The 55,792-nt window shown below is 59.7% G+C and carries 53 protein-coding genes, 1 tRNA gene, 1 pseudogene, 2 riboswitches and 1 other annotated feature (1 of these 58 cut by a window edge); of the genes and pseudogenes, 42 read left to right on the forward strand and 13 right to left on the reverse strand.

What is annotated here, in order from left to right; genetic code table 11:
- Nucleotides 1-635, reverse strand: a 635-nt coding sequence (locus ACTO5E_RS00005) for a hypothetical protein (protein ID WP_482300464.1), incomplete at its 3' end; no start/stop codon positions are given.
- A gap of 39 nt (nucleotides 636-674) precedes the next feature.
- A riboswitch (cyclic di-GMP riboswitch) is annotated at nucleotides 675-759 on the reverse strand.
- A gap of 7 nt (nucleotides 760-766) precedes the next feature.
- Nucleotides 767-859, reverse strand: a riboswitch (cyclic di-GMP riboswitch).
- Nucleotides 860-1,185: 326 nt separating this feature from the next.
- Here ACTO5E_RS00005 and ACTO5E_RS00010 point away from each other — a divergent pair.
- From ACTO5E_RS00010 to ACTO5E_RS00080, 15 genes and pseudogenes are all read left to right on the forward strand, one after another.
- Nucleotides 1,186-2,541: an MATE family efflux transporter gene (locus ACTO5E_RS00010; RefSeq protein WP_482300466.1), complete on the forward strand. Its 1,356-nt coding sequence runs from the start codon at nucleotides 1,186-1,188 to the stop codon at nucleotides 2,539-2,541.
- A 178-nt stretch (nucleotides 2,542-2,719) separates the two neighbouring features.
- Nucleotides 2,720-6,298: a chromosome segregation protein SMC gene (gene smc, locus ACTO5E_RS00015; RefSeq protein WP_482300467.1), complete on the forward strand. Its 3,579-nt coding sequence runs from the start codon at nucleotides 2,720-2,722 to the stop codon at nucleotides 6,296-6,298.
- A 63-nt stretch (nucleotides 6,299-6,361) separates the two neighbouring features.
- Entirely contained in the window at nucleotides 6,362-6,544 is a 183-nt protein-coding gene (locus ACTO5E_RS00020; RefSeq protein WP_482300469.1) for a DUF6440 family protein, read from the forward strand.
- Nucleotides 6,545-6,629: 85 nt separating this feature from the next.
- Nucleotides 6,630-6,812 (forward strand): DUF6440 family protein, encoded by a 183-nt coding sequence (locus tag ACTO5E_RS00025; protein WP_482300469.1) that lies wholly within the window; start codon nucleotides 6,630-6,632, stop codon nucleotides 6,810-6,812.
- An 89-nt stretch (nucleotides 6,813-6,901) separates the two neighbouring features.
- A pseudogene (gene ftsY / locus ACTO5E_RS00030) lies at nucleotides 6,902-7,810 on the forward strand (signal recognition particle-docking protein FtsY); the annotation flags it as partial.
- Between the two features lie 345 nt (nucleotides 7,811-8,155).
- Entirely contained in the window at nucleotides 8,156-9,166 is a 1,011-nt protein-coding gene (rdgB, locus tag ACTO5E_RS00035; protein WP_482300470.1) for an RdgB/HAM1 family non-canonical purine NTP pyrophosphatase, read from the forward strand.
- Between the two features lie 334 nt (nucleotides 9,167-9,500).
- A complete protein-coding gene (yhbY, locus tag ACTO5E_RS00040) occupies nucleotides 9,501-9,800 on the forward strand; it encodes a ribosome assembly RNA-binding protein YhbY (protein WP_482300583.1) in 300 nt (99 codons plus the stop codon).
- Nucleotides 9,797-10,411 carry a nicotinate (nicotinamide) nucleotide adenylyltransferase gene (nadD, locus tag ACTO5E_RS00045; RefSeq protein ID WP_482300472.1) on the forward strand — a complete coding sequence of 205 codons (615 nt, stop codon included), beginning with the start codon at nucleotides 9,797-9,799 and terminating at the stop codon, nucleotides 10,409-10,411. The genes yhbY and nadD overlap by 4 nt, the downstream gene beginning before the upstream one ends.
- Nucleotides 10,408-10,995: a bis(5'-nucleosyl)-tetraphosphatase (symmetrical) YqeK gene (gene yqeK, locus ACTO5E_RS00050; RefSeq protein WP_482300474.1), complete on the forward strand. Its 588-nt coding sequence runs from the start codon at nucleotides 10,408-10,410 to the stop codon at nucleotides 10,993-10,995. Before nadD ends, yqeK begins: the two co-directional genes overlap by 4 nt.
- A complete protein-coding gene (rsfS, locus tag ACTO5E_RS00055; protein WP_482300475.1) occupies nucleotides 10,992-11,339 on the forward strand; it encodes a ribosome silencing factor in 348 nt (115 codons plus the stop codon). Before yqeK ends, rsfS begins: the two co-directional genes overlap by 4 nt.
- Before the next feature lie 4 nt (nucleotides 11,340-11,343).
- Nucleotides 11,344-11,856: a hypothetical protein gene (locus ACTO5E_RS00060; protein WP_482300477.1), complete on the forward strand. Its 513-nt coding sequence runs from the start codon at nucleotides 11,344-11,346 to the stop codon at nucleotides 11,854-11,856.
- A 16-nt stretch (nucleotides 11,857-11,872) separates the two neighbouring features.
- On the forward strand, nucleotides 11,873-12,895 hold the full coding sequence (locus tag ACTO5E_RS00065; RefSeq protein WP_482300478.1) for a GNAT family N-acetyltransferase: 1,023 nt from the start codon (nucleotides 11,873-11,875) through the stop codon (nucleotides 12,893-12,895).
- 183 nt (nucleotides 12,896-13,078) lie between these two features.
- Nucleotides 13,079-13,291, forward strand: coding sequence for a hypothetical protein (locus ACTO5E_RS00070; protein ID WP_482300480.1), 213 nt, complete (start codon nucleotides 13,079-13,081; stop codon nucleotides 13,289-13,291).
- A 103-nt stretch (nucleotides 13,292-13,394) separates the two neighbouring features.
- Nucleotides 13,395-13,655, forward strand: a binding site (T-box leader).
- Nucleotides 13,656-13,737: 82 nt separating this feature from the next.
- On the forward strand, nucleotides 13,738-16,266 hold the full coding sequence (gene leuS, locus ACTO5E_RS00075) for a leucine--tRNA ligase (RefSeq protein WP_482300482.1): 2,529 nt from the start codon (nucleotides 13,738-13,740) through the stop codon (nucleotides 16,264-16,266).
- 80 nt (nucleotides 16,267-16,346) lie between these two features.
- Nucleotides 16,347-16,829 (forward strand): hypothetical protein, encoded by a 483-nt coding sequence (locus ACTO5E_RS00080; RefSeq protein WP_482300483.1) that lies wholly within the window; start codon nucleotides 16,347-16,349, stop codon nucleotides 16,827-16,829.
- A gap of 106 nt (nucleotides 16,830-16,935) precedes the next feature.
- Here the strand turns inward: ACTO5E_RS00080 and ACTO5E_RS00085 are convergent, their stop codons facing one another.
- Nucleotides 16,936-17,289, reverse strand: a complete 354-nt coding sequence (locus ACTO5E_RS00085; RefSeq protein WP_482300485.1) for a helix-turn-helix domain-containing protein — start codon at nucleotides 17,287-17,289, stop codon at nucleotides 16,936-16,938.
- Between the two features lie 100 nt (nucleotides 17,290-17,389).
- Between ACTO5E_RS00085 and ACTO5E_RS00090 the strand changes: the two genes are divergently transcribed.
- The 18 genes from ACTO5E_RS00090 (at nucleotide 17,390) to ACTO5E_RS00175 (ending at nucleotide 36,561) form a co-directional block, all read left to right on the forward strand.
- Complete coding sequence (locus ACTO5E_RS00090) at nucleotides 17,390-17,602, forward strand: ribbon-helix-helix protein, CopG family (protein ID WP_482300486.1); 213 nt, start codon at nucleotides 17,390-17,392, stop codon at nucleotides 17,600-17,602.
- A 654-nt stretch (nucleotides 17,603-18,256) separates the two neighbouring features.
- Nucleotides 18,257-19,069, forward strand: coding sequence for a F0F1 ATP synthase subunit A (locus ACTO5E_RS00095; RefSeq protein WP_482300487.1), 813 nt, complete (start codon nucleotides 18,257-18,259; stop codon nucleotides 19,067-19,069).
- A gap of 86 nt (nucleotides 19,070-19,155) precedes the next feature.
- Nucleotides 19,156-19,512: an ATP synthase F0 subunit C gene (gene atpE / locus ACTO5E_RS00100; protein WP_482300488.1), complete on the forward strand. Its 357-nt coding sequence runs from the start codon at nucleotides 19,156-19,158 to the stop codon at nucleotides 19,510-19,512.
- 16 nt (nucleotides 19,513-19,528) lie between these two features.
- Nucleotides 19,529-20,026 (forward strand): F0F1 ATP synthase subunit B, encoded by a 498-nt coding sequence (locus tag ACTO5E_RS00105; protein ID WP_482300490.1) that lies wholly within the window; start codon nucleotides 19,529-19,531, stop codon nucleotides 20,024-20,026.
- Nucleotides 20,013-21,785, forward strand: coding sequence for a F0F1 ATP synthase subunit alpha (gene atpA, locus ACTO5E_RS00110; protein WP_482300492.1), 1,773 nt, complete (start codon nucleotides 20,013-20,015; stop codon nucleotides 21,783-21,785). Before ACTO5E_RS00105 ends, atpA begins: the two co-directional genes overlap by 14 nt.
- A 1-nt stretch (nucleotide 21,786) precedes the next feature.
- Nucleotides 21,787-22,683, forward strand: a complete 897-nt coding sequence (gene atpG / locus ACTO5E_RS00115; RefSeq protein WP_482300494.1) for an ATP synthase F1 subunit gamma — start codon at nucleotides 21,787-21,789, stop codon at nucleotides 22,681-22,683.
- Between the two features lie 5 nt (nucleotides 22,684-22,688).
- On the forward strand, nucleotides 22,689-24,092 hold the full coding sequence (gene atpD / locus ACTO5E_RS00120) for a F0F1 ATP synthase subunit beta (RefSeq protein ID WP_482300496.1): 1,404 nt from the start codon (nucleotides 22,689-22,691) through the stop codon (nucleotides 24,090-24,092).
- Nucleotides 24,092-24,511 carry an ATP synthase F1 subunit epsilon gene (gene atpC / locus ACTO5E_RS00125; RefSeq protein WP_482300498.1) on the forward strand — a complete coding sequence of 140 codons (420 nt, stop codon included), beginning with the start codon at nucleotides 24,092-24,094 and terminating at the stop codon, nucleotides 24,509-24,511. The genes atpD and atpC overlap by 1 nt, the downstream gene beginning before the upstream one ends.
- A gap of 77 nt (nucleotides 24,512-24,588) precedes the next feature.
- The gene (locus ACTO5E_RS00130) at nucleotides 24,589-25,284 is read left to right on the forward strand and encodes a class I SAM-dependent methyltransferase (protein ID WP_482300499.1); all 696 of its coding nucleotides are present in this window, start codon (nucleotides 24,589-24,591) and stop codon (nucleotides 25,282-25,284) included.
- Nucleotides 25,285-25,569: 285 nt separating this feature from the next.
- Nucleotides 25,570-25,656 (forward strand) — tRNA-Leu (locus ACTO5E_RS00135).
- 206 nt (nucleotides 25,657-25,862) lie between these two features.
- Nucleotides 25,863-26,426, forward strand: coding sequence for an HD domain-containing protein (locus ACTO5E_RS00140; RefSeq protein WP_482300500.1), 564 nt, complete (start codon nucleotides 25,863-25,865; stop codon nucleotides 26,424-26,426).
- A gap of 479 nt (nucleotides 26,427-26,905) precedes the next feature.
- Complete coding sequence (locus ACTO5E_RS00145; RefSeq protein WP_482300501.1) at nucleotides 26,906-28,438, forward strand: class I SAM-dependent DNA methyltransferase; 1,533 nt, start codon at nucleotides 26,906-26,908, stop codon at nucleotides 28,436-28,438.
- Complete coding sequence (locus ACTO5E_RS00150) at nucleotides 28,438-29,520, forward strand: restriction endonuclease subunit S (protein ID WP_482300502.1); 1,083 nt, start codon at nucleotides 28,438-28,440, stop codon at nucleotides 29,518-29,520. The genes ACTO5E_RS00145 and ACTO5E_RS00150 overlap by 1 nt, the downstream gene beginning before the upstream one ends.
- Nucleotides 29,521-29,537: 17 nt before the next feature.
- On the forward strand, nucleotides 29,538-32,906 hold the full coding sequence (locus tag ACTO5E_RS00155; RefSeq protein WP_482300504.1) for a DEAD/DEAH box helicase family protein: 3,369 nt from the start codon (nucleotides 29,538-29,540) through the stop codon (nucleotides 32,904-32,906).
- A gap of 159 nt (nucleotides 32,907-33,065) precedes the next feature.
- Nucleotides 33,066-34,580 (forward strand): arabinosylfuranosidase ArfA, encoded by a 1,515-nt coding sequence (gene arfA / locus ACTO5E_RS00160; RefSeq protein WP_482300585.1) that lies wholly within the window; start codon nucleotides 33,066-33,068, stop codon nucleotides 34,578-34,580.
- Between the two features lie 274 nt (nucleotides 34,581-34,854).
- Nucleotides 34,855-35,505 carry a hypothetical protein gene (locus ACTO5E_RS00165; RefSeq protein ID WP_482300505.1) on the forward strand — a complete coding sequence of 217 codons (651 nt, stop codon included), beginning with the start codon at nucleotides 34,855-34,857 and terminating at the stop codon, nucleotides 35,503-35,505.
- 21 nt (nucleotides 35,506-35,526) lie between these two features.
- The gene (locus ACTO5E_RS00170) at nucleotides 35,527-36,156 is read left to right on the forward strand and encodes a CpXC domain-containing protein (RefSeq protein ID WP_482300506.1); all 630 of its coding nucleotides are present in this window, start codon (nucleotides 35,527-35,529) and stop codon (nucleotides 36,154-36,156) included.
- A 9-nt stretch (nucleotides 36,157-36,165) separates the two neighbouring features.
- A complete protein-coding gene (locus ACTO5E_RS00175) occupies nucleotides 36,166-36,561 on the forward strand; it encodes a tetratricopeptide repeat protein (protein WP_482300508.1) in 396 nt (131 codons plus the stop codon).
- Nucleotides 36,562-36,614: 53 nt separating this feature from the next.
- Here ACTO5E_RS00175 and ACTO5E_RS00180 read toward each other — a convergent pair whose 3' ends face one another.
- The 8 genes from ACTO5E_RS00180 to ACTO5E_RS00215 form a co-directional block, all read right to left on the reverse strand.
- Nucleotides 36,615-37,178 carry a dipicolinate synthase subunit B gene (locus tag ACTO5E_RS00180; RefSeq protein ID WP_482300510.1) on the reverse strand — a complete coding sequence of 188 codons (564 nt, stop codon included), beginning with the start codon at nucleotides 37,176-37,178 and terminating at the stop codon, nucleotides 36,615-36,617.
- A gap of 27 nt (nucleotides 37,179-37,205) precedes the next feature.
- Complete coding sequence (locus ACTO5E_RS00185; RefSeq protein WP_482300511.1) at nucleotides 37,206-38,090, reverse strand: dipicolinate synthase subunit DpsA; 885 nt, start codon at nucleotides 38,088-38,090, stop codon at nucleotides 37,206-37,208.
- 129 nt (nucleotides 38,091-38,219) lie between these two features.
- The gene (locus ACTO5E_RS00190; RefSeq protein ID WP_482300512.1) at nucleotides 38,220-38,636 is read right to left on the reverse strand and encodes a hypothetical protein; all 417 of its coding nucleotides are present in this window, start codon (nucleotides 38,634-38,636) and stop codon (nucleotides 38,220-38,222) included.
- A 196-nt stretch (nucleotides 38,637-38,832) separates the two neighbouring features.
- Entirely contained in the window at nucleotides 38,833-40,575 is a 1,743-nt protein-coding gene (locus ACTO5E_RS00195; RefSeq protein ID WP_482300514.1) for an ABC transporter ATP-binding protein, read from the reverse strand.
- Complete coding sequence (locus ACTO5E_RS00200; RefSeq protein ID WP_482300516.1) at nucleotides 40,572-42,302, reverse strand: ABC transporter ATP-binding protein; 1,731 nt, start codon at nucleotides 42,300-42,302, stop codon at nucleotides 40,572-40,574. Before ACTO5E_RS00200 ends, ACTO5E_RS00195 begins: the two co-directional genes overlap by 4 nt.
- Nucleotide 42,303: 1 nt before the next feature.
- Entirely contained in the window at nucleotides 42,304-42,762 is a 459-nt protein-coding gene (locus tag ACTO5E_RS00205) for a GNAT family N-acetyltransferase (RefSeq protein ID WP_482300518.1), read from the reverse strand.
- A gap of 9 nt (nucleotides 42,763-42,771) precedes the next feature.
- Nucleotides 42,772-43,455: a carbon-nitrogen hydrolase family protein gene (locus tag ACTO5E_RS00210; RefSeq protein ID WP_482300520.1), complete on the reverse strand. Its 684-nt coding sequence runs from the start codon at nucleotides 43,453-43,455 to the stop codon at nucleotides 42,772-42,774.
- Between the two features lie 340 nt (nucleotides 43,456-43,795).
- Nucleotides 43,796-46,168, reverse strand: coding sequence for an ATP-dependent helicase (locus ACTO5E_RS00215; protein WP_482300522.1), 2,373 nt, complete (start codon nucleotides 46,166-46,168; stop codon nucleotides 43,796-43,798).
- A 137-nt stretch (nucleotides 46,169-46,305) separates the two neighbouring features.
- Between ACTO5E_RS00215 and ACTO5E_RS00220 the strand changes: the two genes are divergently transcribed.
- The 6 genes from ACTO5E_RS00220 (at nucleotide 46,306) to rpsR (ending at nucleotide 50,557) form a co-directional block, all read left to right on the forward strand.
- Nucleotides 46,306-47,112 (forward strand): HAD family hydrolase, encoded by an 807-nt coding sequence (locus ACTO5E_RS00220; RefSeq protein WP_482300524.1) that lies wholly within the window; start codon nucleotides 46,306-46,308, stop codon nucleotides 47,110-47,112.
- Nucleotides 47,100-47,612, forward strand: coding sequence for a DUF1836 domain-containing protein (locus ACTO5E_RS00225; protein WP_482300525.1), 513 nt, complete (start codon nucleotides 47,100-47,102; stop codon nucleotides 47,610-47,612). The genes ACTO5E_RS00220 and ACTO5E_RS00225 overlap by 13 nt, the downstream gene beginning before the upstream one ends.
- A gap of 356 nt (nucleotides 47,613-47,968) precedes the next feature.
- A complete protein-coding gene (locus tag ACTO5E_RS00230) occupies nucleotides 47,969-48,937 on the forward strand; it encodes a Gfo/Idh/MocA family protein (RefSeq protein WP_482300527.1) in 969 nt (322 codons plus the stop codon).
- Nucleotides 48,938-49,256: 319 nt separating this feature from the next.
- Nucleotides 49,257-49,670, forward strand: a complete 414-nt coding sequence (rpsF, locus tag ACTO5E_RS00235; protein WP_482300529.1) for a 30S ribosomal protein S6 — start codon at nucleotides 49,257-49,259, stop codon at nucleotides 49,668-49,670.
- Nucleotides 49,671-49,727: 57 nt separating this feature from the next.
- Nucleotides 49,728-50,273 (forward strand): single-stranded DNA-binding protein, encoded by a 546-nt coding sequence (locus ACTO5E_RS00240; protein WP_482300530.1) that lies wholly within the window; start codon nucleotides 49,728-49,730, stop codon nucleotides 50,271-50,273.
- A gap of 35 nt (nucleotides 50,274-50,308) precedes the next feature.
- Nucleotides 50,309-50,557 (forward strand): 30S ribosomal protein S18, encoded by a 249-nt coding sequence (gene rpsR / locus ACTO5E_RS00245; protein ID WP_482300532.1) that lies wholly within the window; start codon nucleotides 50,309-50,311, stop codon nucleotides 50,555-50,557.
- Nucleotides 50,558-50,633: 76 nt separating this feature from the next.
- Here the strand turns inward: rpsR and ACTO5E_RS00250 are convergent, their stop codons facing one another.
- The 3 genes from ACTO5E_RS00250 to ACTO5E_RS00260 all read right to left on the reverse strand — a co-directional run bounded on the left by ACTO5E_RS00250 (nucleotide 50,634) and on the right by ACTO5E_RS00260 (nucleotide 52,380).
- On the reverse strand, nucleotides 50,634-51,026 hold the full coding sequence (locus ACTO5E_RS00250) for a hypothetical protein (RefSeq protein ID WP_482300534.1): 393 nt from the start codon (nucleotides 51,024-51,026) through the stop codon (nucleotides 50,634-50,636).
- A gap of 61 nt (nucleotides 51,027-51,087) precedes the next feature.
- Entirely contained in the window at nucleotides 51,088-51,585 is a 498-nt protein-coding gene (locus ACTO5E_RS00255; RefSeq protein WP_482300536.1) for a SprT-like domain-containing protein, read from the reverse strand.
- 129 nt (nucleotides 51,586-51,714) lie between these two features.
- Nucleotides 51,715-52,380 (reverse strand): DUF421 domain-containing protein, encoded by a 666-nt coding sequence (locus ACTO5E_RS00260; RefSeq protein ID WP_482300538.1) that lies wholly within the window; start codon nucleotides 52,378-52,380, stop codon nucleotides 51,715-51,717.
- A gap of 172 nt (nucleotides 52,381-52,552) precedes the next feature.
- Between ACTO5E_RS00260 and ACTO5E_RS00265 the strand changes: the two genes are divergently transcribed.
- The 3 genes in view from ACTO5E_RS00265 to ACTO5E_RS00275 are tightly spaced (at most 14 nt apart) and all read left to right on the forward strand, a layout consistent with a single transcriptional unit that may run on beyond the window.
- Nucleotides 52,553-54,025, forward strand: coding sequence for a spore germination protein (locus ACTO5E_RS00265; protein ID WP_482300540.1), 1,473 nt, complete (start codon nucleotides 52,553-52,555; stop codon nucleotides 54,023-54,025).
- A gap of 14 nt (nucleotides 54,026-54,039) precedes the next feature.
- The gene (locus ACTO5E_RS00270; protein WP_482300542.1) at nucleotides 54,040-55,119 is read left to right on the forward strand and encodes a GerAB/ArcD/ProY family transporter; all 1,080 of its coding nucleotides are present in this window, start codon (nucleotides 54,040-54,042) and stop codon (nucleotides 55,117-55,119) included.
- Nucleotides 55,116-55,792 carry the 5' portion of a Ger(x)C family spore germination protein gene (locus ACTO5E_RS00275; protein ID WP_482300544.1) on the forward strand. It continues 397 nt past the right edge of the window, so the window shows 677 of its 1,074 coding nt (coding positions 1-677); the start codon lies at nucleotides 55,116-55,118; its stop codon lies beyond the right edge, outside the window. The genes ACTO5E_RS00270 and ACTO5E_RS00275 overlap by 4 nt, the downstream gene beginning before the upstream one ends.

A 55,792-nucleotide genomic window follows, 5' to 3' on the forward strand; every position in this document is an offset into this window, starting at 1 on the left:
CTCAAGTACTTGAAGTAGCCCTCGCTGTCTTTGTCGACTGAGGCTTTATCCTCAACTGTGTAGTAGCTCTCAGGATAAGCAATTTGATCCACAGAGACCCAATTGTAGCATTTCTCTGTGGTGTGCTCATGCCCTTCGGTTTCATCAAGTCCACAATCATACCCCATAATGACTTTATAGCAGTTGTCGTCATGGGCGTGACCTTCGGATTCTCCTTGCTCGCAGGTAAGGTTGGAGACTGTCTCTGAGGTATAGCAGTTAGCATCGTGGGTGTGCTCCTCAGATTCGTCCAACCCGCAGGCGAGGTTGGAGATTGTCTCTTCGGTATAGCAGCTGTCTCCGTGGGTATGGCCCTCGGTCTCCTTGCTTATACAGAGAAGTTCCCTATCAACCTCGATCTCACCACAAGTCTCAGCGTCATGGTGATGGGCATCTGTTTTGAGCTGCTCACAGGTGAGCGCAAAGTACTGGTAGCAGGCATTGTCGTGCGTGTGCTCATCAAGGTCACACACTATTTTGTTGGTGTTCACCATGGTGGTCTCTGCCGCCGCGCTCATAACCATACTGAAGCACATGGTCAGGGCCAGCAGCAGGGCCAGGGCGCGCCTGCCAAATTTGTTTGTAGAATTTTTCATTTCATTACCTCTCTTTGCTCGTTTGTCGGATGCAAAGTATCCGGCGGCTGGGCTGCCATAGCGCGCGGTGCTTTCCGCGGCCTTAGGCCCCTTGCTTTGCGTACCGCCCTTTCAGGCGGGCTGCGTCGTCTTCCAGCAGCCGGGCTAACCTAGCCTTGCCGGACAAGGCCTTAGTTCCCTTGGCTTTGCGTCCTACCGTTTCCGATAGTTTGCCAACCGCCTGGCCGTGTCTCCCCGCTGCCGCCGGCGGTTGCGCCAACGGGCTGCTGCCACGGCGGGGGCTCATTTCTTATAGCAATCCCTCCTATCATCCGGGCTTTGTGAACCTGTCTCCCCTCAACCCAAACCGGGCGGTGGAAGACAAATCCTATCTTTCCTATATTATACAGCACGAGGCTATAAATTGCAAGCCTGTAATAGAAATAAAATATAGCGGGTGCCAGGGCCCAAAAGGGCGCGCCCGGCAGGCAGATTGGCCCCAAGCGGCTCTTGCGCGTCTCTCAGGAAGCTGGTATAATATCCCTATCACACAGAACAGGAGAGAGGCCCCATGAGCAAAGCCCCTATCGCAAAAACCAAAACCCGGGACATGACCACCGGCAGCATTACCGCTGGCCTGTGGCTGTTCGCGGTTCCCCTTATGCTGGGCAATGTGCTGCAGCAGCTGTATAATCTGGTGGACACCTGGGTAGTGGGCCGCTATATTGGAGACAACGCCCTGGCGGCGGTGGGCTCATCTTACACGCTGCTCACCTTTCTCACCTCGGTGGTCATCGGGCTGTCTCTGGGCACCGGGGCTTATCTCTCCATTGCTTTTGGCCGGGGGGACAAGCCGGCCATCCGCAAGGGAATTTACCTTTCCGGGGTGTTTATCGGCGGGCTGACCCTGGCGGTGATGGCCCTGTTTTACCTTCTGCTGAACCCTATCATTGCCCTGCTTCAGACCCCGAAGGAGCTGGCCGGGGACATGCGGACCTATCTGTTCTGGGTGTTCCCGGGCTTTTTTGCCACCTTTCTCTACAATTACTTTGCCAATGTGCTGCGGGGCATGGGCAACTCCTCGGCCCCGCTGGGTTTTCTGGCGGCAGCTGTGGCGCTGAACGTGGGCCTGGACCTGTTTTTTGTCATCACCCTGGATATGGGGATTCAAGGGGCGGCGGTAGCCACGGTGATTGCCCAGTATGTCTCTTGCGGGGGCATCTGTCTTTATTATCTGCTGGCCTGCCCCGAATACCGGGTCGCCCGCCGGGACATGGGCTGGGACCCGGCGGCTTTCCGGCAGATTCTCAGCCTTTCAGGGCTCACCTGCCTGCAGCAGTCCATGATGAATTTCGGCATTCTGCTGGTGCAGGGCATTGTCAACAGCTTTGGCGCCACTGTAATGGCGGCTTTTGCCGTGGCGGTGAAAATTGACACCATTGCCTACATGCCTGTGCAGGACTTTGGCAACGCTTTCTCTGTGTTTGTGGCCCAGAACTACGGGGCGGGCAAAGGGGAGCGCATCCGGGCGGGCATCCGTCAGGGGGCGTTGAGCGTGGCGGTGTTCTGCGCCCTGGTGAGCGGGCTGGTGTGCCTGCTGGCCCCGGCGCTTATGGGCGTTTTTGTGGACAGGGCCAGCGGGGAGGTTATCCGGGTAGGGGTGGAGTACCTGCGGATTGAGGGGGCCTGCTACATTGGCATTGGCCTGCTGTTCATGCTGTACGGCTATTACCGGGCAGTAGAGAAGCCCATGCTGTCTGTGGTGCTGACAGTGATCTCTCTGGGGACCCGGGTGGCCCTGGCAGCGGTGTTGTCCGGCTGGGTGGGACCGGTGGGCATCTGGGCAGCCATCCCCATTGGCTGGGCCCTGGCGGACGCCTATGGGATCTGGTATCATTACCGGAGGGAGGCCCGGGCGGCTGGCTGACCGGAAAGGGGCAGGCGGGTAGGGCTTGCGTCCCCCCGCCCGCCGTGGTATAATGTGCTCTGACAAGTCCTGAAGGCGCGGACTTTTCCCAACAGACTTTTACGCTGTCATGTCCATAGGCGGACATGAGGAGCTTTACGCTATAACAGAAAGAATCGAAATCACAGGAGTTGACCCGATGATCCTCAAATCCCTGGAGCTGCAAGGCTTTAAGACCTTTCCCGACAAGACCACCCTCACCTTTCAGCGGGGTGTCACCGCCGTGGTGGGGCCCAATGGCAGCGGCAAAAGCAATATCAGCGACGCCATGCGCTGGGTGCTGGGCGAGCAGTCTCTGCGCACCCTGCGCTGCGCCAAAATGGAGGACGTGATTTTTGGCGGCACGCCTCAGCGCAAGGCCCTGGGCTTTGCAGAGGTCAGCTTGACCATTGACAATACGGACCGGGCCCTGCCCTTTGACAACGACCAGGTGGCGGTCACCCGGCGGTACTATCGTTCGGGCGAGAGCGAATACCTTATCAACAAAAGCACGGTCCGCCTGCGGGACATCAACGAGCTTTTGATGGACACCGGCCTGGGCCGGGACGGGTATTCCATCATCGGCCAGGGCAAGATTGACAGCATTGTGGCCGCCCGCAGCGAGGACCGCCGGGAAATTTTTGAGGAGGCCGCAGGCATCTCCCGCTACCGCTACCGCAAGGAGGAGGCCCAGAAGCGGCTGGGAAAGGCAGAGGAGAACCTGGTGCGCCTGCGGGACATTCTCTCTGAGCTGGAAAGCCGGGTGGGCCCCTTGAAGGAGCAGGCGGAAAAGGCCCAGAAGTTTATTGAGTATGACGGGGAGAAGAAGGGGTTGGAGATCGGCATCTGGCTGGCCGGGCTGGACCGGGCCGCGGAGGCCCTGCGGGAGCACCAGGAGAAGCTGGGCATTGCCAACGCCTGCCGCCAGGAGATTGAGGAGGAGATTGCCCGGCTCTCCCGCCGCACAGAGGAGAACTTCCGGGAGACCGGCGGCTGCACCGCTCGGATGGACCAGCTGCGGGACGAGGCCGCTGCCCTGGACGAACAGGCCCTGCGGGCTGAAGGGGAGATCGGGCTTTTGCAAAGCGAGCTGGCCCACAGCCGCCAGGACCAGGAAAGGCTGCGGGCTCAGGCAGAGTCCGCCCGCCAGTCCGGGCAGGGAGCCCAGCAGGAGATGGAGGAGAAGCGTCAGGAGCTGGCCCGGCAGGAGCAGCGCATTGCCGCCAGCCGGGAGAGGCTCAGCAGCTACACCGCCCGTTTGGAGGAGCTGCGCCGGGACGCGGACCAGGCCACCCGTCAGTTGGAGGAGGCCGCGGCCCAGCTGGCAGGGGTCAACGCCAGCCTTTCAGAGGAGAGGGTGCGCATGAGCTCCCTCCAGTCCTCCACCGTGGAGGTCACCCGCCGGGCCCAGGCAGTGGAGGAGAGCGCCCGCCAGAACCGTGAGCGGCAGTCTGCCGCCCAGGAGGAATGCCAGGAGCTGACCGAAATGCTGGACAGCCTGCAAAGGGACATTGCCGCAAAGGAGAACGCGGTCAAGGGCTGGCAGATGCGCTTGGACAGCCGGAAGAGCCGGGTGCAGTCTGCCCGGGAGGCTTTGGACCGGCTGACCCTGGATGCCAACGAGCAGCTGCGCCGGGCCAGATTGTTGGAGGACCTGGAACGGAACCTGGAGGGCTTTGGCCAGAGCGTGAAGGCTGTGATGAAGGAGGCCGGGCGGGGGCTGCTGCGGGGCATTTGCGGGCCGGTGACCCGGCTCATCACCGTGCCCGGGGAGTACGCCGTGGCCCTGGAAACCGCCCTGGGCGCGGCCATGCAGAACATCGTCACGGAGACCGACGGCGACGCCAAGGCCGCTATTCGTTTTCTGCAGAGCCGGGACCAGGGCCGGGCCACCTTTTTGCCCCTGACCACGGTAAAGGGCCGCACCTTGGACAGCCGGGATCTGCGGGAGCTGGAGAGTATGCCGGGCTATGTGGGCGCGGCCTCGGAGCTGTGCGGCTGCGAGGACAAGTACCGGGGGGTGCGGGACTCGCTGCTGGGCCGGGTGGCTGTGGCCGAGGACCTGGACAGCGCCGTGGCGATTGCCAAGCGTACAGGCTACCGCTTTCGGGTGGTGAGCCTGGACGGCCAGGTGGTCAACGCCGGGGGCTCTTTGACCGGCGGCTCCCGGGTAAAGAACTCCGGCCTGCTCAGCCGGGCCGGAGAGATTGCCCGGGTGCGGGAAAAAGCCGCGGGCCTGCAGGCCAAGGCGGATGAGGCCAAGCAGGCCTGGCAGGAGGCCGGCCGGGAGCTGGCTGCCTGCGAGGGCTCTTTGGGGGCGGCTCAGGGAGAGCTGTTCTCCGCCCAGGAGGAGCGAGCCCGGGTGGCGGCCGTGCTGGCCCAGGCCCAGCGGGAGCTGGCAGGGGCTGTCCAGACCGGCCAGGAGCTGGAGCAGGAGCGCGCTGCCGCCCGGAACCGGCTGACAGAGCTGGCCGGAGAGGAGGGCCTCTGCCGGGAGAGCATTGCCCGGTGGGAGAGAGAGGTCTCAGACTGGCAGCAAAAGAGCCTGAGCCTCACCGGCAGCCGCCAGGAGCAGCTGGACCGGGTGGACGAGATTGGAGAGACCATCCAGGCCCTGCGCATGGAGGAGTTTTCCGCCCAGAAGGACCGGGACGCTCTCAGTGAAAGCCTGGCCGGCTTGGAGGCCCGTCAGCGGGACGCAAAGGGCGAGCAGGAGCGGCTGGCGGCGGAAATTGTTCGGTTGGAGGAGAACGCCCTTCAGCTGGAAGAGCAGACCCAGGCCCACAGACAGAGAAAAGAGGAGCTGCGGGCCGAAGCCCAGCAAAAACGCCGGCAGGCGGAGGACGCCGCCCAACGCCGGGAACAGCTGGAAAAGGAGGCCGCTCAGCTGCGGGCGGACGAACGGGAGGCCGCCTCCCGCCGGGAGGACGCGGGCCGGGAGCTGGCCCGTCTCCAGGAGCGTTCGGACAATTTGCAGAAGGAGTACGATGGACTGATCAACCGGCTGTGGGAGGAGTATGAGCTCACCCGCCGGGAGGCCCAGGAGATCGCCGTGGAGATTGACGACCTGCCCGGGGCCCAGCGGCGGCTGGCGGAGCTGAAAAACAGCATCAAGGCCCTGGGCGCGGTGAACGTGGGGGCTGTGGTGGAGTACCAGGAGGTGTCCCAGCGGTACGAGTTCCTCAGCAAGCAGGTGGGGGACGCGGAGAAGGCCAAGGCCGAGCTGCTGGCCCTCATCGACCAGCTCACCGGCCAGATGAAGGAGCTGTTTACCGAGCGTTTTGCCCTGATCAACGAGAACTTCGGCCGCATCTTCCGGGAGCTGTTCGGGGGCGGCGGGGCTGAGCTGAGCTTTACCGACCCCAGCGATGTGCTCACCTCGGGCATTGAGATCAAGGTGCACCCCCCGGGCAAGATCGTCACCCACATCGAAAGCCTCTCCGGCGGCGAGAAGGCCCTGGTGGCCATCTCCATCTACTTCGCCATTATGCGGGTGAACCCGCCGCCCTTCTGTGTGCTGGACGAGATCGAGGCCGCCCTGGACGACGTGAACGTGGCCCGGTTCGCCCAGTACCTGCGGCGCATGGCGTCAAAGAGCCAGTTCATTGCCATCACCCACCGCCGGGGCACCATGGAGGGCAGCGACATGCTCTATGGCGTCACCATGCAGGACCAGGGCATCTCAAAGCTGCTGGCCATGAAGATGGAGGAGGCCGCGGAGTTCAGCGGGGTCACCTAAAAGGGGCTTACAGGGCGCATAAAGAAAACTCGGAAATAAAAACCATATCAGGAGGCATATATTATGGAACGTTTTCAGAAATTGTATAGTCAGGGCAAGATTAGCATCACAGAGATTTGGGTAGACACCGTAACAGGAGTAAACTACGTTTATCACAAAAACGGCTACGCGGGAGGCCTCACCCCGCTGCTTGACAAGGATGGAAAGCCGGTAACATCGCCGGCCGAGCCCCACCCAGCCGGTTAACAGAGGGCCCAACGGTATTGGGTAGAGCGGGGGGCATCTTCAGAACAAAGCACAAAAATAAAAACTATATCAGGAGGCAGATATTATGGAACGTTTTCAAAAATTGTATAGTCAGGGCAAGATTAGCATCACAGAGATTTGGGTAGACACCGTAACAGGAGTAAACTACGTTTATCACAAAAACGGCTACGCGGGAGGCCTCACCCCGCTGCTTGACAAGGATGGAAAGCCGGTAACATCACCGGCCGAGCCCCACCCAGCCGGTTAACAGAGGGCCCAACAGCATCCGGCAGATGTGGAGAGCCGCTTGGCGCGAACCGATTCGCAAAAGGGATTGTAGACGAGGAGGAACCCAGCATGGGACTGTTTGAGAAAATACGCCAGGGCCTGAAAAAGACCCGGGAGAGCATCAGCGGGCAGATCAGCCTGATGGTGAACTCCTTTACCAAAATTGACGAGGAGCTGTTTGAGGAGCTGGAGGAGCTGCTGGTTATGGGCGACGTGGGCATGGACACCGCGGAGTTCATCACCGGGGAGCTGCGGCGGCACATCAAGGAGAAGGGCATCACAGACCCGGGGCTGATTATGGGCGAGCTGCAGGGCATTGTCACAGGGCTTTTGCAGGGAGACTGCGCCCTGCATATTGGCTCCCAGCCCTCAATCGTGCTGGTCATTGGGGTCAACGGCGTGGGCAAGACCACTGCCATTGGCAAAATGGCGGCTATGCTCAAGGCCCAGGGCAAATCGGTGATTCTGGGCGCGGCGGACACCTTCCGGGCCGCTGCTATTGAACAGCTGGAGGTGTGGGCCCAGCGGGCGGAGGTGCCCATGATCAAGCACGGCGAGGGGGCGGACCCGGCTGCGGTGGTGTTCGACACCATTGCGGCGGCCAAGGCCCGGCACTGCGACGTGATCATCTGCGACACGGCAGGGCGGCTGCACAACAAGAAGAATCTGATGGACGAGCTGTCGAAAATCTCCCGGGTTATTGACCGGGAGCTGCCTGGCTGCGACCGGGAGAATCTGCTGGTGCTGGACGCGTCCACAGGCCAGAACGGGGTCAACCAGGCCAGAGAGTTCATGAGCGCGGCCAGCATCACAGGCATTGTGCTCACCAAGCTGGACGGCACCCCCAAGGGGGGCGTGGTGCTGCCCATTAAGCGGGAGCTGGGCCTGCCGGTGAAGTTTGTAGGGGTGGGGGAGCAGATTGACGACCTGCAGCCCTTTGAGCCCGCTGCCTTTGCCGCCGCGCTGTTCAACATGGAGGAGGCGAAAGCAGAGCCCCAGGAGGAGCGGCAGACGCCCCAGGAGGCCCCTGCCTCCGCCCCGGCAGTACCGGCTCTGTTCACCGCCGCCCCCGCCGCCCCTGCTTCAGAGGAGGCGGAGGGCCCTCAGGAGAGTCCGGAGGACCGGCACCAGCGCTTCCGGCGGTTTGCCGAGGAGCTGATGGGCCGGCTGGACCAGGGCGGGAGCGTTCAGGAGCTGCTGCCTGAGCTGCTCCGCTGGCGGGACGACCGGGAGCTGGACCGGGACGACCAGCGGCTGGTGAGAAATCTGCTGCTTACCACCCAAAGTCAGGGGAACAAATAAAAAACAGAGGAGCGTTCTTTCATGAAATTTGTGATTGCCACCCATAATAAGGGCAAGCTGGTGGAATTCCAGCGTCTGCTGGAGCCCATGGGCATTGAGGCGGTGACCATGGACATTACGGAGGCGGAGGAGACCGGGACCACCTTTGCCGGGAACGCCTATATCAAAGCGGCGGCGGCCTGCCGGGAGACCGGCCTGCCTGCTGTGGCGGACGACTCGGGGCTGTGCGTGGACTTTCTGGACGGAGCGCCGGGCATTTACTCGGCCCGGTTTGCCCAGCCCGGCCAGCGGCGGCTGACGGTGCTGAAGAAGCTGGAGGGAGTTCCCGCCGGACAGCGGGGCGCCCACTTTGTCAGCGCGGTGTGCTGTGTGTTCCCCAATGGGGACCGGGTGGAGGCTGAGGGCAAGTGTTTTGGCAGAATTGCTCTGGAAAGCCGGGGAGAGAACGGCTTTGGCTACGACTCCATTTTTGAGCAGGACGGGGTGACCTTTGGAGAGCTGACCCCAGAGGAGAAGGACGCCCGCAGCCACCGGGGCCATGCCTTTGCCGCCTTTGAGAGAAAGCTGAAGGCCTATCTTGGCCAGGGTGAGCCCACCATTTGCGGCCTGGACTGCGCCCGGTGCCCGGGCCGGAGCGGCTGTCCTGGCTGCGGAGAGCTGGAAAAGAACTGCGTCATTGCCCAATGCGCCCAAAAGGGAGGCTGCGGCAAATGCCAGCCCTTTGGCGCGCCCTGCGGGCTGAAGGCCCAGCTCATCCGGGAGTTCAACGCCCTGGGCATTGAGGACATGGAGGAGGTCACAGACCTGAACGCGCTGTTGGGCTCATACATCAACCTGGAATACGCCCTGCCCGGCGGGCAGAAGACCAAGCTGTGGGAGGACAACCGGGTCTACCTGGGCAACCAGCTGTGCAAGGGGGACAGCGACCGCTGCTATGGGCTCACCGCTGACGAGAACTACCTGATGGTGGCTGAATACGGCGAAAACGGCGCAGACCCGGAGATCGTGGCGTTCCAGCGGCGGAGAAAATAACCGGCGTCCTGGCTTTTGTGGCAGACCGGTTGATTCTGCGCCCCCTGACTGAGCGGGCTTCCCGGCTGTGAAGGAAAGATTCAGCCATGAAAGGGCAAATGCCTTTCCGGCCCAAGCCCCCTTAAAGAGTCTGAAGGAAGCGGGACGCTTTGTTCAGGAGAAGTGGCTGCACTACTGTCACCTACGACAGCAATGGCGTCCCGAGAATCTATCCCTGCTGTATCGGCGGAGCCTGAACGGGAGCCGTGGGGCCTGTCAGGGGTATGCGGACAGGGCCCCGGCGCCCTTTGAGGAACAAGCTAAGCAGATAATTTGATTGAGAAATGAGGGACTTATATTGACCAGTAAGCAGCGGGCGTATCTGCGCTCACTTGCCGTGAATTTAGACACCATCCTGTATGTAGGCAAGGCCGGACTGGGCCCGGAGGTCTATAAGCAGGCCGACGAGGCTCTGGAAAAGCGGGAGCTCATCAAGGGCCGCATCCTCCCCGACACCTGCCCCGAGACCCCCCGGGACGCCGCCGAGGCCATTGCCGGGGCCACCCGCAGCCAGGTGGTGCAGGTCATCGGCACCCGGTTTGTGCTGTACCGTCCCCGGAGGAAGGACCCGAAAATCATCCTCCCCCGGCCATGAGGACAGCGGTATACGGCGGCAGCTTCAATCCCATTCACCGGGGGCATGTGCACATTCTGGGGGAGTTTATGGAGCGTCTGGCTCTGGACCGGGCGCTGCTGGTGCCTGCGGGAGTGCCCCCCCACAAGCAGGCCCCGGACCTGGCCCCGGGGGAGCACCGGGCGGCTATGTGCCGTCTGGCGGCAAAGGCCCTGCCCGGCCGGCAGGTGGAGGTGAGCGCCGTGGAGCTGGACCGCCCCGGCCAAAGCTTTACCTCTGACACCCTGGCCCGGCTGAACGAGCTTTATCCTGGCGACCAGCTCTTTTTGCTGATGGGGGAGGACATGTTTCTGACAGTGGACCGGTGGCATGAGGCAGGGGAAATCCTCCGCCGGGCCGTGCTGTGCGCGGCCCCCCGCAGCCCCCAGGGCCTGGAACGCCTGAAAGAAAAGGCCCGCCGCCTAGAGGCCTTGGGGGCCCGGTGCGCGGTGGAGAGCATCCCCTTCTGGGATATCTCCTCCACCCAGGTGCGGGAGCTGGCCCGGCAGGGGGCGGAGCTTTCCGCCCTGGTGCCCGAGGGCGTGGCGGAGTATATCCGCCAACATGAAATATATGGGAGGCGGCAGCCATGACCTTTGAGGAATATGAAGCGGAAGTAAAAAAGCATTTGACGGAAAAGCGGTTTTACCACAGCCAATGCGTGGCCCGGTGCGCGGCCCGGCTGGCGGAAAAATACGGCGCGGATGTAGAAAAGGCCAGGCTTGCGGGCATTCTTCACGACATTATGAAGGACACGCCCCCAGAGGAGCAGTTGAAAATCATCGAGAAATATGGTATCATGCTCACAGAGGCCGAGCGGCGCAATGTCAAGCTGTGGCACGCGGTGTCGGGCGCGGCGTATATTGAGCATGTGCTGGGGGTGGAAGACCGGGAGGTCATTGAGGCCGTGGCCTGCCACACCGGCGGCAAGGCGGGCATGACTTTGCTGGACAAGGTGCTGTTTGCGGCGGACTATATCTCCGACGACCGGGACTACCCTGGAGTGGAGGAGCTGCGCCTCCTCAGCGGGAGCAGCCTGGAAGAAGTGATGGTGGAGGGCATCGCCTTTACCATACCCGAGCGCATGGAGCAGCGGCTCACCCTAGAGCCCCGGTCGATCGAGGCCTATAACGAAGCGCTTTGGACCCTGGAAGCGAGAAAGGAACAGAAGCTATGAGTTCATATGAGTTGGCAAGACAGACGGCCCGGCTGCTGGACAGCAAAAAGGCCGAGAATATCAGTGTGATAAAAATTGACGCTATTTCCAGTCTGGCGGACTATTTCGTCATCGCCACAGGCCGGGGGAGCACCCATGTGCGCTCCCTTTCGGACGAGCTGGAGGAAAAGCTGAAGGAGCAGGGCACGACCCCTGCCCGCATTGAGGGCTACCGCTCTGACAGCTGGATTTTGCTGGACTACGCCAATGTGGTAGTGCACATCTTCACCCAGGAGGCCCGGGACTTCTATGATTTGGACAGGCTTTGGGTGGACGGCACAAAGGTGAAGTGGCAGGAGGACTGAGCCCATGCGCACCAAGAAGCAGGCGGAGCTGGTTGAGGCCTACCTGGCCCGAATAGAGCCGGAGCTGGCCCAGGTCTATCGAGAGCTGATTCTTCACCTGTCCGGCCTGGGGTATGGCCCCAAAAAGCAGCGGGAGAATATTGTGTTCGCCTGCCCCATGCACAGAAAGCAGATTGCCAAAATGGGCTTTGATAAAAGAGGCAAGCCCTTTTTTGGCCTGCGCTTTTCCGCCTGTCGGGGATACTCCCCCCGGTTTGAGAAGATTGTGGCGGATGTGGTAAGCGGCAAGGGGTATCGGGAAGCGCGATGTATCGCCAACGGAGAGGATTTCTGCAAGGGTACTCCCTCTGAGAGGGTGTATGTCTATGAGATGCCGGACGGGGAGAAGCGGTATCACTGCGGCGCGAAAGCCCTGGCGATTCCTGGCCTTTGCCCAGCGGACCTGCCGGAGGTAAAGGCTCTGATGGAGGAGGAGCACCGGTTTTTGATGAAGTATGAGGCGGAGGCCTCAGTCTGAAAGGATGACGGGAGCAATGGAGGATCAAGTGCAGGTCAGGCGTCTGGCCCCTGGCCAGCCCCTTTGGCAGGCCCTGGCGGAATATGCCGCCGCCTGCCCCTGGGAGGCCGGCCCCCATCTGGCCCGGATGATGCAGGAGGGGGCTTTTGCCGCCTGGGAGGCGGTTTTCGCCGCCCTGGCCGGTGGGTCTGTGGTGGGCTTCTGCACCCTGATGGAAAAGGACTACTACCCAGAGAACCGCTATTCTCCCTGGATCAGCACGGTTTTTGTGGACGAGGCCTTTCGGGGCCGGGGCGTCTGCGGGCTGCTGGTGGAGGGCGCGGTGGAGTATGCCCGGGAGCAGGGCTTCCGGCGGGTGTATATCCCCTCGGAGCATACAGGACTGTATGAGAGGTACGGCTTTGCCAAAATTGACGAGCTGGAAAATTACGGCGGGGATGTGGACAGCATATTCGCCAGAGATATTTTGGCAGAGGAGGGCTGTCCCATGGAGGGGACAGTGGTTTATCATGTGGTCACCGAGCGGCCCATGAGGCCGGGCCAGCGCATTTTGTTTGACCAGGACCACCATAACGGGGTCTACGCCCGGGTGATGGACAAGCGGGAGCTGGTGGAGAAAATCTACGCAGACCCCGCGGCCTATGCGGGCGCGGACCTGGACCACCACACCAAAGTGGCCCTGCGGGAGCTGGCCATGGAGGAGGTGCGCCAAAGGCGGTTTCCCCAGTATCCCTCCCGGATGGCCTGCTTGTTCGTGTCAGAAACCCTGGGGGAGGCGGAGGACTGGGCGGCGTTTTTTGCCAACGACTGCCGCAGGCCCACCTACCACATTGTCAGACTGCGGGTGCATGGCAGGCTCTTTGCCGGAGACGCCTGCAACTGCTTTGACGGCGCCCCGGACAAAGAGGAAAACCTGCGGCTGGCGGAGAACTACTGGCGGAATGGCCCCAACGGAGAGGGCAGGCCCATCAAGGAGCTGCTGGCGGCTGGGGACATTCTGGTGGAGGAGATCGTGCGGGAGATCAACAAGAATATTTAGGGCTCGTTTGAAAAATCGAAAACCCCGTCTTTTTGCCTCAAAGCAGTCGCTTTCTGCGTCGAAAATCCTCGTCAATCGCGAGATTGACTTGCGGTTTTTTCCTTGAAATCGCCTCCTTTGGATCAAAAATCCGGCATTTTCTCTATTTTCAAACAAGCCCTAGACAGCTGAGAGGATTTCACTATGGAGAAAAAAGAAATGTACAAAAGGTCTGGAAGTTCCGGTATGGGATTTGTCTCAACCTTAACGCTGATTTTCATTGTACTGAAGCTGACGGGAGCGCTCTCCTGGCCCTGGCTCTGGGTGCTCAGCCCGGTTTGGCTCTCCCTTTCTCTCATGGCTTTCGCTTTCTGCTTTATTCTTGTGGGAGGAAGAATTGTCAAAGGAAAATGGTGATGGAAGGAAACACAAAATTTTAGCCGCAGAGGCAGCGTTCCTTCCCCCTCCATTTCCGGCTTGACAAACTCCGCCGGGTAGTGTATAATCGTAAAAACAATATGGAAAGACTGTGACGGGAAGAAGGCGCTGTAGCCGCTTTTCAGAGAGCCTGCGGGTGGTGCGAGCAGGCAGGAGGCGCAGCGCGTATACTGGTCCCTGAGTCTCCCTGCCCAAAGGCGCGGCTTTGCCCGGCGTTCAGTAGGCTTGGGACGTGTGGCGGCGTTATGCGCCAGCCTTGTTGGAGGCTATGAGGGGATATGCGTGAGCATATCCCGAAATCACGGGTGGTACCGCGAAAATTTTTGAATTTTTCGCCCCGGATGCTTTGGAAGCGTCCGGGGTTTTTCTTCTGCCGCCCGGCTCTGCTCCCGCAGAGCTGAAATCCATAGGAAAGGATGATAACAATGAAGTACGACCACAGGGCCACAGAGCCCAAATGGCAAAAGGCCTGGGAGGAGGCCGGGGTCTTCCACGCAGAGGACAAGTCGGAAAAGCCCAAGTTCTACGCGCTCATCGAGTTCCCCTACCCCTCGGGGCAGGGGCTGCATGTGGGCCATCCCCGGCCCTACACCGCTTTGGATGTGGTGGCCCGGAAGCGTCGGATGCAGGGCTATAACGTTCTCTACCCCATTGGTTGGGACGCCTTTGGCCTTCCCGCCGAGAACTACGCCATCAAAAACCACGTCCACCCCGAGGGCATTACCCGGCGGAACATTGCCAATTTTACCCGGCAGATCAAGGCCCTGGGCATTTCCTTTGACTGGAGCCGGGAGGTGTGCACCATTGACCCGGACTACTACAAGTGGACCCAGTGGATTTTTTTGCAGCTCTACAAGCACGGACTGGCCTACAAAAAGGAAATGAACGTGAACTGGTGTACCAGCTGCAAGTGTGTGCTGGCCAACGAGGAAGTGGTCAACGGCGTGTGCGAGCGCTGCGGCAGCGAGGTGGTGCACAAGGATAAGTCCCAGTGGATGCTGAAGATCACCGAGTATGCCCAGCGGCTCATTGACGACCTGGACACGGTAGACTATCCGGACCGGGTGAAGGCCCAGCAGAAGAATTGGATCGGCCGCTCCACGGGCGCGGAGGTGGATTTTGCCACCTCCGCCGGGGACCAGCTCACCATCTACACCACCCGGCCCGACACCCTGTATGGGGCCACCTATATGGTCATCTCCCCCGAGCACCCCTATATTGAGAAGTGGGCGGACCAGCTTGCCAATATAGAGGCGGTGCGGGAGTATCAGGCCCAGGCGGCCAGAAAGTCGGACTTTGAGCGCACGGAGATGCAAAAAGACAAAACCGGCGTCCGGCTGGAAGGGGTCACTGCCGTCAACCCGGTTACGGGGAAGGAGATTCCTATTTTCATCAGCGACTATGTGCTGGTGAGCTACGGCACCGGGGCCATTATGGCCGTGCCTGCCCACGACAGCCGGGACTGGGACTTTGCCAAGAAATTCCAGCTGCCCATCATTGAGGTGGTTCAGGGCGGAAATGTCCAGGAGGCGGCATTTACCGACTGCGACACCGGGGTGATGGTGAACTCCGGCATTCTGGACGGCCTCTCGGTGGAGGAGGCTAAGAAGCGCATCACGGAATACCTGGAGGAGCAGGGCATTGGCCATGCCAAAGTAAACTATAAGCTGCGGGACTGGGTGTTCTCCCGCCAGCGGTACTGGGGCGAGCCCATTCCCATGGTGTACTGCGAGAAGTGCGGCTGGCAGCCCATTCCGGAGAGCGAGCTGCCCCTGCGGCTCCCTCAGGTGGACTCTTATGAGCCCACCGACACCGGGGAGTCCCCCCTGGCCCACATGACCGATTGGGTAAACGCCAGCTGCCCCTGCTGCGGCGGGCCCGCCAAGCGGGAGACTGACACCATGCCTCAGTGGGCTGGGTCCTCCTGGTACTTTTTGCGGTATATGGACCCTCACAACCCCAACGCTCTGGCCAGCAAGGAGGCTTTGGACTACTGGTCGCCCATTGACTGGTATAACGGCGGCATGGAGCACACCACCCTGCACCTGCTGTACAGCAGGTTCTGGCACAAGTTTTTGTATGATATCGGCGTAGTGCCCACAGCCGAGCCCTATGGCAAACGCACCAGCCACGGCATGATTCTGGGCTTTAACCCCCACAATTTCCAAAACCTGCCCGAGGAGGAGCAGAAGCGGCTGGTTGAGGAGTTTGGCAGCGAGAAAAAGGCTCAGGAGGCCCTGGCGGAGAAGTACGGCGAAATGGCCAACCACCCCATTGTCAAAATGAGCAAGTCCCTCAATAATGTCATCAACCCCGACGACATTGTAGAGGAGTATGGCGCTGACACCATGCGTCTTTACGAGATGTTTGTGGGCGACTTTGAGAAGGCCGCCCCTTGGAGCACCGCCGGAGTGAAGGGCTGCCGCCGGCTGATTGACCGCTATTGGAGCCTGCGGGAGGAGCTGGTGGACAGCGACGAGCTGCGGCCTCAGTTGGAGACCGCCTTCCACCGGACCATCAAAAAGGTGAGCGAGGACACGGAGACCCTGAAGTTCAACACCGCCATTGCGGCGCTGATGGCCCTGATGAATGAGCTGACTGCCCAGAACGGCATTACCCGGGGCGAGCTGCGTGTTTTTACCCTGCTGCTGAACCCCTTTGCCCCCCATGTCACCGAGGAGGTGTGGGCGGAGTGCGGCCTGGGCGAAGGGCTGGCCTGCCAGCAGCCCTGGCCCAGGTACGACGAGGCCAAGACCAAGGAGAGCACCATTGAGATTGTAGTGCAGGTCAAGGGCAAGGTCCGGGCCCGGCTGAATGTGCCGGCGGACATCACCAAGGAGGAGGCCATTGCCGCGGCCAAGGCAGAGGATAAGATTGCCGGAGAAATTGCCGGGAAGACGCTGGTTAAGGAGATTTACGTCCCTGGCAAGCTGGTCAATCTGGTGACAAAGTAGGGGAAAGATAAGAAAACGTTAAGTTGACAAGCCGCCGGACCGGGTGTATCATAAAGAAAAGGAGACAGGAGGCGCTTTTTATGCAGATTAACCCCGTGAGAAACACCATCAACCATGAATTGACCGCTCAGCAGACCCAACAGGCCCAGCAGGCCCGGGAAGCCAGCCGCTCCCCTCAGGAGAAGCCCGTGGAGCAGGGGGCAAAGGGGGAATTCTATCAGGCCCCGGACCAGTATACCCCCCAAAAGCCGGAGGGCGCTCCCGGTCTCTACGAAATAGAGGCCAGCCAGGAGGGGCCGCGGGTGAGCTTCGCCCCGCCAAAGGAGGCTCCCGGGAGCCAGAAGGAGCAGGGAAGGCCAGCGGAGGTCACTACCACGGACACGGACCAGGTGGACCGGGAGATTGAGGCCGCCCGGAAAAAGGTGGAGGACCTGCGAGGCCGGGCGGACCAGGTCCAGGGCCCGGAGAAGGAACGCTTGGAACGGCTGCTGAAGCGGGCCGAAAGCGAGCTGGAACGCAAGGACAACGACAGCTACCGCAGGCAGCACGCGAAGATCCGCTGAGGCATACGGGTCGCTTTTGCGCTCTGGTCCAGAGGAGGAGCGCGATTTTTGAACCGCATAGGCTGCAAAATAAAAACGCCGGGGCATGGGACGCTCCGGCGTTTCGCTATTTAGGGCAGTTTCCGGCCTGCGCCGCCCGAAAGCAGGCTACCAGGGCTTTTTCCTCCTCCCGCAGGTTGCCAATGTGAGAGAGGTCCGGCTCAACCCGCTTGGGCACCCGGCGGCGGGCGGATTCCAGGCCGGCGAAGTCCTCGGGGTGGAGAAAGGCCTCAGCTGGCAGAGAGAACACACTGGCCAGGGTCAGCAGGGCGGGGATGTCCGGCGCCGTTTTCCCGGTCTCATAGTAGGTGTAGGCAGAGCGGGTGATGCCCAGGGCTTCGGCTACCGCCCTTTGAGAAAAACCGCAGGCCAGCCGCACGCTGCGCAGCATTTCCCGCAGAGCTTTGTAGTAGTCTGACATGATTTGCTCCTTTTTAAAGGTTTATTGTCCTTATAACATATATTATAACATATCATTTGTTGGCTCTCAAGCATAAAATATGTTTGAGAGGTGATGAATTATGGAAGAACTGGTAATCAAAGCAAAAAGAAGCAAAGGAGAGGATGGCTACCGGGTATTTTCGGTGCGCATCAGGGAAGATTTGGTGCGGCAGCTGGATGCCATTGCGGCAGAAACGCGCCGCAGCCGTAACGAGCTGGTTGGTATGCTTGTGGAATATTCCCTGCAGCACTACAAGGTAGAGCCATCGGAAGGAGGTGAGAGAGCAGGATAGGGCTTGTTTGAAAATAGAGGAAATGACAGATTTTTGACCAGAAGCGGTCAGCTTCAAGGAGAAAACCGCAAGGAATACTTGCGTATTACGAGGATTTTCGACGCAGAAGATGACTGCTTCTGGGTAAAAAGACGGCGTTTTCGATTTTTCAAACAAGCCCTAAATACATAGAGAAAAACAAGGGTGAAGGTTCTGGGCAAGCAGCCAGGGACAAACTCATAAAATAGCATTCGCGAATCAGGGAGCCAGGAGGGGACGCTGCCGCAGGCGGCAAAGGCCCCGGGGCTCCCTGTCCGCATTTCTGGAGCTGGATGCCGGGGACGGAGATTGTTGGCCTTTTTTTGCGCGTGAGCCGTCCTTTTTGGAGCAAAAAAGGGTTGTTACAGGGACAAAAACAGACCAAGAGCCCACGATTTCTGCGGGCCCGCCCGCCTCCGTTGCCGGCCTTTGGCCGTGGCCCCCATACTTGACAAGCGGAGGCAGAATTGCTATAATCAAAGCGTTGCCGATGTGCTCGGACAGCGCCGCGCAGCGCTTTGAGCGGTTGGCCTTGGGTGCTGGGGGACAGCCTTTTGCCGGGCCGTGCAGTCCCCAGCGCCAGCGCCGCCTCCCAAAGCTTTGAGCAGCGCTGCCCTGAAAGAAAGGAAGTGCGCGATGAAACAACATAAAAAAGGGCTGGTAATATGGCTGGCCCTGGTGGTGGTGCTGCTGGCAGCCGCGCTGCTGGTAGGCTCCCAGGGCCGCGCCGAAAGCGTACAGCAGGCCATGCGGGACGCGGTGCTCCACGACGAGAACCGGATCGCCCTGTTTGGGGGAAAGACCGTCAGCCCTGGGCTGGTCTCCGCATTTACCGTGACAGGCCTTTTGCTGGCCGGCGCGGCCTGCCTGCGTATTTTTGTCATCCCGAAATTCCGGCTTTCCCCGGGCAGGCTCCAGATGTTGCTGGAGGAGGCGGTGGGACTGTTCGACCGTATGGCCAAAGAAAGCAGCCCCCATCGCAACAGCTTTTTGGGGGCTTATCTTTTTGCCGCCGGGGCCTATATCTTTACCGGCACCCTGTTTGAGCTGCTGGGCCTGCAGGCTGTCACTGCCGCAGGACATCCCATCACGCTGCCCGCGCCCCTGTCAGACGTAAACGCGGCCATTGCCATGGGGGTGCTGTCTTATCTGGTGATTCTCTCCGGGGGCATTGCCGCCAATGGAATCAAGGGTGTGGGCAAAACCCTCAAGGAGTTCTCCCTGCCCATCTCCATGAGCTTCCGCCTGTTTGGCGCCCTGCTCAGCGGCCTGCTGGTGACAGAGCTGGTGTACTACTATGTGAACCTGAGCTTTGTGCTGCCGGTGGTTGTTGGGGTGATGTTCACCCTGCTCCATGCGCTGATACAGAGCTATGTGCTCACCATGCTGGTGGCCCTCTATTACGGCGAGGTGTCTGAGAAAGCGGAGAAGGTGAAAAAGGCACCGTAACGCTGCTGTGCGATAAAGCTGACGGCCCGGCAACTATAACCGCCCCAAAAGCGAAAAAGGGGCATTTTTCAGGAGGTCGACTACATATGAAATTCATTTTTCGCCATAAAAGACTGATCTGCGCCCTGATTGTGGCGCTGCTTACTGTTCTGCTGCTGGCTGTGCCCGCCTTTGCCGCCGGCGAGGGGGCCGAGGCCGCTGCCCAGGCCGCTGACGGAAGCCTGGGAGCCAAGGCCCTGGCCGCTGGCATTGCCGTAGGCCTGGCTGCTGCCGGCGGCGCGGTGGGCATGGGCATTGCCACCGCAAAAACCACAGAGAGCATCTCCCGCCAGCCAGAGGCTGACGGCAAGATCCGCACCACCCTGATGCTGGGCCTGGTGTTTATCGAGACCGCCATCATCTATGCGCTGCTGGTGGTCATTCTGATCATCTTCGTACTGTAAGGGTGGTGGAGAAGCGATGAATGTCCCATTGAATATTGATTGGCAGCAGATTCTGCTCCATTGGCTGAACCTTGCCATTCTCACCGGCGGGCTGTACTTTTTGCTGTTCAAGCCCGTGAAGGCCTTTATGGAAAAGCGGGAGACCCACTATAAGGAGCTGGACCGCCAGGCCGACCAGAAGCTGGAGGAGGCCCGGCAGGTTCAGGAGGAATATCAGTCAAAAATGGCCGCTATGGAGGAGGAGCTGCGCCAGACCCGCATCCAGAGCCAGCAGGCGGTGCAGAAGTCGGTGGAGGAGCAGCTGGCCCAGGCCAAGCTTCAGGCAGAGGAGATCATCAAGGACGCCCGGATTGCTGCGGACCACAGCCGGGAGAAGGCCATAAAGGACTCTCAGCGGGAGCTGAAAAAGCTGGCCGCCGAGGCTGCGGAAAAGCTGGCATTTCACCCAGGGGAGGACCCCTTCGACCAGTTTTTGAATTTGGCGGAGGGAGGGAAGGCCCATGAGAGCCGATAGAGGACACCTCAAGGCTGTTCTGCGCAGCGCCCAGGAGCCCACGCCCCAGCAGCTGCAGCGTTTTGAGGCTTTTTTAAAGCAGACCTACCGCCGCCGGGTGCCGTTGACCTGGGAGAAGGACGACAGCCTGCAGACCGGCTTCCGGCTTCAGGCCGGGTCTGACGTTTATGACTGGACCCCCCATGGACTGGTGCGGCAGTTTCAGGACTATCTGCGCCAGCTGCGCCCCGGCCAGGAGGATATTGTCCCCCTGATGCGGGAGGCGGTGGAGGACTGGTCCCCTGCCGTGGCCCCGGAGGAGATTGGCGAGGTGCTCACCGTGGATGGGGAGATTGCCACCGTGGGCGGGCTGGACCACGCCCAGTACGGAGAGATATTGCTGTTTGAGGGCGGCGTGAAGGGCATGGTGCAGGACCTGCGCCGGGAGGACCTGAGCTGCATCATCTTTGGCGACGCGGAGGCCATCAGCGCCGGCAGCATGGTGCGCCGCACCCTGAAAACCGCCGCCATGCGGGTGGGCGATGGCTTTTTGGGCCGGGTGGTGGACGCCCTGGGTATGCCGGTAGACGGCAAGGGCCCCATTGAGGCTGAGACCCACCGCCCCATTGAGGCCCCCGCCCCGGGCATTCTGGACCGCCAGCCGGTAAACGAGCCCATGGAGACCGGGCTTTTGGCCATTGACTCCATGTTTCCCATTGGCCGGGGCCAGCGGGAGCTGATTATCGGCGACCGGCAGACCGGCAAAACCGCCATTGCCCTGGACACGATTCTCAACCAGAAGGGCAAGAATGTGGTGTGCATCTATGTGGCCATTGGCCAAAAGACCAGCAGCGTGGCCCAGATGGTGGAGAACCTGCGCCGCCGGGGCGCCATGGAGTACACTGCGGTGGTCAACGCCCCTGCGGGGGACAGCGCCGCCCTGCAGTATATCGCCCCCTATGCCGGCTGCGCTCTGGGAGAATACTTTATGTACCAGGGCCGGGACGTGCTGATTGTGTATGACGACCTCTCCAAGCACGCCATTGCCTACCGGGCCCTGAGCCTGCTGCTGGAACGCTCCCCCGGCCGGGAGGCCTACCCGGGAGACGTGTTCTACCTCCACTCCCGCCTGCTGGAGCGGGCGGCCCATCTCAGCGACGAGCTGGGCGGGGGCAGCATGACCGCCCTGCCTATTGTAGAGACCCAGGCAGGGGACGTGTCCGCCTATATTCCTACCAACATCATCTCCATCACCGACGGACAGATTTTTTTGGAGAGCGATCTGTTCTTCTCCGGTCAGCGGCCTGCGGTGAACGTGGGCCTGTCCGTGTCCCGCGTGGGCGGCGATGCCCAGACCAAGGCCATGAAGGCTGCGGCAGGCACCTTGCGCCTTGAGCTGGCCCAGTACCGGGAGATGGAGGTGTTCACTCAGTTTTCCAGCGATCTGGACGAGGCCACCAAGCGGCAGCTGAGCTATGGCCAGGGTCTGATGCGTCTGCTGCGCCAGCCCCAGTACGCCCCCTTCAGCCACCATGGACAGATCATTCTGCTGACAGCGGCCATGGGCCACAAAATGCAGGAGGTTCCTCTGGACCGGCTGGATGCCTTTAAGACCGGGCTGGTAGCCTATGTGGAGCGCCGGGCCGACGACCTGTGTCAGAAGCTGAACGTGACCCGCCGGCTCACCGAGGACGACAGGGAGGATATTCTGGGGCTGACAGCCAGCTACCTCTCCGAGTTCCTGGGCACGGAAAAAGCGGCCGGAAAGAGTGGTGTCTGACATGCCCAGTACCAAGGAGATCAAGACCCACATGGAGAGCGTGGGGGAGACCCGGAAGATCACCAACGCCATGTACCTGATCGCCTCTACCAAGCTGCGCCGGGCCCGGCAGGAGCTGGAAAACACCCGCCCCTATTTTGAGGCCCTGCAGGGGGAGATCAAGCGCATTTTCCGCACGGCGGGTAATGTGGACAGCCATTATTTTTACCCGCCCCAGGGCGCGCCCCCCTTGAACGGCACTTACGGCTGTCTGGTGATTACCGCTGACAAGGGCCTGGCCGGGGCCTATAACCAGAACGCCATCAAGCGGGCCATGGAGCTGCTGAATGCCCACCCGGACACCAAGCTGTTTGTGGTGGGAGAGTATGGCCGGCGTTTTTTTGACAGCCACCGCATTCCCATTGAGCACAGCTTTCTCTATACAGCCCAGAACCCCACCATGATGCGGGCCAGAGAGATCAGCGCATTGCTGCTGGACGGCTTTGACCGGGGGGAGCTGCAGAAGATCTATGTGGTATATACCGACATGGAGAACAGCATGAGCTTTCAGGCCCGGTGCAGCCGCCTGCTGCCCTTTCACCGTAAAATTTTTACAGACACGGCGGAGCATGAGCGTCAGGTGCGGGAGACCTTTGAATTTTTGCCAGACGTGAGAACTGTGCTGAACAGCATGATGCCCAGCTATGTGTCCGGCTTTATTTACAGCGCCCTGATCGACAGCTTCTGCTGCGAGCAGAACGCCCGGATGACAGCCATGGACAGCGCCAACCAGAACGCGGAAAACCTGCTGACGGAGCTGTCCTTGCAGTATAACCGGGTGCGTCAGGCGGGTATTACCCAGGAAATTACAGAAATTTCAGCCGGGGCCAAGGCCCAGCGCCAGAAAAAGGAGAGGTGAGGGATTTGGAAAGAGGAATTATTGTGCGGATATCCGGTCCCGTGGTGGATGTGGAGATCACAGAGGGGGCTCTGCCCCGGCTGCGGGAGGAGCTCACCGTGGAGAAGGACGGCGTGGTGCGGGTGATGGAGGTGGCCCAGCATTTGGGGGCCGCTTTGGTGCGCTGCGTCATGCTCTCCGCCACAGAGGGCCTGCAAAGGGGTCTGGCCGTGGACGTGCCGGGGCACACCATTCAGGTGCCGGTGGGCCGGGCCACTTTGGGGCGCATGTTCAACGTGCTGGGACAGCCCATTGACGGCAAGGGGCCTGTGCCTGAGGGCACGCCCCTGCGGAGCATCTACCGCCAGCCTCCCCGTTTTGAGGAGCAGAGCCCGGCAGTGGAGATTCTGGAGACAGGCATCAAGGTCATCGACCTGCTGGAGCCCTATCCCCGGGGCGGCAAGATCGGCCTGTTCGGCGGCGCGGGCGTGGGGAAAACCGTGCTGATTCAAGAGCTCATTCACAATGTGGCCATGGAGCATGGAGGCTACTCCATCTTCACCGGCGTGGGCGAGCGCAGCCGCGAGGGCAACGACCTGTGGCGGGAGATGCAGGAGAGCGGCGTCAGCGACAAGACCGCTCTGGTGTTCGGCCAGATGAACGAGTCGCCGGGCGTGCGTATGCGGGTGGCCCTCTCCGGGCTGACCATGGCGGAGCATTTCCGGGACAAGGAGCACAAGGACGTGCTGCTGTTTATCGACAATATTTTCCGGTTCGTCCAGGCGGGCAGCGAGGTCTCTACCCTGCTGGGGCGCATGCCCTCGGCGGTGGGCTATCAGCCCAGTCTGGCCAACGAGATGGGCGAGCTGCAGGAGCGGATCACCTCCACCAAGGACGGGTCCGTGACCTCGGTGCAGGCAGTGTATGTGCCTGCCGACGACCTGACCGACCCGGCCACAGCCACCACCTTTGCCCATCTGGACGCCACCACGGTGCTCAGCCGGAAGATTTCCGAGCAGGGCATTTACCCGGCAGTGGACCCCCTGGCCTCCTCCTCCCGGATTTTGGAGGCGGATATTGTGGGGGCTGAGCACTACCGCATTGCCCGGGCGTGTCAGGAGATATTGGAGAAATATAACGAGCTGCAGGACATTATCGCCATTCTGGGCATGGATGAGCTCAGCGAGTCCGACCAGAAGATTGTGGGCCGGGCCCGGCGGCTCCAGCGGTTCTTTGCCCAGCCCACCCATGTGGCGGAGAAATTCACCGGCCTGCCAGGTATTTATGTCCCCCTGCGGGATACCTTGGAGAGCTTTGGCAAGCTGGTAGACGGCGAGCTGGACCAGTATCCGGAGGCGGCTTTCTACAATGTGGGCACCTGGCGGGACGTGATTGCCAAGGCCGAAAAGCTGGAAGCGGGTGAGCTTTGATGGAGACCTTTCAGGTGCACATTCTGGCCGCAGACCGGACCTTTTATGAGGGCCCCTGCGAGAGCCTGACCATCTCCACCTCTGACGGAGAGTTGGGCATCCTGGCCCATCACAGCCCCATGCTGGCTGCGGTGCTGCCAGGGACCCTGCGGTTTCGCATACCGGGGCAGGAGCCCCAGGTGGCGGCAGTGTCCCCGGGCATGGTGAAGGTGGAGGCGAACGAGGTGCTGGTGCTGGTGGACTCTGCCGAGAGGCCGGAGGAGATTGACGCGGCCCGGGCCCGCCGGGAGGCGGACCAGGCCCGGGAGGCCCTGCTGCAAAAGCGCAGCCGCCAGGAGCATCAGGTGGCGCAGGCCACCCTGGCCCGGGCGCTGAACCGCCTGCGGGTCAAGTCCTCGGCCGCCCACCTGGAGCAGTGAGCGGCTGTCTGAGGCTTGATAGAATCAGAAACAAGCTTTCAGCAGAGACAAATTGAGGTTATTCAGAGGAAACGCGAATGACGGAAGATATAATCAGTCAATGGAATCGTGCTGCGCTGAAGTATACAGAGGGCCAGGAAAATTCAGAGTATGCCCAGAGCAATCAAAGAGTAGTCAAGAGTAGATTCCAGCATTTCCATGGTGAAAAAATATTGGATATGGGATGCGGGTATGGTTTTTACTCTGATTATTTCAGAAGCAAGGGAGCAAATGTAACCGGAATTGATGGCTCTGAAAAAATGATTGAAATAGCAAGGGCGCGATATCCTCTGACGGAATTTTGCGTTATGGATATCACCAGGCCCTTGGCTTTTGATCATGGGCGGTTTGACATTGTGTTTTCTAACCAGGTGCTGATGGACGTTGAAAATATTGACTTCATTTTTTCGGAATGCAGCAGGGTGCTGAAAGCGGGAGGGATTCTATATTATTCCATCGTTCATCCCGCGTTTTATGACTGTCAGTGGCTTGAAGATGAGAGCGGATATAGATATGCCAAGGCAATGAGAAGATACATCAAGCCCTATCAATTCAAAAATGAATACTGGGGTGAGACAGAGCATTTCCATCGTTCCTTATCTGATTATCTGAATGCTGCGTCGAAAAATGGATTGGTTTTAAAGCAGGCCTGTGAACCGGTTTCTTATGACGGCATAAAGAAAAACAGCGACTTACCTCTGTTTTTCTTTGCCGAATACCTGAAGTCAGAGTAACAAGGCAGCGTCCAACAGCGGGAGGCCTGGCCTGTGTTTTGTTCAAGAGCTGAGATTTTAGGACAGATAGCGAGGAGAGCCCAGTGCTTTATGAGCAATTCTGACACGGGCGGAGACCATAGACTGGCCGATAGCTTTTTGATGTCCGTTTACTGAGGGGAGGCCCGGCGCAGCCGAGCCTCTTTTTTGCGCTGGCTTTTGGTGGGCGTCCTGGTTTTGCAGGGGCGATTTCAGAAAAAGTGCTTGCTTTTTCCGGCAATCTGGTGTATAATAACTGTATTATACGCCGGTGTGATGGAATTGGCAGACGTGATGGACTCAAAATCCATTGGTAGCGATACCGTGCCGGTTCGAGTCCGGCCACCGGCACCAGCGTGACGCTGGACCTGATTCGCGCACCCACATTGGTGGATGCGCGAAGTTTTTTTGCCCGCCCAGCGTGACGCTGGACCCGATTCGCGCCCCCACGTTGGCAGATACACAGAGTTTTTGGCCCGCGAGTAGGCGGCGTCTTTTTGGCACGGTATGTTATGATTTGATTTAGAGCATAATAAGTCAGAATTGGGAGGCGCATGGGGATGCGGGATGACATTTTAGAGAAATTACAAAATGAAATACACAATAGATGCCTGGCACAAACGAATGTATTTGGGATAGGGTGTTACTACCATATTGTTGCGGTGGTTAACAATGCGGAAGTCTTGGCACGCAAATATGGAGCAGACAGGGAGATTGTCATGATTGCAGCCTGGTTACATGATATTGCCTCTGTTACGGATTATAGCTTGTATGAGCTGCACCATATACATGGGGCTGAAATGGCGGACCGTCTGTTAAAGGAGTATGGCTATGATGATCAAAAAATTTTTCTGGTGCAAGAATGTATCAAAAACCACAGAGGAAGCATAGACGCCAAAAGGAATAGCCTCGAGGAATTATGCGTTGCGGATGCTGACGCAATTTCTTATTTTGATAATATACCGAGTCTGTTATATTTGGCTTATTGCCAAAAAGGTATGGGAATAGAAGAAGGTAAGGAATTCGTAAAACAGAAATTGGCACGAAGCTTTCGGAAATTGTCGCCAGAAAGCAAAAAATACTATCAAGGGAAATTGGAAAGAGCCATGGAGGTTTTGGGCTGAAAACTGACTTGATCAGGGTGACAGCAAGCCCAGCCGTGGCCGTTAAGATTAAAGTGTACGGCGCTTTTAGAGTCAACCTTGACAGCCGCCCGGTTCGATTTGTGGTCCACAAGGCAGGCAAGCGCCAGTAGATATAATGCACTGCGTCATTTGGTTGACCAAAGACAAGACAGGGACCTCTCTCCGGCTATTAGAGCCAGGGAGAGGTCTTTCCCGTTGTAAATGCCCATACCCTCGGGCAGTTTAAAGGAATACCTTGTGAGGATTTCTCATTTGTGATATAATGTGTTCTGATAAACACAAGGAGAAGCCCTGAAGCGCGAAGCGCTTCTCTTTTGCTGCGCATGACTTGGCGATGCCAAGTCACAGCGCCGGACTTCTCCGAGTAGATTTATGATATAATATTTGTCGTAAATCCGCCATTCCTACGGATGGTCTGGCGAAAGGGAATCAAGAATGAAAGGTCGGAGGTCTTCCCGATGGTAACAGGCGCAATCAAAAACAAAATTGATAAGATATGGACGGACATCTGGGCAGGCGGCATTACCAACCCGCTGACTGTGATTGAGCAGCTGACCTATCTGATGTTCATTCGCTCGCTGGACGAGAAGGAGCTGGAAACCGAGGAATTGGAGAATCTTTCTGGGGAGAGGATGGAGCGGATTTTCCCCGCCTCTGAAGCAGGGCAGTCCATGCGGTGGAGCAGGTTTAAAAACGCCGATCCCCGGACCATTTATGAGATTGTGTCCCAGCGGGTTTTTCCGGCCATAAAGAATTGGAAGTGCGGGCAGCTGCCTGATTTCAACGATGCGGGAGAGATGGTGGAGCCGGAAGCGGCCGGGGACAGGGGGAATGAGGGCGGCACTGCCTTTGCCAGGTATATGAGCGACGCCATGTTTCTCATCCCCACGCCCCAGGTCTTGCAGAAGATCATCACCGGCTTGGAGGACCTGTATGAGCACGACATTGGGGAGCTGGATATGCAGGGGGACCTTTATGAGTATATGCTGGGCAAGCTGGCTACTGCCGGGCAAAACGGCCAGTTCCGCACGCCGAAGCATATTCGGGAGATGATGGTGGAGCTGCTGCGGCCCACTCCCGACGACCTGATCTGCGACCCGGCCTGCGGCACAGCGGGCTTTCTGGTCTCGTCGGCAGAGTACATCAGAGCCCAATATGAGGACGCTATGTCCCCAGAGCAGTGGGAGCATTTTGCGGGGCCCATGTTCACTGGCTTTGACACAGACCGCACCATGCTGCGCATTTCCGCCATGAACCTGATGCTTCACTCCATCCGCCGCCCGAGGGTGGAGTATCAGGACAGCGTGTCAAAGCAGAACCAGATTGCCGATCAGTTCACGGTGTGTCTTGCCAACCCGCCCTTCAAGGGCACGGTAGACGCGGAGAGCATCCACGACAACCTGAAGGCTGTAACCCAGACCAAAAAGACCGAGCTGCTGTTTCTGGCGCTGTTTTTGCGGATGCTGAAAAAGGGGGGCCGCTGCGCCTGTATTGTGCCGGACGGCGTACTGTTCGGCTCGTCAAAGGCGCACAAATCCATCCGCAGAGAGCTGGTGGAAAATCACCAGCTGCGGGCTGTAATATCCATGCCCTCCGGGGTGTTCAAGCCCTACGCGGGAGTGTCCACGGCAGTGCTGGTGTTCACCAAAACCGGCGCGGGCGGCACAGAAAAGGTGTGGTTCTACGAGATGAAGGCCGATGGGTTCAGCCTGGACGACAAGCGCGCCGAAACCCAGGAGAACGACATTCCCGACCTCCTCCGGCGGTTCCACGACCTGGACGGGGAAGCCGCCCGCCTGCGCACCCAGCAGAGCTTTCTGGTGCCCAAGGCCGAAATTGCCGAAAACGGCTACGACCTGTCCATCAACAAGTACAAGCAGGTGGAGTATGTGCCGGTGGAGTACCCGCCGACGGAGGAGATTCTGGACGAGCTGGAGCGGATAGAAGAGGAGATTGCAGCGGGGCTGCGGGAGTTGAGGGGGATGGTGTGATGATACAGTTAGGTGACATTTGTACAAAGGCATCCTCGAATATTGCGCAGAAGGATTTGGAAGACTGTGACGGTATTTACCCAATTTATGGCGCAAGCGGCTTAATCAAGTATATAGATTTCTATCAGCAACCTAACCCATATGTAGCTGTGGTAAAGGATGGGGCTGGCGTAGGAAGAATTATGCTGTTGCCAGCAAAGTCGTCGGTGATAGGAACCATGCAATATATTTTGCCCAATAAAGGCACCAATGTGGCATACCTTGCATACGCGATGGAGCACATGGGACTTGCAAAATACTATACGGGTGCTACAATTCCTCATATCTACTTTAAGGATTATTGCAAAGAATTGCTTCGGGAGCATTGTGAAAGTGAACAGCAGGAAATTGCCGCTGTACTGGACAAGCTAACTGGCCTGATTTCCCTCCGCAAGCAGCAACTTGCCAAGCTGGACGAGCTGGTCAAGTCGCGGTTTGTAGAGATGTTTGGGGACCCAACAATAAATTCATTGGGCTGGCCTGTAAGAAAATTCAAAGATATTAGTATTGTCATAACTGATGGTGAACATATAACACCACGCAGGAAAGAAAATGGAATTTATTTACTATCTGCGCGGAATATATTGAACCATATGCTCAACCTTGATAACGTAGATTATATAGACAATGATGAATATAACAGAATAGCACGTCGCATCATTCCTCAAAAAGGTGATGTACTTATTTCGTGCTCTGGAAGTATAGGCCGATGTTGCGTGGTTCCCGATAGATTGAAGTTTCAAATGGTTCGAAGTGTAGCATTAGTTCGCTTTAATTCTAATATCAATCCCATTTTTGCTGAATGGCTAATTGTCTCAGATGAGTTACAACGCCAAATTTCTAACTCAGCTACTCAATCTTCACAAGCTAATTTGTTTCAAGGTAAAATAAGAGAGTTGCGAGGATATGTTCCACCAAAAGATTTACAAGATTTATTCGCTGCGTTTGTGAGTCAAGTTAATGAATCAAAAAGCAAAATTCTCAAGGCACTGGCCCAACTGGAAACCCTAAAAAAATCCCTGATGCAACAATATTTTAGCTGAAAGGCAGGTGTATGAACATGACCAACTTCTCTTTCCTCTCCTCCCACCCCCAATACGCCCTCTTCACCCCCGCCGCCATAGAGGCGGAAAGGGTCTGCGCCACCTCGCCGGCCATGTGCGCTGTGGGCTGCCGCAAAGCCTTGGAGCTGGCGGTGAAATGGGTGTACTCCGCCGACAATACCATGCGCATGCCCTACAAAAACAACCTGCAGTCCCTGATTCACGAGCCCAGCTTCCGCTTTGCCGTGGACAGCCAGACCTGGGGCAAGCTGCCCTTTATCATCCGGCTGGGCAACCTGGCGGTGCACACCGAGCGCAGCGTGGGGGAGAGGGAGGCCTGGGTCTCCCTCAAGGGGCTGTTTGAGTTCATCCAGTGGGTCGACTACTGTTATGGCAGCGACTACGCGGAGCGGCAGTTTGACCAGTCGCTGGTGCCCACAGAGCTGCTTTCGGTGGACTCCCAACGGGTCAGAGAGCAGGAGAGCCTGCTGGGGGAAAAGGAATCGGAGATTGAGGCGCTGCGGGCGCAGATCCGGCGGATGTCCGGTCAGCTCACTGCGGCCAAAGACCGCCGCCAGCAGGAGCGCAGTTTTGTGCCAGAGGACCTCTCTGAGTTTGAGACGCGGAAAATATATATTGATGTGGACATGAAGCTGATGGGGTGGCGGTTCACCGGTGCGGACGGGGATGTGCAGGAGGAGTATCCGGTGGAGGGTATGCCCAACGGAGCCCAGGCAGGGGCTGCGGACTATGTCCTCTTTGGCAAGGACGGCCTGCCCCTGGCGGTTGTAGAGGCCAAGCGCACCAGCAAGGACCCCAACACCGGCCGCAAGCAGGCCATGCTTTACGCGGACTGTCTGGAACGCAAATTTGGCCGCCGGCCTATGATGTTCACCACCAACGGGTTTGAGACTTACTTTTGGGACGACCGGACCGGCCCCCAGCGGAAGGTCAGCGGTATTTTCAGCAAGGATGACCTGCAAAAGCTGATGAACCGCCGGACCCAGCGGCTGAATTTGGGCGAAGTGCCCATTGACGACCGGATTACCGACCGCTACTACCAGAAGGAGGCTGTCCGCGCTGTGTGCGGGCAGATAGAGCAGGGCTTTCGCAAGCATCTTCTGGTCATGGCCACCGGCGCCGGAAAAACCCGGACAGCCTCCAGCCTGACAGATGTGCTCAGCCGGGGCGGGTATGTGACGAATATTCTGTTTTTGGCCGACCGCACCGCGCTGGTCAAGCAGGCGAAGGATGACTTCAAGCATTATCTGCCCCACATGTCCCTGTGCAATCTTTGCGCCAATAAGGACGACAGAAATGCGCGCATCATATTTTCTACCTATCCTACCATTCTTCACGCCATTGATGAGACCAAGACAGAAGACGGCCAGCGGCTGTTTACCCCCGCCCATTTTGATCTGATCATCATTGACGAGAGCCACCGGAGTATTTTTAAAAAGTACCGGGCCATTTTCGAGTATTTTGACGCCCAGATGGTGGGCCTGACCGCTACGCCCAAAACCGACGTGGACCGCAACACCTACGACTTCTTTGAGATGGAGCACGGCGTACCCACCTATGCCTACGACTATGAGACGGCGGTGTCCCAAGACCATGTGCTGGTCCCCTACTATAATTACGAGGTCAAGACCCGGTTTTTGGAGGAGGGAATCAGCTATGACCAGCTGTCGGAGGAGGACAAGGCGCGGTATGAGGAGGACTTTGTGGAAGACGGCTATGTGCCTGCCTTTGTGCCCTCCGCCGCGCTGAACAAGTTTGTGTTCAACGAGACAACGGTAGACACGGTATTGCAGGACCTGATGGAGCGGGGCGTCAAAACCGCAGGCGGCGACCGTGTGGGCAGCTCTATTATTTTCGCCCAAAGCAAGCGTCATGCCGAGTACATTGTAGAGCGTTTCAACAAGCTCTACCCCCAATATATGGGATCTTTTATGCAGCGGGTGGTTTGCGGCGACTCCTATGCCCAGACCGTGATCGATGACTTTAAGGCAGGGGACAGGCCCCCCTGGATCGTGGTGTCTGTAGACATGATGGATACGGGCATTGATGTGCCGGAATGCGTCAATCTGGTGTTCTTCAAAAGAGTGCGTTCCAAAACCAAGTTCTGGCAGATGATTGGGCGCGGTACCCGGCTCTGCAAGGGCCTGGCCTGCACAGACCAGATCGACGGGGAATATACGGATAAAAGGCGTTTTCTCATTTTTGACTATTGCGGCAACTTTGAGTTCTTCCGGCAGCATAAAGAGGGTTATGAGTCCCGGGAGACCAAAACCCTGTCGGAGAATATTTTCGGCAAGCAGGTCAGGCTGATCAGCCTGCTGCAAGAGAGCGCATATGCCGGCGACGCCTGCCAGGCCTGGCGTTCTGAGCTGGCAGGCCTCTGCCAGGGGCAGGTTGCGCAGCTGAACCAGAGTCTGGTCTCGGTGCGGCTGCGGCTGCAGTTTGTTGAGAAATTCAAAAGCCCCCAGGCCTTTGTCCATATCAGCGAGGAAGACAAGGGGGAGCTCATCCAGTATATCGCGCCCCTTATGCAGCTGAAGGAGGCGGACGAGTTTGCCAAGCGTTTCGATAATTTTATGTATGGGCTCATACTGGCTTTTATGGAGCAGACACCCGCCTTTTCCCGGGCAAAAAGACAGCTGCGGGAGATTGGGGAGGCCCTGGAAGCGAAGGCGAATATTCCCCAGGTGAAAGAGAAGCTTGAGACCATCCAGTGGATTGGCACAGACGAATTCTGGGCAGCGGGCGATGCGCTTCTGTTTGAAAGGGTGAGGGCGGAGCTCCGCGGCCTCATCCAGTTTTTGAATGAGAGCGGCAGCGGAGACCCTGTGTTTACCCGGCTGGCCGACCCGATTATTGCGCAGAGCGAGGGGCTGCTGCTTGAAGCGGCCTATGACTTTGAGGACTACCGGGCAAAGGTCAACCGCTATGTCAATGAGAACGGCCACATGCTGGCCATCCACAAGCTGACCCATAATGTCCCCCTGTCCCCCAACGACTATCAGGAGCTGGAACGGGTGCTGACCACAGAGCTGGGCGACGAGCAGGACTACCGCAGGGAGTTCGGGGACACTCCCTTTGGGCTGCTGGTGCGGAAAATCGCCAGGCTGGACCACGACGCCGCCATGCAGGCCTTTTCCGCTTTTATCAATGACCAGTCGCTGAATCAGAGGCAGATCGCTTTTGTCCATAAAATCATCAGCCACATCGAGCAGAACGGGTACATGGAGAGTATGGCGGAGCTGCAAAGGCCGCCTTTTGATAAGCCGGTGAGCTTTGTCAAGCTGTTCAGTCCAGAGGTCAGGGGCAAGCTGCTGGACGCCATCAATCAGGTCAAGGAGAACGCCACCATAGTGGTAGCCTGATAAAAAGGGGCGGACGGACTTTTGGGCCAGTGGAGCTGGACCGGGAAAGGTCCGCGCTTTGCCGGAAAGCCTCCTCTTTATTTTCTCCCGCTGTTGACTTGTCCGCCGCCGGGAGTGTATAATTAAGGGAAAATGACTGGGAGGTATCATGCTATGGATATGAAATTCGCCCGCATCACCCTGGACCCGGAGCATCGGATCAGCCGGGTGGACAAGCGTATATATGGCTCCTTTGTGGAGCACCTGGGCCGGGCGGTGTACGGCGGGGTGTGGCAGCCCGGCCATGCCAGCGCCGACGAGGAGGGCTTCCGCCGGGATGTGCTGGACCTGGTGCGGGAGCTTCAGGTGCCGATTGTCCGTTATCCCGGGGGCAACTTTGTCTCTAACTTCTACTGGGAGGACAGCGTGGGCCCGGTGGCCCAGCGTCCCCGCCGTTTAGAGCTGGCCTGGCGCAGCACCGAGACCAATGAGGTGGGCGTCAACGAGTTTGCACGCTGGGCCAAAAAGGCCGGCACAGACCTGATGATGGCCGTCAACCTGGGCACCCGGGGCATTGACGCGGCCTGCAATCTGCTGGAATACTGCAACCACCCCTCTGGCACCAAGTATAGCGATATGCGCATTGCCCATGGGGTGCAGGAGCCCCATCATATCAAGACCTGGTGCCTGGGCAACGAGATGGACGGCCCCTGGCAGGTGGGCCACAAGACGGCCCGGGAGTATGGCCGCCTGGCCGACGAGACTGCCAAGGCCCTGCGGCAGATTGACCCCACAGTGGAGCTGGTGGCCTGCGGCAGCTCCAACACCGGCATGCCCAGCTATCCCCAGTGGGAGGCCACGGTGTTGGAGGAGGCCTACAACAGCGTGGACTACATCTCTCTGCACACCTACTACGGCAACCGGTTGAACGACACCGCCAACTTCCTGGCCTGCTCTGACGATATGGACCGGTTCATCAGAACAGTGGTGGCGACCTGCGACTTTGTCAAGGCCAAAAAGCGGGCAAAGAAGGACATTATGCTCAGCTTTGACGAGTGGAATGTCTGGTTCCACAGCGACGCCTCAGACAGCGACACCATGCAGAACCGCCCCTGGTCGGTGGCCCCCCACCTGTTGGAGGACCAGTATAATTTTGAAGACGCGCTGCTGGTGGGGCTGATGCTGATCACCCTGCTCAAGCACAGCGACCGGGTGCGCATGGCCTGCCTTGCCCAGCTGGTCAACGTGATTGCCCCCATTATGACCGAGGAGAACGGCCCGGCCTGGCGGCAGACCATCTACTATCCCTATCTCCACGCCTCAAAGTATGGCCGCGGCGTGGCCCTGAACACCGCCCAGCGCGCCTCTAAGCACGACACCAAGGAGTTCACCGATGTCACCGACGTGGAGACCGTGGCTGTGTGGGACGATGAAAAAGAGGAGCTCACGGTATTTGCTGTCAACCGGGACCTGGAAAATGCCATTGTTCTGGAGAGCGACCTGCGGGCCTTTGAGGGCTACCAGCTGGCGGAACACATCGTGTTGGAGCACGAGGATTTTAAGGCGGTGAACTCCGCTGCCGGGGAGGCTGTGGCCCCCTCCACGGTGGAGGACAGGGACCAGATGGAGGACGGGCTGCTGAGGTCCCGGCTGGGCCCTGCCTCCTGGAATGTGATCCGGCTGAAAAAAAGCTGAGAGTTCCCTGGAATCTACAAGATTTTTTCATATCTTTCTGCTATACTGAGCAGGGCTTGTTTGAAAATAGAGGAAATGACGGAATTTTGACCAGAAGCGGTCAGCTTCAAGGAGAAGAACCGCTGTAGTTCGCTACGCTAACTACGCCAATACTTGCGTATTACGAGGATTTTCGACGCAGAAGATGGCTGCTTCTGGGTAAAAAGACGGCGTTTTCGATTTTTCAAACAAGCCCTAGATAAGGATACGGAATCAACAGCAGGAGGTCAGCATTATGGCAAATTGGAAGGAAATCAGCCAGACGGCCCGGGCCAATGTCCGTCTGGCCGCAAAACAGCTGAAGGAGAAAAACCGGCGTCTGGCTGCGGCCAACCGGCTGCGCACTGCCATTCGCTGCCAGGAGAAGGCTGCGGAAAAGGAATATCTGGCCCTGGGCCGGTACTATTACAATGCCCTGCGGGACCCGGACAACCCGGTGGCCGAGGCCCATTGCCTGCGTCTGGACCAGCTTTTGGCCCAGCGGGACAGCGCTTTGGAGAGCCTGGAACAGGTGGTGCGCCAGCAGCATGCGATTGCGGTCATCGGCGGGGCGGACGGGCCTACCGCTGTGTTTGTCACCGCCACGGTAAAGCCCCGGAAGAAGAGCACCCTGTTCCATTTTGACAAGGGGCCGGTAGAGATTACCGTCACCCGGGAGGAAGACGCGGAGTACAACCCTGAGGACCCGGACAGCGAGGAGATCGACCTTTCGGATGTGGAGAGCTTTGACCAGGACCCTATGCCCCAGGAAGAGGCCCGGCCGGATGGGCCTGCAGGGGAGGGGGCGGCTCCGTCCGCAGCAGAACCCGAGATTCCGCCTGCGGCAGAACCCGAGATTCCGCCTGCGGCGGAACTCGACGAGAATGACGGCCTGCCCTTTGAATAATCGTCTGGGAGGAAATGGGGAATGTCAACGGAGATTATAAAGGACATTGTCTGCCCGCAGTGCGGGGAGACGCAGAAATACCGGCTGTACACCAGTGTCAACGCCCAGCAGAACCCAGAGCTCAAGCAGAGCATTCTGGACGAGACCCTGTTTGACTGGCGCTGCCAGCGGTGCAGCTATTTTGCGGCCATGGCCTACCCCTTTGTATACCTGGACAATCAGGCGGGGTATGTGGTGTGCGTTACGCCTGGGGGGGCCGGCAGCGCGGTAGAGGCGACCGAGCCCCTGAAGGGCTATGTCCGCCGCCGGGTGAAGAACCTGGCTGAGCTCAAGGAGAAGATTCTGATTTTTGACAGCGGCCTGGACGACCTGGCGGTGGAGCTGATGAAGAACGCCCTGTGCACCATCATCCGGCGCAGCTATGGCAATGCCCGGCTGCACGCCTATTTCAGCAAGGCAGAGGGGGAGAAAATGGACTTTGCCATTTTTGTGCCCCGGCAGCTGGAGCCTGTGTACCACTCTACCCGGGTGGAGGTGTACAAGCAGTCTCAGGAGGTGCTGCGCACTCTGGACTACACGGACCCAGAGGGCTTTGCCACTGTGGACGCCAGGCTTGCCAAGCGGATGATTGAGGAATATCAGAACGCGTGAGGTGATATTATGGCAAGCAGCTACTATAAGCCCTGCCCGGAGCTGGATATCTGCAATGCCCTGATTGAGACCTATTGGAAGGCCGGAAGGTATGACAAATGCCTGGAGGGCTTTCTCCCCTTGGCGGAGCAAGGGTATCCCCTGGCGGAATGCCAGGCGGGGTACTTTTACTGGGAAGGGCTGGGTGTGGAAAAGGACCCGGAAAAGGCCTTTTACTGGACCCGGCGGGCGGCGGAGCACGGCGACTGGGACGGCCAGTATAATCTGGCGGAGTTCTACGAAAAGGGAGAGTGCACAGCCCCTGACATGGAACAGGCCCGCCGCTGGTATTTGCAGGCGGCGCGGCAGGGGCACCAGTTGGCGGTGAAACGGTGCCGGGAGCTGGGGCTCTCTTTAAACGAATAGACCAAAAAAGACCCGGCCGGTTTGGCTGGGTCTTTTTTTCGCTCCCTCATGGTTCAGCGGTAAATGGGCTGCAGCTGCCGCCCTTCCAGGGCTGCGGCCACTGTCTCCTGCAAAAGGGAAAAGTCTGCCACCAGGGAGAAGGGCTTCTTCTCCGGGTCGTCCTGCCTCAGGGGGACGAAATAGACGTTTTTGGTGTTCATCAGCCGTGCGGCGTTCTGGCCAGAGGCCCCAAGAGCGTCGTTGCTGGCAAGGCACAGCACCACCGGCAGGCCTACCCGCAGGGCGGACTTTACCGCCATAGTCACCGGGGTGTCGGTAATGCCCAGGGCAATTTTTGAAAGGGTGTTGCCTGTGCAGGGGCACACCACCATGGCGTCTACCAGGCGCTTGGGGCCAATGGGCTCGGCCTCTACAATCGTGTGCAGCACTGGTCTGCCGGCAGTGTCCCCGGCCCGGGCAATCCAGTCCACCGCCCTGCCAAAGCGGGTGTCTGTCTCATATACGTTCTGGGACATGACCGGAAGCAGGGCATATTGGCTGCTGAGAGCAGACATTTGCTCCATGGCCCGGTCCAGAGTGCAGAAGGACCCGCACATGGCGAAACCCAGGGTCTGCATTCTGACCATCTCCTTTCCTTGTGTTCTTCAAGGCCGGCTCAGGGGTTTTCCCGCCTGGTCAGCCTCCAGCATATGATAAATGGTCGTTTTAATCAGCTCTCCCGCCGCCTTGGGCGAGGTCCTTCCTGGCAGCGAGGGGGCGTCCAGAATGCTCAGCCCCAGCCGCTCTGCCGCTGCCCGGTCAAAGCCGCCGGGGGCGGAGGCCAGCTCCATCAGCAGCGTATCCTGTTTTTGACGGACCAGAACCGCGCTGCCCAGCACCGGCACAGGCACGGTGTTGAAGATCAGGTCAAAGGGACGCTGAAGCTGGTCATACCCCAGGGGCACGCAGCCCAACGCCCGAACTGCCGCCAACGCCCGAACTGCCGCCAACGCCTCAGGCCGCCGGGCGGCACAGAACACCTGGGCCCCCATGCCCCGAAGCATAGGACACAGAGCCTTGCCGATGCGTCCATACCCCGCCACCAGGCAGCTGGCCCCCCCTAAGGTGCCGGGGTATTGGGTGACAGCCAGAGCCACCGCGCCCTCGGCGGTGAGCCAGGCATTGCCGGTGAGCAGCTCCTCCTGGGCGTAGTAGTCCCGGCAGCTCTGCCAGAAGGGAGAGCCCTCCCCCAGCGCGCCCAGCATGCCGCCAAACACCCGGTGCCCTGCCAACGCTGTTTCCAGCCTGTCAAGAGGAATGGCCTGGCCGGCAAAGGGAGCGTTCAGGGCCGCGCCCTCCCGGGTGACGGGCAGAGGCAGAAGGATCACCTCGCAGCGCTCCGCCAGGTCGGGCAGCTGGGCCATTTTCAGCCCCGCTGTGTCCTGGGCCCGCTCCATTCCATTTACCAGGACCAGATGCCCGTCCTCGGCCAGCGAGCGGGCCAGATACAGCTGGCGGCGGTCGCCGCCGATGATCCCGAAACCAATCATGAAACCTGCACTCCCTTCTTCCCCCTTGGGGGCTTGCCCCGTCCTGACAGGGGGGTACTCCATACTATGGGGAAAGGCGGGTTTTGGTGAGCGGCAAAAAAGCCGCGGAAACGCCCCGCGGCTTTTTCTCTATTTTGACCGTCCTGCCCTGGCTGCTTGCAGAAGCATATCTGCGTAACCAGTCAGCAGGGTGATGCCCTCCCGGTCATACCTCTGTATGGGGAAGATGCCCGCCCCTTCCTCCACCCGGCTCACCGGCAGAGCAAGGCCTGTGTCCCAAGGACTATGATAGGGGACCACCCGGCACTGGATGGTGGCATTGGCAATGGTGTCGTTGACCATGGCCTTATAGCTTTTCAAAGCCCAACCGGCTCCGCCCCCGTGAGAGACGATCCCTGCCGGAATGCCCCAGGCCTCGGCCCGGTAGCCGCTGTCCTTCCACCAGTGGAGAAAGGCGATCTCCTCCATCTTTTCCAGCAGCATGCACAGCCTGGCAGGAATGGGCGCGTAATGGGGAGAAACGAACAGCAGACCGTCGGAGCGCACAAGCCTTTCATAGAGCGCGTTGAAAGCATTGTCCCGGCAGCAGCGCAGGGTATAAAAGCATCCGCCGCAGCCTGTGAAGACAGACGATTTCGCAGACAGCGCCCGCCTGGGTCAAATGGTTGGCAGCAATGGCGCAGAGCCGTTGGGACACGCTGTGCAGAATGTTGGAGGCGCAGACACAGGTGATCACCATGTCTTACACCACCGCGAACTGGCTGTTGTACAGCTCGGCGTAGAAGCCGCCCTTGTCCAGCAGCTGCTGGTGGCTGCCCTGCTCTACAATGTGGCCGTCCCGCATGACCAGAATCATGTCCGCGTCTTGAATGGTAGACAGCCGGTGGGCCACAATGAAGCTGGTGCGCCCCCGCATCATTTTGGCAAAGGCGCGCTGAATGCGGGCCTCGGTGCGGGTGTCGATGGAGGAGGTGGCCTCGTCCAGAATGAGCATAGGGGGCAAAGAGAGCATCACCCGGGCAATGCACAGCAGCTGCTTCTGGCCCTGGCTCAGGCCCCCCAGCTCCTCGCCAATCACCGTGTCATACCCCTTGGGCAGACGCTTGATGAAGCTGTGGGCATGGGCTGCCCGGGCCGCTGCCTCAATCTCTGCGTCGCTGGCGTCGGGCTTGCTGTAGGCAATGTTCTCCCGCACCGTGCCGTTTTTCAGCCAGGTATCCTGCAGCACCATGCCATAGTTCCGGCGCAGGCTTTTCCGGGTGACATCCCGGACGTCTCTGCCGTCCACCCGGATGGCCCCGGCGTCCACGTCATAAAAACGCATGAGCAGGTTGATGACCGTGGTTTTGCCGCAGCCGGTGGGCCCTACCAAAGCCACCCGCTGGCCGGGGCGCACCCCCAGGCCAAAACCCTCGATGAGCTTCTGGCCGGGCTGGTAAGAGAAGAACACATCGTCGATCTCCACGCTGCCGCCGGCCTCGCCCAGGTCCAGGGGCGCGTCAGGAGTTTGCGGCTGCTGTTCGATGAGCTCGAACACCCGGGCGGCGCAGGCCAGGGCATTTTGCAGCTCGGTAACCACGCCGGAGATCTCGTTGAAGGGCTTGGTGTACTGGTTGGCATAGCTCAAAAAGCAGGTGAGCTGGCCCACCGTGAGTCCTCCGCCCACCACGGCCAGAGCCCCGGCAATGCCCACCCCGGTGTACACCAGAGAGTTGACGAACCGGGTGGAGGGGTTGGTGATGGAGGAGAAGAAGATGGCCCGCAGAGAGCACTTGCGCAGCCGCTCGTTGATCTCTCCGAAGCGTTCCTGGGCCTGACGCTCCTGGCCAAAGGCCTGCACCACCTTCTGGCCCCCTACCGTCTCCTCCACAAAGGCGGTCTGCTCGCCCCGCACCTGAGACTGAAGCCGGAACATGCTGTAGGTGCTTTTGGCAATGAACGCCGCCACTACCAGCGAAACCGGCGTTACCACCAGCACTACCAGTGTGATGCCCACATTCACCGAGAACATAAAGCCCAGAGTGCCCAGAATGGTGATGACCCCGGTGAACAGCTGGGTAAAGCCCATCAGAAGGCCGTCGGCAAACTGGTCTACATCGGCAATTACCCGGCTGACAGTCTCACCTGCCGGGTGGGCGTCCAGATAGCTCAGCGGAAGGACCTGAATATGCCGGAAGGCCTCCTCCCGGATGTCCCTGACAACCCGGTAGGTCACCCGGTTGTTGATGACGCTCATCACCCACTGGGCCAGAGCGGCCAGGCCGATAACCCCCCCAATCTGTACCAGAATGCGGAAGACGCCCTCAAAGTCCACCTTGCCCGGGCCCACAATCAGGTCCACCGCATTGCCGGTGAGAATGGGGATGTACAGCGCCGCCGCCACAGATACCGCCGCCAGCGCCACCGAAAGCCCCACCAGCAGCCAATACCGGCGGATGTAGCGCAGCACCTTTTTCAGGGCGCCCTTTTTTGCTTTGGACTTCATTCTACAGCCCCCTCCTTGCTTTTTTGAAATTGGGACTCATAAATTTCCCGGTAGACCCAGCAGCTTTCCAGCAGCTCCTCATGGGCGCCTACCCCCACGGCCCTGCCGTCGTCCAGCACCACGATCTTGTCCGCGTGGCGGATGGAGGCTGTGCGCTGGGACACGATGAACACGGTGGGTTTATAGTCCAGCCCGGCAATGGCCTGACGCAGCCGGGCGTCTGTGGCCAGGTCCAAGGCGCTGGCGCTGTCGTCCAGAATCAGCAGCTCCGGCCGGCGTACCAGGGCCCGGGCAATGGTCAGCCGCTGACGCTGGCCCCCGGAGAAATTCCGGCCCCCCTGCTCTACCGGCTCGTCCAGCCCCTTGGGCTTCTGCTTGACGAAATCCTTGGCCTGGGCTGTCTCCAACGCCTGCCACAGCTCCTGGCCCGAGGCTCCCTCCCGGCCCCAAAGCAGGTTCTCCCGGATGGTGCCGGTCACCAACGCCGCCTTTTGGGGCACTACGCCAATGCGGGCCCGCAGCTCCTCCAGGGGCCAGTCCCGCACGTCTATGCCTCCCACCGTCACCCGGCCGCCGGTGGCGTCATAAAACCGGGGGATCAGGTTCACCAGGGAGGTTTTGCCGCTGCCGGTGCCGCCAATAATGCCCACGGTCTCTCCGGGCTCCACGGTAAAGCTCAGCCCTGTGAGGGAGGGCGCGCCCGCCCCCTGATAGGTGAGCTCCACATTTTCAAAGACCACCCCGGCCCCGCTGCCTGCCCGGCCCTTGTCCGGAGAGCGCAGGGTGGGCTCTGTGTCCAGCACCGCCGAGATGCGGTTGGCACAGGCCAGGGCTTTGGTGATGTTGATGATCAGGTTGGCCAGCTTCACCAGCTCCACCAGAATCTGGGACATATAGTTGAGCAGCGCCACCACGGCTCCCTGGGTGATCATTCCCGCGTCCACCCGCACAGCCCCGGCCCAGATCAGGACCACGGCCCCCAGGTTGATGATGATATAGGTCACGGGATTCATCAGCGCCGAGACCTTGCCCACAAACTCCTGCAGCTGGGTCAGCGCGCCGTTTTCCTGGCGGAAGCCTTCAGTCTCCGACTCCTCCCGGCCAAAGGCCCGCACCACCCTCACCCCGGTGAGATTCTCCCGGGTGAGGCCCAGCACCTTGTCCAGCCGGGCCTGCACCTGCTTGTAGCGGGGCATGGTCCACAGCATGACCCCGAACACCACCACCGACAGCAGGGGAATGACCCCCACAAAGATCAGCGCGGCCTTCCAGTCAATGGTAAAGGCCATGACCATGGCCCCGAACACCACAAATGGCGACCGCAGCAGCAGCCGCAGGGTCAGGTTCATGCCGTTCTGCACCTGGTTCACATCGCTGGTCATGCGGGTAATCAGGGTAGAGGAGCCCTCCCGGTCCATGTCGGCATAGCTGAGGCTTTGAATGTGCCCGTACAGCGCCGCCCGCACCTTGGCCGCAAACCCCACCGAGGCCTTGGCCGCGAAGAACTGGGCTGTCAGCGAACAGGCCAGCCCGATTACTCCCAGGCCCACCAGCACCAGGCACATACGGATGATATAGTCCCGGTCTCCTTGGGCAATGCCGGTGTCAATCACCGAGGCCATCACCAGAGGCACCAGCAGCTCAAAGCTGGCCTCCAGCAGCTTGAACAGGGGGCCCAGCACGCACTCCTTCCGGTATTCTTTCAGATAGATCAGCAGTTTTTTCATCTTATCTCACATCCATGATATAAATCTGACAGGGGTTGGCCGCATCCCACAGGGTGGGCAGGCATTCCAACTCCACAAAGCCCAGGGCCTGGTAGAAGCGGTTGGTCTGGTCGTAGTCCTCATAATGCCCCATCTCCACGGCCTTTACCGTCAGGTACCGAAAGCCCTGCCTGGCTGCTTCCTCATACAAGGCCCGGAACAGCCTGCGGCCTATCCCCTGCCGGTGGCACTCCTGGCGCACACCCATGACATACAGCTCCGCCGCGTAGAGGCTGGTGGGCCGCATGGCAATGAAGCCCCGGACCTCCTCCCCCTCCAGCTCCGCCCACAGGGGCAGCTCCCGGCAGGTCCTGGCGTATTCCTCCACGCTCTCAGACTTGCCGAACCAGTCGGGCAGAGCGGCCAATACCGTCCGGCAGATTTGCTCCTTCCGCTCCTTTTCCTCTATTCTGGTTATCATGACGCCTCCTTACTGGGCCAGGGGGCCGAACAGCTCCGGCCTCCGGTCCACGAAATAGTCAATGGGACAGGACTCGGGCAGCTCCACCTCCACACCAAAAGCCCCGCGCTCTCCCTTTGCCTCCAACAGAGGCTCCCCGTGGCAGTCAAAGGCAAAGGCCAGGGGCAGCTCTCCGCAAAAGTGGCAGCAGCCCAGCACAGGCAGCTGGTTCTCAATGGCCCGGGCTCTGGCCAGGGCCCGCCACTGGTCATATTGACGGCGGTGCCACATGCCTGTGCCAATGGGGTTCAGCAGCAAAACCGGGTTTTCCAGAGCCATCACCCGGCAGGCCTCGGGAAAATGGAGCTCATAGCAGACCGGCACGGCCAGCCTGCCCAGAGAGCTGTTCAGACAGTGGAGCCGGTCCCCTGGCCGCTTGCCCTTGTCCCGCTCCTGGGGGGTCAGAATACACTTGGTATACTCGTCCGCTACCCGGCCCCTCTCTATGACCAGGGCCTTCTCCCAGTCCCCGTCCCGGTATCCGGCCACCACTGTGCCCGGGCGTTCCTCTGTCAGCCGCAGGGCAAGGTCCAGGTCCTCCTGTGACCGGAGAAAGCCCTCGGGGAACAGGGTCAGGTCAGCGGGCTCCCGGAGCAGGACGGGCAGCTCAGCCTGGGCGGCAAAGCGTTCGGGCACAGTCAGACAGATTTTCATATGGCTTGCCTCCTGATAGCAGTTTCTGGCAAACAGTCTGGCCATGGAGCTCCTGAATGGGGGCGGCAGCCGCAGACCAGGCTCTCCAGGCTGGCCAGCGCAGCAGCCGGCGTTCCGCCCCCTTCAGCCGCTCCACCCAGGCCTGGGGAGCTATACCTCCCGCAGGCGTTCCCCGAGGATTTGATATTGTTAACGGGGCGGCACGGGTGTCCCCGAACCGTTCTGCTTGAAAATCGGGATGGACCGATTTTCAAGCGCGTTTACTATAGCACATGTCCGGCACAGCTTTCAGCTGGGCGGGGGTCCGCACAGCGTCTATGGTCCAGACTTCCATGGGGCTTTACAGCTTGGTCAGCCGGGCAAAATTGGCCATAAGCTTTTTGGTGCCCGCCTTGTCAAAGGCAATTTCCAGCAGCGTGTCGTTGGCCATGGGCGTTGCGCTGACAATAAGCCCTGTGCCAAAGGTTTTGTGCTGCACCGTGTCGCCCAGCCGGTAGGTGCCTGTAGGGGCGGGCTTGTGGGGGGCGGGGCGGTAGGCGGCCCCCCGCTGGGGCCGGGCCGGGGACACGGGGCCGTCCCCGTGGGTAATGGCGACGCTGCGGCCCATGTACTCCCGGGAGCGGCTGCGCTCGGTAAGCGCCTCGGGCACCTCCTGGGCAAACCGGGAGAGATGGTTGCGGTTGGTAGAGCCGAAGATCATCCGGCTCTCCGCGTTAAAGATATACAGCTCCTCTCTGGCCCGGGTGATGGCCACATAGGCCAGGCGGCGTTCCTCCTCCACCTGGCTGGGGTCGTACAGCACCGCGTTGCCGGGAAAGACCCCCTCCTCCCAGCCAGGGAGGAACACCACGGGAAATTCCAGGCCCTTGGCGGAGTGAATGGTCATCAGCACCGCCGAGTCGGCCTCCGCGTCATAATTGTCAATGTCGGTGAACAGAGAGACCTCCTCCAAAAAGCCCGAGAGGCTGGCCTCGTCCCCGTTCTCCTGCTCATAACGCTGGATCATGGTGGAGAGCTCCTGCACGTTTTCGATGCGGTCCTCCGCTTTCTCCGGCTCATCGGTGCGCAGGTACATCAGGTACCCGGTCTGCTCCAAAAGCTCGGCATAGAGCTCGCTGGGGGCCATGCCCTCCTCGTTTTTGTCCATAAGCGCCTGCATCATCTGGGCAAAGGGCAGCAGCTTGCCCGCCGCCCGGCTGATGGCGGGGAAGTCCCCCGGGTGGCCGATTACCTGGAACATGCTCTCGCCCACCTGCTGGGCGATCATGGCGGCGGTGTCGGCGGTTTTGTCTCCAATGCTGCGCCGGGGGGTGTTGATGATCCGCCGCAGACGGATCTCATCCCCAGGGTTGTTGATAACGCTGAGGTAGGCGATCATGTCCCGCACCTCCTTGCGGTCAAAGAAGCGGGTGCCGCCGATAATGCGGTGGGGGATGCCGGACTTGGCAAAGTTTCTCTCAAAGGCCAAGGACTGGGAGTTCATCCGGTAGAGCACAGCGTAGTCGGAGAATTTCCGCCCCTTGGCAACCCCGTCCAGAATGGTGCGGGCCACCCGCTCGGCCTCGTCCTGCTCGTTCTCGGCAGTGTGCAGGCGCAGCTTCTCCCCGGCCCCGGCAGCGGTCCACAGGGTTTTGCCCTTGCGCTCCTTGTTGTGGGCAATCACCGCGTTGGCCGCGTCCAGAATGTTCTGGGTAGAGCGGTAGTTCTGTTCCAGCCGCACCACCATGGCCCCGGCAAAGTCCTGCTCAAAGTTCATGATGTTCTCAATGGTGGCTCCCCGGAATTTGTAGATGCTCTGGTCGTCGTCGCCCACCACGCAGAGATTGTTGGATTTTTCCGCCAGCAGGCGCACAAACTCATACTGGGCATGGTTGGTGTCCTGATACTCGTCCACCATGATATAGCGGAAGCGGTCCTGATAATATTCCAGCACATCGGGACATTTCTGGAACAGCCGCACCGTGTTCACCAGCAGGTCGTCAAAGTCCATGGCGTCCGCGTCTGCCAAACGCCGCTGATAGGCCCGGTAGGCCCGGGCCACCTGCCGCAGCCGGAAGTCGTCCCCGGCCTGGTCTTCAAACTCCTCCGGGGAGACCAGGCTGTCCTTGGCCCGGGCAATCTCCGCCAGAATGGCCTTGTGGCCCAGAGCCTTCTCATTGATGTCCAGGTCTGTCATCACCTGCTTCATCATGCGGCGGCTGTCGTCAGTGTCGTAAATGGTGAAGTGAGAGCTGTAGCCCAGCCTGTCCCCGTCCCGGCGGAGCATACGGGCGCAGCTGGCATGGAAGGTGGAGGCCCACACATCCCGGCCCTCCTCTCCCAGCATGGCGCACAGGCGTTCTTTCAGCTCTCCTGCCGCCTTGTTGGTGAAGGTGATGGCCAGAATACGCCAGGGGGCGCAGGCCGACACCGAAAGCCTGGCCTGGGCAATGGGAGAGAGCTCTCCCCCATTCAGGTAGCTTTGACAGCTCTCCCGGTCTCCATCCGTGAACTCCGGCTGCAAAAAGCCGCTGTTGTAGGCCTTGCCGTAGCGCACCAGGTTGGCAATGCGGTTCACCAGCACCGTGGTTTTGCCGCTGCCGGCCCCGGCCAGAATCAACAGCGGCCCCTCGGTATGAAACACCGCCTGGCGCTGACGCTCGTTCATGCGGGCGAAATCCTTTTCCAGCACCCGGCGGCGCAGCTCCAACATATCATTCTTATTCAAGCTCATTTTCCTGCTACCTTTCCATGTTTCAATGTCCTATTATTTTAGCATAATCCGGCATGAAAGGCAACGGGGCCTATAAAAATTTGACAAATCCTCTTACATGGTCTACAATACCAGAAAAGGCAAAGGAGTGGAACACAATGGATAAGCTGGAAAATATCAAGGGCATTTTTCTGGACCTGGGCGGCACGCTGCTGTACCCGCCCTCGGGGAGCTTTATGTTCTCAGATTTCGCCAAGCGCTATTTCTCTCCTGAAAAATTAGCCGCCTTGCCGCCAGAGAAGGTGAAAGCCGCCAAGGACCGGGCCGCAAAGGAGCGGGCGGTGGAACACAGCAGGCCTGTGCTGTCCATAGAGGAGGAGTATCAGATTTTTCTGCGGTATTACAGGGTGCTTGCCGGCGAGCTGGGCCTGAAGCTGACAGACGCCGAGCTGAAGGCGGTTGCGGATGATAAGGTGAATAATAAAGACGACAACTACCGCCTGTTTGACGACACGGTTGAGACGCTGAAGGCCCTGCGCGGCAAATACCGGCTTGGCATCATCTCCGACACATGGCCGTCCATCATCCCCCTGTTGGAGCACTTTGATATTCTGCAATACTTTCACTGTACCACGTTCAGCTACGAGCTTGGCACGCTAAAGCCTGATCCCCTGATGTTCCAGGATGCTCTCTCCAAAATGGGGCTCCCTGCGGAGCAGACCGTCTTTGTGGACGACAACCCCAAAAACTGCGAGGGCGCGGCCCAGCTGGGTATTTTTCCTGTTCAGATATGTGCTGAGTCAGTATGGCGGCCTGAGATGGATAAGAGCTATGGCATCGACCATGTTCAGGCGCTTGGCCGGGACATTGCCGCGCCTGCGCCCCAAAAGGGCTTGCTCCGTATCGACAGAATATCCGGCCTTCTGGACATTCTGGACAAGGAGGGGGCCCAATGGAACCAATAGAGAAAATTCTTGCCTGGGCCCGGGAGGGCAAGGCGCTCTCGCCCCCCGCCTGGGAGCAGCTGCCTACCATCCCCTTGTATGTAGACCAGGTGCTGCTCTACCTGCGGGACAGCCTGCGTTTTTTTGAGCGGGATGAGGAGGATTTGCTGCTGACCAATTCCATGATCAACAATTATGTGAAAAGCGGCGTGCTGCCCCATCCGGAGAAAAAGAAGTACAGCCGGGAGCATCTGGCGGCGCTGACAGCCATCTGTATGCTCAAGCAGGTGCTGGCGATACAGGACATCAAGTCGCTGTTGGAGGGGCCCATGGAGCCGGAGCTGTATGAGGATTTTCTCTCAGCCCACACCAGCGCGGTGCGGGAGGCCTGCCAGGGGCTGGAGGCCAGCTGTGAGAGTGGAGAGGACCTGAAGCGCACGGCGCTGCGGCTGGCGGCAGAGGCCAATGCCAAGCGGGCGGCTGCGGAGCGCATCCTGAAGGAGCTGGGGGAGGCGGAGTGACCCTCGCGCGGAAAACATCGGTCCCGCTGCACAGCGGGGTAGCGGGGGCGACCACAACCGCGCCCTGCTCCGAATCTGCCGCCCGCAAACAGGACGCTCGCCGTCTTGCTTCGCAAGCCGTCGGCCCTTTTGCTCCGCAAAAGGACCTGCACCCGCGCAAAGGGCCGCGCGTCTGCGCTCGCTGGTTATTTCTTCTATATTTTTGTTTCAGCTCTTCCTTTCAGGAGGAACAGGAAACTGCTTCTCCTGCATTTGACGGCAGCGGCTTTGCTGAGTCCGGCTTGCGCACAGCCTTTCTTACCGTTTTGAGCTCTTTGCCAATAAAATATATATTTCACCACGAAAGGAAGTTACCTATGAAAGTCGCAGTGATTGGCGCCTGGCATGTCCACACCATGGAGTACGCCGAGGCTATTCAAAAGAACCCCCACGCCCAACTGGCCTGCCTGTGGGACAGCGACCCCGCCCGGGGAAGCGCTGCCGCAGAAAAGCTGGGGATTCCCTTCCAGCCGGACCTGGAAGCCATCTGGGCCGACAGCTCCATCGACGCCGTGCAGGTCACCACCGCCACCTGCCGCCATACCCAGGTGCTGCTGGCCGCTGCCGCCGCAGGCAAGCATATCTTCACCGAAAAGGTGCTGGCCTTTACCAACGAGGAGGCCCAGGAGATTGCCCAGGCAGTGAAGAAGGCGGGAGTCAAATTTACCATCTCCTTCCCCCACAAGACCTGGCCCACCCTGAAAGCCGCCAAGGCCCTGGCGGAAAGCGGCAAGCTGGGGCGCATTACTTACGCCCGGGTGCGGGACGCCCACGACGGCAGCTCGGCGGGCTGGCTCCCCGACCACTTTTATAATGAGGCCGAGACCGGCGGCGGGGCCATGATGGACCTGGGCGCCCACCCCATGTATACCCTTGCCTGGATGATGGGCAGCCCCAAGTCCATTGTCTCTCAGTTTACCCAGGTGACTGGCAAGCCGGTGGAGGACAACGCCGTGTCGGTGCTGGAATTCGAGGGCGGGGCCATTGGCGTCTCTGAGACAGGCTTTGTCACCAAGGGTATGCCCTATGTGCTGGAGCTCAGCGGCGCCGAGGGCTCGCTGATGGTGCACAACGGTATTCTGGAATATGCCTGCCAGGAGACCGGGGGCAAGCTGGTGCAGATGACCGAGCTTCCTCCCGCAGACCCCATGCCCATAGACGCCTGGATCGACGGAGTAAACGGCCAGGGCGAAGCCCCCAACGGCATAGAGGACGCGGTGGAGCTCACCCGCTTTATGGTGGGCGCATATGCGGCGCACCGCTCTGGTAAAAAGGTGCTGTTCTAAGGTAAAACAAAAGAAAAGAGGGCTCCCGAGAGCTCTCTTTCCTTTGCTTTTGGTGGAACTATGCTGCGGACTGTCCTCTAAATGTAGCCGCCGCCTTCCCGGATGGCGGAGACCGCGTCCCCGGTCCGGTGAAAAACATCCAGAACACGGCTGTATCTATCCTTGAACCGGGAGACTTCTGCCCCGTCCAAGAAATCCCTTGACTTTCCCCGAAAGCATGGTATAATGGAGTAGTTGTTTGAGACAGAGTTTCAAACTTCCTTGCTCCGGGAAATTGATTCAGCCCGGGGCCATAAGGCCAAAAGGAGGTGCAATACAAATGGCAGAAGGAAAAAATCTCTACGAAACCGTCATCGTCACGTCCGCAAAGCTGGGCGAGGAGGGCAATGCGGCTCTCGTGGAACGCTTCAAGACGCTGATCGCAGAGAACGGCACTGTCCAGAGTGTTGACGACTGGGGCAAACGGCGCTTTGCCTACCCCATCAACAAGCAGACCGAGGGCTATTATACTCTCATCCACTTTGAGAGCGGCCCTGATTTTACTGCTGAGCTGGACCGCCGCTACCAGATCACCGACGGCATCGTGCGCACCCTGATCGTCAAGCGGGACCCCCGCCACATCGTGGAGCGTAAGCCTCAGAAGCCCCAGCGGGCTGAGGACGAGGGCGTTGACGTGGAGGCCATCGCCGTGGAGGCCGTGGAGGCTCCCGCCGCCCCTGAGAGCGCGGAATAACGGGCTTTAGGGCTGAGGGCGTCCCCCTCGGCCAAACAGAAAGGGAGGTCGCCTATTATGCTGAATGTGGTGGTGCTTATGGGCAGGCTGGTTGCCGACCCTGAGCTGAGGCGGACGCAGAACGACACCGCTGTGTGTTCGTTCCGTATCGCGGTAGACCGCAATTTTGTCAGTAAGACCTCTGGCGAAAGACAGACGGACTTTATTGACGTGGTCGCCTGGCGCGGCACCGGGGAGTTTGTGTCCAGATACTTTACAAAGGGACAGATGATTGCCGTGACGGGAAGCATCCAGACCCGCAGCTATGAGGATAAGCAGGGCAACCGCCGCACTGCGGTGGAGGTAGTGGCGGACAATGTGAGCTTTACCGGCTCCAAACGGGAGAGCGGCTCCGCCTATGGAGGAGACCGCCCTGCCTATGAGGACCGCGCTTCCTCCTATGACCGGGCCCCTGCCTATGGTCAGGGAAAATCCTACGGCGGCCAGGACAGCGGCTTTGGGGCCGCGCCCACCTTCCCGGCAGAGCCCCCGCCCGCGGCTTTCAGCAGCGGCGGCGATGGAGGCTTTGAAGAAATCATGGGCGACGACGACCTGCCCTTCTGAAATCCAGCGAATCATATGTGAAGGAGGTTTCAGCTATGCCGGACAGACCCGAGAGAGAAATTCGCCGGGGCCGCAAGGGGCGCAAAAAGGTTTGCAGCTTCTGTGTGGACAGAGCGGAGTTTATTGATTACAAGGACGTGGCCAAGCTGCGCCGGTTCATCTCCGAGCGGGGCAAGATTCTTCCCCGCCGCGTGACCGGTACCTGCGCCCGCCATCAGCGTGCGCTGACTGTGGCCATCAAGCGTTCGCGCCATCTGGCGCTGCTGCCCTACACCAGCGACTGATTTCAGCCAGCCGGTGCTTGAACGCAAACAAAGCCCTTCGCTTTTGCGAAGGGCTTTTCTGCGCGCATTTTTGTGTTCAGCTGTATTGATGGATGAGCTTTTTCAGGTCCTTGGCGCTGAGAGCCGAACGATAGATCACGTCCTCATCCAGATAATGGAAGTCTACAAACTCCCCGTTTACATCCATGACCACAGTGACCCGCTCGCCGTCCCGCAGCAGTTCCAGCCGGTAGTCCGGGTAATAGGCGAACAGAGAGAGGTCCTTTTCCAGGGGCTGGGCGTTTTCCAGCAGGGCGTGAAAGTCCTGAATGCGGCGGCGGCGTTCCTGGGTGCTGGCGTTCAGGTGCAGCAGCTTGAGCTGGCTGCCAAAGCCCTGAGAAAGGTCCAGCTGCAAGGCGTCCGGTGAGGAGCAGCCGGTGAGAAGTGTCAGCGAAAGGGCGAACAGCAGGGCACAGCAGGCTTTTTTCATGGCAGAATCCCTCATAAAAATTGATAGTATACCCCTATTTTACCCTATTTGCCCAGGAATGTCAATGGATATCCGGCAGACGCTTCAGCTGCCCCCCGCAGGGGCACCGGTAGCGCCAGGGTGTCTTGACAGCCTTTGAGAGCCGCTTGCGCTGGATGAGCGCCCCGCAGCTCTGGCATTGCAGCACATATTTTACCGTCTCCTGGCGCAGGGGTCCGGGGCTGTCCTCCAGGGGCACAGTGCGGCGGATGTCCAGTTGTAAATGCTGGCCTGCCAGCTGGGCCCAGGCCTTCCACCGGGGTCCGTGGTCCCGGCAGCCGGGGCAGGTGTGCAGCAGCTCGTGGACCAGAGTGAGGCGCAGCAGCTCCGGGTCCTCCGCCACCCGGGCGGAGACCTCAATGGCGCAGGAGCCTGAGATGAAGTAGCAGCAGCCCAGCCGGCGTTTGGCCCGGGTGTTCACCCGCACATGGGGCGCAAGCTTTTTCGAGACCGGGATGCCCAGGCTGTGGAGCTCCTCCCACAGAGCGTGAAGCGCCTGGTCCAGTGCGGACAGCTCCATCCGGCGTCCCCCTCTCCTGCTGAAGTCCACACAGCCCAAAAGAATCAATAAGCCCTTGGACCGGGCGGCGGAACCCCTGTTTCTACCCATCATTATAGCGGAGGAGGGGGAAAAACGCAAGGTCCGGCGCTATTTTTTTGCGCCTGGGGAGCTTGTCCGCTGCTTTTTGATGATCATTTGCTTGCCGTCTGTCCGGGCCGTCATAATAAAGACGTCCTCCAGCTCCGCGCCCTGAAAGCGCAGCTGCTCTCTCAGCCAGACCGGGTCCCGGCCGCACAGACGCAGAGAGTTCTGAGAGATTTGCCCGTCGCTGACCACCACCACCTCCAGGGCCTCCTCCGGGGCTTTGACTCCCGCCTGCTTGGGGGTCAGGCTGTCAGCCGAGGACTTTTTCAGTACGCTCAGCTGGCCGTTGGTCTCCACAATGGCATAGGCCACGTCTTCCAGGGCAAAAGCCCCGGCCAGGCGCAGCTCCTCAAACAGGTCCTCTGTGCTCATGCGCAGGCGGCGCAGCTGGTCCTGCAGTACACGGCCGTTTTCAATAATCACCATAGGGCTTCCGCACACCGCCTGCCGGAATTTCCCGCTTTTCAGCATAAGGAGCGACACCACGATTTCACAGCCCACCAGCACCACCATGGGGATGAGGCCGTTCCAAAGGGGTTCGTTGTGCTGCTGAATGGGCATGACCGCCAGCTCGGAGATGAGCAGGGTCACCACCAGCTCTGAGGTTTGCAGCTGGCTGATCTGCCGCTTGCCCATCAGCCGCACGCTGGCCAAAATGGCTGCGTACATGATAAGAGTTCGTACCAAGGATATCAGCATAGACTCCCTCTTTTCCCAAAAATAACAGGCTTATTATCTCTGGCTTCTGACTGGTTTATCCGCATAATCCAGCTGAAATGGTCTACACTGCTGGTATGGAAACCGCGCGCGGCCTGTGCTGCGAAAAAAGGAGGCGGATCGGTTGGCAGCGTTGAAAAAGCTGGAAAAGGTATCGGCCAGGCTGGAGGAGAACCAGCAGTATCTGCAAAGGGAATTTGAAAACGCCATGGACTTCATGATGCGGGAGCTGGAGCTCTCTGGCGCCCGGGCCGCGCTGTTCGGGCTGGACGGCCTGGTGAGCAAGCAGATCATCACCCTGAGCATCCTTAATCCCCTGTTGGAAGCCCGGCAGCTCACCGGCCAGGGCCCGGGGCTTATGGAGCAGGTGGAAAAAACCGTGCTGGGCTCGGTGGAGCAGAAGCGGGAGAGCCAGATGGACCAGCTGCTTTTGCTGCTGATGAGCGGCTTTGCGGTGCTGTGTATTGACGGCTGCGGGGAGGCGCTGGTGTTTGGGGTGCAGGGCTTTGAGAGCCGCGGCCCGGACGAGCCCCAGAACGAGGTAATGCAGCGGGGCGCGAAAGACGGCTTTAACGAGAGCTATCAGAACAACATCTCCATGATCCGCCGCCGGATGAAAACCACGGCCCTGAAGTTTGAGAAGGCGGAGGTGGGCAGCAAAAGCCACACGCCTCTGGCCCTGTGCTATCTGGAAGGGGTGGCCAGCCCGGAGATTCTGGACCAGCTGCGCCAAAGGCTGAAGACCTTCCATCTGGACGCTGCCCTGGGGGCAGGGTATCTGGTGGGATTTCTGGAGCGGGGCGGGGTGTTCAGCGGGGTGGGCATGACCGAACGCCCGGATGTGGTGTGCGGCAAAATCCAGGAGGGGCGCATCGCCATTTTGATGGAGGGCACCCCCAGCGTCATTCTGGTGCCCTTTTTGTTTGTGGAGAATTTTCAGACCCTGGACGACTACCTGACCCGGCCCTTTTATGGCACCTTCATCCGCTGGCTCAAGTATGCGGCGTTCTTCTTAAGCGCCTTTCTGCCAGGGCTGTATGTGGCCATTGCCACCCACCACCCGGAGATGCTCCCCGAGGCCCTGCTGCTGAAGATCAGCGAGTCCGAGGCCCAGACCCCCTTCCCGGTCATGGCGGAGACCTTGATCCTCTACTTTCTCTATGAGGTGCTGCGGGAGGCGGGGCTGCGGGCGCCCCGGTCCCTTTCTGCCACGGTAAGCATTGTGGGGGGCCTGGTGATTGGGGACACGGCTGTGTCGGCGGGGCTGGTAAGCGCGCCCTCTCTGATGGTAGTGGCCCTGACAGCCATTGCCGGCTACGCGGTGCCCCGGCTGTATGAGCCCCTGGCCTTGCTGCGGCTGGCCTTTTTGCTGGCAGGGAACTTTCTGGGGGTGTGGGGCGTGATGATCGGCCTGGTGCTGCTGCTTATGGATCTGTGCGGTACCGACAGCTTTGGGGTGCCGCTGCTGTCCCCGGTGGCCCCCTATAATGGCCGGCTCAGCTTTCGGGATGTGTTTGTGCGGGCCAACTGGCGGCGGCTGGCAAAGGGCAGCGCCAATGTGCAGAGCATGCCCGGCAGCCGGGAGGCCGGCCAATGAAAGGGGGAGCAGCGATGGCTCACACAAAAATCAGCTCGGCCCAGCTCTTTCTGGCCATGTTCGTGTCCCGCACAGTGGTCACCATTGCCTTGAATGCCCAGTACACCGGCGGCGAAAGCCTGCTGGACAGCATATTTTCCTACCTGCTGGCCATGGGGGCGGGGGTGCTGATCGCTCTGCCCCTGTGGCTGGCTATGGGCCGGGAGCAGGGACAAAGCGTTCCCCGGCTGGCTATGGACACATTAGGCAGGGCAGGGGGGCTGGTCCCCTTGGGCTATGCCCTGTATTTTGTGCTGGTGGGGGGCACATCCCTGGGCATGTTTCAAATATTCCTCATGGACACCGTAAACCCGGGCTTTTCTGCCGGGCTGGTAGTTGCCGCGCTGGGGGCTGTGGCCCTTTACGGTGCGCTTAAGGGGTTGGAGACCGTGGCCCGGTGCGCCACCTGTGTTTTCGCGGTGCTGGTGCTGGGCTGCGGGCTGGTGTTCGCCATGGCGGCGGGGCGGTTTGACACAGAGAACCTGGAGCCCTTGTTCTATCAGGGCCTGGGCCAGACCCGGCAGGGGGTGATGCTGTTTCTGGCAAGAACCTCCGTGTTTGCAGACATGGCGGTGCTGCTGCCCCAGGTAAAGGGAAGAAAAAAGCTGGGGTTCGCCGGCTGGATGGCAGGGACCACCCTGTTTGTGGGCAGCGTCATTCTGCTCATTGCGGGCTGTCTGGGACGCTACGCCTATACCCAGAATTTCCCGGTGTATGTGCTGGCCTCCCTCAGCGAGATACGCTCCTTACAGCGGCTGGACGCGGTATTCACCGGCATCTGGATGATGGGGCTGATCATCAAGCTCAGCTGCGACCTGTACGCCTGCCGGGTGTGCTTTACCGCCCTGGCGGGAGAGAAGGAGCCAAAGCCCGCCCTGTGGGCAGCGGCAGTGTTGATCCTTCTGCTGGCCTGGGCCACTGCCGGAAGCCGGGAGGCCCAGGACTTCCTGCTGAATACGGAATTTTTGTTTTGGTGCACCGTGGTCAGCGGCGCGGGCCTGCCCCTGCTGGTCTGGCTGGGAAGGCTGCTTCGGGGAAGGAGGCGGGAGAAATGAAACGGCGTATTTTTGTGCTGCTGGCGGCTCTCTGTCTGTGTCTTTCCGGCTGCGGCTACCCGGAGCTGTACGAGCGGGTGCTCATCCACGGCATTGGGGTAGACTGGACCGGAGAGGGCTACCGGGTGACGGTGCGGTCCTCTACCTCGGCGGAGGAGGGGGAGGAGCTGTTTACCTGTGAAGGGGAGACAGTGCTGGAAGCGTTGTCCTCCCTGTCCCTCACCACCGGACGGGAGCCCTTTTACGCCCACAACTACCTGGTGGTGTTTGGCATGGACTGCGCCCGCCGGGGCCTGGACGGCTGTCTGGACTTTTTTGTCCGGTACTACAACACCCGGCCCGCTGTGGAGCTGTTTGTAGCAGAGGGCACAGCCGAGGAGGTGCTCTCCACGGAAAAGGACGGCAAGCTCATGCGCATGTCAGAGCTGGAAGCTCTGGGCAGCGGGGGGCGGTGGAACGGCCAGGCGGTGGACATGGACATTCTGGGCTTTGTGAACGGCATGCGGCGGGAGGGGAGCTCGGCAGTGCTGCCCCTGCTGCGGGCCGGTGAGGACAGTGTGGAAGCGGCGGGCACGGTCTATTTCTCTGGGGCACAGCAAAAGGGCCTGCTCACCTTAGAGCAGACCCGGGGATATCTGGCGATGACAAACAAGCTGAACCGGGGAGAGCTGGC

Source organism: Acutalibacter sp. (assembly GCF_056800975.1).

Coding starts and splice junctions, on each gene's coding strand:
- ACTO5E_RS00240 (WP_482300530.1), top strand. CDS start 49,728: ATGCTGAATGTGGTGGTGCTTATGGGCAGGCTGGTTGCCGACCCTGAG.
- ACTO5E_RS00095 (WP_482300487.1), top strand. CDS start 18,257: ATGAAACAACATAAAAAAGGGCTGGTAATATGGCTGGCCCTGGTGGTG.
- ACTO5E_RS00175 (WP_482300508.1), top strand. CDS start 36,166: ATGGCAAGCAGCTACTATAAGCCCTGCCCGGAGCTGGATATCTGCAAT.
- ACTO5E_RS00065 (WP_482300478.1), top strand. CDS start 11,873: ATGGAGGATCAAGTGCAGGTCAGGCGTCTGGCCCCTGGCCAGCCCCTT.
- ACTO5E_RS00195 (WP_482300514.1), bottom strand. CDS start 40,575: ATGAAGTCCAAAGCAAAAAAGGGCGCCCTGAAAAAGGTGCTGCGCTAC.
- arfA (WP_482300585.1), top strand. CDS start 33,066: ATGAAATTCGCCCGCATCACCCTGGACCCGGAGCATCGGATCAGCCGG.
- ACTO5E_RS00150 (WP_482300502.1), top strand. CDS start 28,438: ATGATACAGTTAGGTGACATTTGTACAAAGGCATCCTCGAATATTGCG.
- ACTO5E_RS00180 (WP_482300510.1), bottom strand. CDS start 37,178: ATGCAGACCCTGGGTTTCGCCATGTGCGGGTCCTTCTGCACTCTGGAC.
- ACTO5E_RS00020 (WP_482300469.1), top strand. CDS start 6,362: ATGGAACGTTTTCAGAAATTGTATAGTCAGGGCAAGATTAGCATCACA.
- smc (WP_482300467.1), top strand. CDS start 2,720: ATGATCCTCAAATCCCTGGAGCTGCAAGGCTTTAAGACCTTTCCCGAC.
- atpE (WP_482300488.1), top strand. CDS start 19,156: ATGAAATTCATTTTTCGCCATAAAAGACTGATCTGCGCCCTGATTGTG.
- ACTO5E_RS00270 (WP_482300542.1), top strand. CDS start 54,040: ATGGCTCACACAAAAATCAGCTCGGCCCAGCTCTTTCTGGCCATGTTC.
- ACTO5E_RS00210 (WP_482300520.1), bottom strand. CDS start 43,455: ATGAAAATCTGTCTGACTGTGCCCGAACGCTTTGCCGCCCAGGCTGAG.
- ACTO5E_RS00145 (WP_482300501.1), top strand. CDS start 26,906: ATGGTAACAGGCGCAATCAAAAACAAAATTGATAAGATATGGACGGAC.
- ACTO5E_RS00140 (WP_482300500.1), top strand. CDS start 25,863: ATGCGGGATGACATTTTAGAGAAATTACAAAATGAAATACACAATAGA.
- ACTO5E_RS00225 (WP_482300525.1), top strand. CDS start 47,100: ATGGAACCAATAGAGAAAATTCTTGCCTGGGCCCGGGAGGGCAAGGCG.
- nadD (WP_482300472.1), top strand. CDS start 9,797: ATGAGGACAGCGGTATACGGCGGCAGCTTCAATCCCATTCACCGGGGG.
- rdgB (WP_482300470.1), top strand. CDS start 8,156: ATGAAATTTGTGATTGCCACCCATAATAAGGGCAAGCTGGTGGAATTC.
- atpA (WP_482300492.1), top strand. CDS start 20,013: ATGAGAGCCGATAGAGGACACCTCAAGGCTGTTCTGCGCAGCGCCCAG.
- atpG (WP_482300494.1), top strand. CDS start 21,787: ATGCCCAGTACCAAGGAGATCAAGACCCACATGGAGAGCGTGGGGGAG.
- ACTO5E_RS00215 (WP_482300522.1), bottom strand. CDS start 46,168: ATGAGCTTGAATAAGAATGATATGTTGGAGCTGCGCCGCCGGGTGCTG.
- ACTO5E_RS00090 (WP_482300486.1), top strand. CDS start 17,390: ATGGAAGAACTGGTAATCAAAGCAAAAAGAAGCAAAGGAGAGGATGGC.
- ACTO5E_RS00230 (WP_482300527.1), top strand. CDS start 47,969: ATGAAAGTCGCAGTGATTGGCGCCTGGCATGTCCACACCATGGAGTAC.
- rpsR (WP_482300532.1), top strand. CDS start 50,309: ATGCCGGACAGACCCGAGAGAGAAATTCGCCGGGGCCGCAAGGGGCGC.
- ACTO5E_RS00165 (WP_482300505.1), top strand. CDS start 34,855: ATGGCAAATTGGAAGGAAATCAGCCAGACGGCCCGGGCCAATGTCCGT.
- ACTO5E_RS00130 (WP_482300499.1), top strand. CDS start 24,589: ATGACGGAAGATATAATCAGTCAATGGAATCGTGCTGCGCTGAAGTAT.
- ACTO5E_RS00080 (WP_482300483.1), top strand. CDS start 16,347: ATGCAGATTAACCCCGTGAGAAACACCATCAACCATGAATTGACCGCT.
- ACTO5E_RS00010 (WP_482300466.1), top strand. CDS start 1,186: ATGAGCAAAGCCCCTATCGCAAAAACCAAAACCCGGGACATGACCACC.
- ACTO5E_RS00205 (WP_482300518.1), bottom strand. CDS start 42,762: ATGATAACCAGAATAGAGGAAAAGGAGCGGAAGGAGCAAATCTGCCGG.
- atpC (WP_482300498.1), top strand. CDS start 24,092: ATGGAGACCTTTCAGGTGCACATTCTGGCCGCAGACCGGACCTTTTAT.
- ACTO5E_RS00185 (WP_482300511.1), bottom strand. CDS start 38,090: ATGATTGGTTTCGGGATCATCGGCGGCGACCGCCGCCAGCTGTATCTG.
- ACTO5E_RS00250 (WP_482300534.1), bottom strand. CDS start 51,026: ATGAAAAAAGCCTGCTGTGCCCTGCTGTTCGCCCTTTCGCTGACACTT.
- ACTO5E_RS00260 (WP_482300538.1), bottom strand. CDS start 52,380: ATGTACGCAGCCATTTTGGCCAGCGTGCGGCTGATGGGCAAGCGGCAG.
- ACTO5E_RS00155 (WP_482300504.1), top strand. CDS start 29,538: ATGACCAACTTCTCTTTCCTCTCCTCCCACCCCCAATACGCCCTCTTC.
- rsfS (WP_482300475.1), top strand. CDS start 10,992: ATGAGTTCATATGAGTTGGCAAGACAGACGGCCCGGCTGCTGGACAGC.
- ACTO5E_RS00085 (WP_482300485.1), bottom strand. CDS start 17,289: ATGTCAGACTACTACAAAGCTCTGCGGGAAATGCTGCGCAGCGTGCGG.
- ACTO5E_RS00200 (WP_482300516.1), bottom strand. CDS start 42,302: ATGAAAAAACTGCTGATCTATCTGAAAGAATACCGGAAGGAGTGCGTG.
- yqeK (WP_482300474.1), top strand. CDS start 10,408: ATGACCTTTGAGGAATATGAAGCGGAAGTAAAAAAGCATTTGACGGAA.
- ACTO5E_RS00070 (WP_482300480.1), top strand. CDS start 13,079: ATGGAGAAAAAAGAAATGTACAAAAGGTCTGGAAGTTCCGGTATGGGA.
- leuS (WP_482300482.1), top strand. CDS start 13,738: ATGAAGTACGACCACAGGGCCACAGAGCCCAAATGGCAAAAGGCCTGG.
- ACTO5E_RS00105 (WP_482300490.1), top strand. CDS start 19,529: ATGAATGTCCCATTGAATATTGATTGGCAGCAGATTCTGCTCCATTGG.
- ACTO5E_RS00170 (WP_482300506.1), top strand. CDS start 35,527: ATGTCAACGGAGATTATAAAGGACATTGTCTGCCCGCAGTGCGGGGAG.
- ACTO5E_RS00060 (WP_482300477.1), top strand. CDS start 11,344: ATGCGCACCAAGAAGCAGGCGGAGCTGGTTGAGGCCTACCTGGCCCGA.
- ACTO5E_RS00255 (WP_482300536.1), bottom strand. CDS start 51,585: ATGGAGCTGTCCGCACTGGACCAGGCGCTTCACGCTCTGTGGGAGGAG.
- rpsF (WP_482300529.1), top strand. CDS start 49,257: ATGGCAGAAGGAAAAAATCTCTACGAAACCGTCATCGTCACGTCCGCA.
- ACTO5E_RS00025 (WP_482300469.1), top strand. CDS start 6,630: ATGGAACGTTTTCAAAAATTGTATAGTCAGGGCAAGATTAGCATCACA.
- ACTO5E_RS00220 (WP_482300524.1), top strand. CDS start 46,306: ATGGATAAGCTGGAAAATATCAAGGGCATTTTTCTGGACCTGGGCGGC.